Origin of the sequence: Catalinimonas alkaloidigena, assembly GCF_900100765.1 — a bacterium.
Taxonomy (GTDB): Bacteria; Bacteroidota; Bacteroidia; order Cytophagales; family Flexibacteraceae; genus Mooreia; species Mooreia alkaloidigena.
The window spans coordinates 288,357-346,027 of the sequence record NZ_FNFO01000004.1 but is presented as its reverse complement, the minus strand read 5'-3'; the positions used below and the strand labels follow the sequence as shown (position 1 = coordinate 346,027).

The following is a 57,671-nucleotide window of genomic DNA, read 5'->3' as shown; positions in this document are numbered from 1 at the left end:
CGGCGGGAGAAGTGGGGTGGTGCTTTCATGGGGCATGAACGTAGGAAGCTGCTGCACGAAAAGCCGACGGGGCCGACCGTTCGTTTGGAAGAGCAAGATGGAAAAAAGGGGAGGGCGGGGAGGATACAAATCGACCCAAAACCATAACAAATCAACCCTAGTAAGAAAGAAATCCTCCGGATTGTGGTAATTTTCAACCATACGCCTCTGGTGCCGGGCGGCCGGCGGACCTACACGCTGCCCTCGGGCAAAACCAGGGCGCAACACGAGATCGCTATTTTTTGAAACACCACCACATGGTACGCATCATCCTAGGGGTTGTCCTCTGGGCAGGGCTCGGAATCGGAGGAGGCCAGCTCGGGGCGCAGACGCTGTATTTTTCGACCCTGTCGGTTCGCGACGGGCTGCCCGCGCCGCAGACGACCGCCATTGTGCAGGACGCGTATGGCTTCCTGTGGCTGGGCACAAGCCAAGGCCTGGCCCGCTACGACGGCTACCGCTTTCAGGCCTTCCCGCGCGGCGATTCCATGAGTTTCCCGGCTTCGCTGGGCATCAACGCGCTGGTGGCCGCTGGCGATACCCTTTGGATCGGTACCTGGAAAGGGCTGTACAAGATGAGTGTGGTGACGTTTCAGACCACCCGTGTGGACGTGGGGGCAGAAAATACGATCCGCTGCCTGTACCAGGATCGGCAGGGCGACGTCTGGGTCGGCAGTTCCGGCGGCCTGTGGCACTTTCCCCGCCACGGTGGCGCGGGGCAACATTTCACCCAGCACAACAGCCGATTGAGTCACAACACCGTACGTGCCCTCTACCAGGATCGTACCGGGACGCTCTGGGTCGGTACGTACGACGGCCTGAACCAGCTTGCGCCGGGCGCGTCCCATTTCCGGAACTACGACCTGAAAGGCAACTATGCACCTGCGCCGGACAACAACCTGATCGGGGCCATCCAGCCGGTTTCCGCCACGGCCGACTCGCTGCTGTGGGTGGGCACCGAAACGGGGCTGTGTCTGTTTGATCCAACTGCCGGCACGTACCAGCACTTCAACCGGCATAATGCAGGTTTCAGCAACGACGTCGTGAAGTCCATCCTGGTGGCGGCAGACCAGCGCCTCTGGCTGGGGACCGATTTCGGCCTGAACCTGTTCGATCCACGGACCCGTACCACCACGACGTATTTTCACCAGCCGCAGGTGCCGCATTCGTTGCCGAGCAATGTGGTGTGGCAGTTTTTTGAAGACCGGGGCGGGGTGCGCTGGCTGGCGACTTCCAACGGTGTCAGTCGCCTGAAACCCGCACGCATCGCCTACACCTTTCACGAAGTCACGGCCGAACAGGACGGGCAGACTATCGGCAATCAGGTGCGCGATGTGCTGGTGGCACGCGACGGGGCGAAGTGGCTCGCGACGCTTCACGGGGTGATCCGCATCGACCCGACGACCGGCGCGCGGCGGTGGTTCCGCAGCACCGACCCGGGTCCGACCCGTCTGCTGCTGGACAACGCATTTACGCTGGCCGAAGACGACCGCGGGCGGATCTGGATCGGTACGGCGGGGGGCATCAACCTCTGGAACGAGGCGACGCAACGCATGGAGACGCTGACGGCCTGCATGCAAAACGGCTTGAATTCCAATTACATCGGGAAAATCCTGCGCAGCCCGGAGGGAAGCTTCTGGGTGGTGGCGTGGGACGGGGGCCTGTTTCGGGTGAGTGGAACCGAAGGGGCCGCCGCAGACATGCGCTTTCGCCAGGTCGACGAAGTTGCGGCCGAACGGAGTGTCGCGGGCGACGACGCCCTGTGGTCGATTCAATACAACCAGCTTTTTCGCATCGATTGGACGACCGGCCAGAAACAACGCATTGAAACCTTTGCCGGACATGCCCGCGGGCAGGAGATCCAATCGCTGTGCCGTTCCCGCACCGGTGTGCTCTGGGCCACCACGCAGCGCGGGCTGCTGGAGTACCGACCCACTTCCGATCAGGCCGTTTTCCATCCGCTCGTGATGGGCAATGCCGGTACGCTGGCGAACCTGCTGGAAGACGACGAAGGTAACCTGTGGGGCACTACGCCGCAGTACCTGCTGAAATACCAGGTAACCACCGGCGCTTTGCGCACGTTTCCGCTCGAAAAAGAACTACCGCTCACCAGCTTCTACAACGGATGCGCCACCCGTAGTGCCACCGGCGAGTTTCTGCTGGGCGGCGACAATGGCTACTTGTCCTTCTTTCCGGAGGCGCTGGCCCCCGATCCGTACCGCCCGCCGGTCCACCTCACTTCCCTGCAAATCAACAACCAGGCGGTAGCCACTGGCGAAAAAGTCGACGGGAAGGCGTTGCTGCACCACGACATTTCGTTCACCGACGCCCTGCACCTGGACTACGGCCAACGTTCGCTGGCCTTCGAATTTGCGGCCCTCGATTACTGGCAACCTGCGTTGAACACCTACGCGTACCGCCTGGAAGGCTTCGACGACGACTGGCACTATACCACCGGCGCCAAAAACTTTGCTGTCTACGCCAACCTGACGCCCGGTACATATACGCTGGCGGTGAAGGGAACCAACAATTTTGGGCTCTGGAGCGATCAGGTGGCGACCCTGCGCATCCACATCCGGCCACCGCTGCTGCTGAGTCCCGGTTTTCTGGTGGGGTACGTGGTGCTGATATTGGGGGCGGCGTTTGCCGGATTGCGACTCTACACAGCACGAATGAAGCTCAAAAATGAGTTGCACATTGCACGCCTGGAGCGGCAACACGCCGAAGAACTGGTCGAAACCAAACAACGCTTTTTTACCAACCTATCGCACGAACTGCGCACCCCCATCAGCCTGATCTTGCCGCCCATCCGGCAGGTGCTGAAGCAGGGGAAGCTGGACGAAGCGAGCAGTGGCCTTATGGCCCTGGCCGAGAAAAACGCACAGCGGTTGTTGCGGGTGGTGAACCAGATCCTCGACGTCCGCAAACTCGAAAACGACGTGTTGCCGCTGCGCGTAACGCCGTTCGATCTGGTCGAATTCTGCCGGGAGTTGACGACCCTGTTTGCCGACCGGGCGGCCCGTAAACAAATCCGGTTTGCTTTTCGGACCGACCTGGACACCTGCGAAGTATGGGCCGATACCGAAAAGGTCGAGACGGTGATTTACAACCTTTTGTCCAATGCGTTCAAGTTTACGCCCGATGGTGGGAGCGTAACGTTGGCCCTGCAACGTCTGCACGACGACGCCTATCCGCACGACGCGGTGTCGCTGGTTGTGCAGGACACCGGCATGGGCATTTCGGCGGACGAACAGCGCCGGATTTTCGAGCGCTTCTACCAGACGCCTGCGGCCAAAGCCAAGGAGCCGGGGTCCGGCATCGGCCTGACCCTGGTGGCCGAATACATCCGGTTGCACCACGGCCGCATCTCGGTCGAAAGTGCGTTGCAACAGGGCAGTCGCTTTACGGTCGTGTTGCCGCTGGGGAACGCCCACTTCCCGGTCGATCTGTGGCAGGAAGAGCCCGCGCTGGAACTATGGGCTACCAAAACCCCGCTGCCGGTGCCGTACCGGTACGAGTTGGCGTCGGACAAGCCCCTGGTGCTGATTGTAGAAGATAACCCACAAATGGTCGACTTTATCCGCCTCAGCCTCCGGCACAAGTACCATTTCCTCGTCGCCGAAAACGGCGAAGAAGGACTGGCGAAGGCCACTCAGTTTTCGCCCGATGTCATCGTCAGCGACAGCATGATGCCGGTGATGGACGGACTGCTCTTTTGCCGGAAACTCAAAGAATCGCCGCAGATGCGCCACATCCCGTTTCTCTTTCTGACGGCCAAAAGCCTGCCGACGCACGTACTGGAAGGCATTCAGACGGGGGCCGACCTGTACCTGACCAAGCCGGTGGACATGGACCTGCTGGAAGCCCATCTCGATCAGATGATCGCCCGGCAGCAGGAAATGCTTCACTACTTCAAAAATGAAGTGTTATTGCAACCGGCCGCGCCGTCTGCCACCGAGACCGTCGACGAGAAGTTCATCAAGAAGATCATGCAGGCGCTGGAGGCCCATCTCGACGATCCCGCCTTCAGTGTGGAGGTACTGGCTAGTGAAGTAGGGCTGAGTACTACCCACTTGTACCGGAAACTCAAGTCGTTAACCGACCTGTCGGGCAATCAGTTGATCCGGAAATACCGCCTGCGCAAAGCCTCGCTGTTGCTGAGCGGGCAGGCCGGCAACGTATCGGAAGCGATGTATGCCACCGGCTTCACGAGTCTTTCCTATTTCTCCAAATGCTTTAAAGCGGAGTTCGGCCTCACTCCCAAAGAGTTCCAGCAGCAGGCCGCTGCCCCCGAAGCGACGGAAATCGACGCGGCCCTGTTCTCGAAAGTGCGGTTGTAGTCCTGCAAGAGGTTGGAGCGAACGCTGGTCAGGCCAATGGGGTTGTAACCTTTTGGACCGGGTTCGGTACAACCTTTTCGAAGACCATGCATCATGCGTAGGGCGTTGGCGGACTATTTCCGCAGCATTGATTTTGACCGCAGTATCATCGTGGTGGTGGCCATGGCCCTCCCGTTGGGAGTGTTGTATGCGCTGGGCAATTTTTCGCCCGCCCCTGGCCTGATCATGGGGGTTTTTCTGTGTTCGCCCAGCGACGTACCGGGCAGCCGCCGACACCGTTCGCTGAGCATCCTGATTACACTGGCGATTGTGTTGGTCACCACCTTGCTGATGCACCTCTCGTTTGTGTCCCTGTGGGTAGTACTACCCCTGATGTCACTGCTGGTGTTCGGCAACGCCATGGTATCAGTCTACGGGTTCCGCGCTTCGCTGGTGAGTTTCTCCGGACTGTTTGCGGTGATTCTGGCCCTGGCACGGCCGCTGGAAATGCCTGCGTTGTGGCCTCACCTTGGCTTTATGACTTTGGGCGGGTTGTGGTACTGGTGCGTGACGTGGGTGGCGCATGCGCTGATGGCGCGCAAGCACAACCAGATGATTCTGGCCGAATGCATGCGGCTGACGGCGCGTTACCTGCGCGTGCGGGCACAATTGGTGCCTGCCCCCGACCATGCGCTGTCCCTTCAAAAAGAACTGCTCGACCTGCAAAGTCAGCTCAACGAAAAACACGAAAAGCTGCGGGAGATTTTCATCACCGACCGGGAAGCGTCGGGTAGCTCGCACTTTGCCGAGAAGTACATTCTTATTTTCATCGAACTGGTCGACATTCTGGAGCTGGCCATGGCCAACCCGGCCAATTACGAGAAGCTCAACGCCTTTTTTACGGGCATCCCCGCCGACCTGCAACCGTTCGTGCGGATTCTCAACGGCATGGCGCAACGGTTGGACGAGTTGGCGGAGGCAGTCAATCGGCAGCGCACCATCCGGACCAGCCCGGATTTCACTAAGCTGTTCGAGGCGGCCCGGGGCAGCATTGCCCGCTACCTCGCGGCCTACGAAACCACCCACAGTGCCGACCAGGTTCAGGAAGGGGCCATCATCTTGCGCAACCTGCTGGACTACGAACAGAAACAGCACCAGAAGATCGAGAGCATCGAACGCGTGTTAAGTGACCTGATCGACCAAGAGCAAGTACGGTTGCGCAGCAAAGACGCCGAGAAGTTCATCACCACGCAGGACTACGATCCACAGATTTTCCGGCAGAACCTCAATCCCCAGTCCACGATTTTCCGCCATTCGGTGCGCCTCACGGCCACGGTGCTGCTGGGCTTTGCGCTCGGTCGATGGTTTCAGATCCAGAATGCCTACTGGATTGTCCTGACGATTATCGTGATTATGCGGCCGAGCTACGGTCTGACCAAAAGCCGGTCGAAAGAGCGGGTCTACGGCACGTTGATCGGGTGTGTGGTGGCGGTCGGCGTGGTGCTGCTGGTCGACAACCGCGTGGTATACGGCGTACTGGCTGGCGTTTCGTTCGTGATCGCCTTTTCGTTGCTCCAGCGGAATTACCGCAACTCGGCCATTTTCGTGACGCTGAACATCGTTTTTTTGTACGTGCTGATTCAGCCGGACGCTTTTCAGGTGATTCAGTACCGATTTCTGGATACGGCCCTCGGTGCGGGAATGTCGTTTCTGGCGAGTCTGTTGCTTTGGCCCAGTTGGGAGGCCGCCAGCATCCGAAAGTTCATTCTCAAAACCCTGCGTGCCAACCGAACTTACTTACAGGAAATCAGCCACTTCTACCAACACAAGGCCGAGCTGCCCACGTCCTACAAACTGGCGCGGAAGGAGGCGTTTCTGGCGATTGGCGACCTGAGTGCGGCCTTTCAGCGGATGAACCAGGAACCGAAGTCGAAGCGGCAGCACTACGCCAAGCATTACGAAATGGTGGTGCTCAATCACACGTTCCTGACGGCCCTGACGGCGATGGGGACGTTCATCCAGAACCACATCACCAGCGAAAAATCGGAGCATGTGCAGGCCTACTTCGACAGCATCGACAACCGGCTGGAAGCCGCACAAGCCTACCTGGAGCGCAGAGCGCCGCAACTGGCAGACGTACAGCGGCAACTTGTGGAGGCCAATGCTTACATGGAGCAGCGGTTGCAGGAATACACCCAGGTCGAAAGTCAGTGGCTCGTTGCCGAGCCAACGTCAGTCAGCGAGCAGGTGCGCCACGAAGTGCAGGAAGCCCGGCTGATGACCCACCACCTCCGCTGGATGTATTCTTTATCGGAGAGCATGGTGCAGACGGCACAGGCGCTGTCGGCCGGAAGGTCTGACGGGAGAGACCAAACGTAAGCGAGTCCTGCCGTAATGAGGGGTGTGCCGCTTTCGTCTAGTTGTACTGATGTCCTTTCAGGAATTGGCTCTCTTTCCGCGCTTTTTCGGCGCGAACGATGCTGACAAGTGCATAGACCAGTCCGCCGAGGAAAACAATTCTTCGCGTCACCCCCTGCATCAACACCGCAGGTTCGACCAGGGCCAGTGCGATGTAGTAACCGGCTAGGAGCAAGAGCGGAATCAGAATGGAGAGAAAAGGCTTTTTGTACGTCAGAAAACCGAACCCGACAAAGACCGCTCCCAGCACGAGGTGGAAGGTCTGACTTATGCCGTCGGGTGCATCTTGCACAAAAGCAAGTACCATCGTAATGGCACCGATGATCCACAAGATGGTGCGCGCTCGTTGGATGTGCTCTCGGGTATCGCTGATGGTGCCTTTCTTCAGAATTTGCTGTCCAATGAAAACAGACTTCTCTTTTTCGGTACCCGCGAAAGGGAAGCCACAGTGCTGACAGGCATCCGGTGGCAGGTCGTATGCCGTCTGGCAGGTAGGACAATGAGCACGCGTATGCATAAGGTTTGTGAATTGATGAAAGCACCGTAACCCACGGCACGGGCGGCACTAGAATTCTACGCCCAACGACAGCTGATACAGATTGATGCGGGCGTTCTCTTCTCCGTAGTTCGCCTGGTATTTCAGGAGGCGTGAGCGATGTCTTTTTAGCTGAATTTGCAGGGCAACCGGCGCAAGTGGCACGTGCAGGCCGATGCCGAAAGACGTCCCGTACGAAAGATCGCTTACATCCAGAAGATAAGTGCTCGTGCCGTTGGCAGTTGTCCGGCTGCCTTCCTGATGCAACAAATATTGTAGGTGACCACCTGCCGCTACAAAGGGGGTGAAATGCCCCGGAAACAGATGGTATTGCACAGTAAGCGGAAGGCGGATCAGTTGGGTAGCAACCTGATAGCGGTACTCGTCACCCCAAAAATTTACGTAGATTTTTTCTCCGTGCAGCGACGCGTAGCCTAACGAAGCTTGTACGCCTACGTGCCCTAACGTGACGCGACCGTACAAACCAGCTTCTCCGCCGACTTCCTGGCTATAAACACCTTGCGCTTCGCTCTGCGTCGAAGCGAAGTTGATGATCTGGTACAGGTTCGCGCCCGCGTAAATCCCGCCCGTCACCGAAGCAGGTGCGTGGCGACGGCGAATTTGGACCGGCTGCGACGAAGTACAGGCGGTATAGTCGGTAACCAGGCGCGTTAGCGTACGCAGGTCATAACGGTATTTTTTTTGTGCCTCCAGGTTGTTCAGGCGCAGGGCGGCGCAATCGCTAAAAATCGTGTTTAACGTGCCGTGGAATTTACGGTCGTTGGGCAGGGCAACTACTGAGTCGCCATTCCCGATGGCATAGACAGATTTTAAGGAAGCCAACTGGGTTTCGTATAACGTGACACGGCCCACTACAATTTCCTGAAGGAAGCGGGTCGTAACGCCCTTGGCATGATGTACCGGTTGCGCGGTATAGACCCGGTCCTGTTCGATCACGAACCCGCGGATCTCTTCCGGGGTGTAGCGTATCCTGCTACCCGCTGGACCCTCCGGCCTGAAAAGCACCTCGCGGGTCATTTTCGACGTTGAAGTTTCGCCGATCTGGCCGTGCAGCGTATCGCCCTGAAGCGTGATGACGGCACCGGGCCGATAGATGGGTTGTGCCTGTCCAGAAAAAACCAGTAAAAAGGACAGTGGCAGTAAAAAAAGAAAGCTAGATCGCATGAAAGAGGCCTTTTATCAAAAAGTAAGAGGCCTCAATATTAGTGACAGTGGAAAGCAACTTTTCTTCGAAAAACGCAAAAAACTTACTCTTTCTTTAAAAGCGCCTGCTTGTCGGCAAGGGGGTGGTGGCGGGTCTGCAGTTTCCCGATGATGTACTGCCCGACCTTCCGTCCTTCGTCGACGCCGTTGTTGATGGCAGGCATGAAGTGAATGCCCCCGTAGAGCCGGCTGATGGCGGCCTCTTGCGCGGCCTGCCGGAAGGAGTCGAAGTGGCGCATCGGCAAGCCCCACTGCTGTTCGGTCGAATCGGCGAACGAGAACGAGTCGCCATACAGGCTGGTGAGCATTTCGGCGGCCGCGGTAGAAATAACGCTGTGGCCGCTGGGGTACTCGGGGAAGGGTGGCGTTTGCAACACCGGTTCCCAGGTTTCATCGAGGAACTGGTTGATGGCCGTTTCGGGACGGATGTAGTTGCTGCGGTACTTTTCATCCCAGCAGGCAATGAAGGCATCGGCCAGCGTGACGGAAACCAGCGCATACGCTTCGGCGGTTTCCATCAGGTCGGCGCTGTCTTTTTCGGTTACGATAGAGGTGATGCCCAGCCAGTGGCCGCCCGGTGTGATTTTTTTGGTGGCGAACATCACGTGTCCGGTCGTATTCATCACAAACGGGTTGCAGTCCCAGAAACTCGCGATTTCGCGTTGTTCGGGTGTAAGGTTGTTGCCGGTTTCGTAGACCTTCTTCACATCGGCCATAAAAGCCCCTCCCATGTCTTCGGTGTAGGAGGTCGGGCGGTCGGGTTGAAACTGACTGGCCGAGTCGATCACAAACGGGCGGATCTTGTTCCAGAAAGGTTCAATGGCGTCCATGTAGGCCGGTGGCGTGGGTTTCCAGGTGCCCGGTACGGTCGAAACGGTGTGGCGTTGGCCGCGCGTCTGGTTGTAACCATCTTGTTTGGCCCAGGCCAGCACGTGGTCGGCTACCTGTTGTCCGTACGCTACGGAACGGTCGAATACTTCGTCGGGAACGCCCAGGTCGTGGTACCGTTGGTGGATGCGGGCTTCCCAGTTGTTAATGCTGTCTTCCGAAAAGATCATGGCGCGCCCTACGGTCAGGTACGCGTGCAGGCTGGCCAGCGGATAACAGTATTCTTGCGTAGTATCCGGCTGCGGGGCCGGCGTCAGATCATTCAGTTGTCCGGCCAGCGACTTGTATTCCGGATGTGCCGGCAGAAGTGTTTCGTAAGCAGCAACGCTCGAGTAGGCGTAAATGCGGCTCGCGACCGGGGGCGAGAAAATATCGTGGACGATGACGTCGGTCAGGCGGTGCCACGACTGACGAAGAAGGGCCGGGTCGGCGGCCGACTCTTTGTAATCCTGAGAAGAGTGCGAGCAGGCAGCGGCAAGAAGACCGGTCAGCAGGATGACTAGAAGCTTCTTCATAAGCGGAAATCAGCGAGGTAATGGTGGTGTAGATCAGGTAGTTTCGAGGAAAGCAACGGCTTGTCAGAAGTAGTTCCCCAGCACGTAAGTTTTACCCTCTATCTTGCAAATCTACAAGTTTGCAAACGTTTGTTCAAGAAAATCGGCGTCGGAGGCCCGAGAACCTTCGCCCCACGGGGCTTTCTCCGGTAGGATTCCCCGGCACGACCGCAAATCGGGTTTTGCCGGTCAGTCTTCCATAGCGTTGCTCATGAACGTATTCTTGGTCAGGAGCCAACCCAGGAACAGCAACACGCCCCACGTCAGGTAAATATCGTAATAGTCGCGGGTATCGCGGTAGCGCGTCTCCTTGATTTCGGCTTTTTCCAGTTGGTCGATGCGGGCGAATACTTCGCTGAGTGCTTCGTTGTTCGACACGCGGTAGAACGATCCGTCGCCGATGTTGGCAATCTGCCGGAGCGTGGTTTCGTCCATCGTGTTGTCCAGGTACTGCGGCCGCCCGAACACGTCGCGCCCGTACGGCACGCGCCCCTCTTTCCCGATGCCGATCGTGTACATTTTGATGTTGTAGGCTTTGGCCAGTTCGGCCGCCGTAATGGGATCGATGTTGCCGGCAGTGTTGTCGCCGTCTGAAAGAAGAATAATCACTTTCGACTTGGAGTCCGACTCGCGCATCCGGTTGGTGGCCACGGCCAGCGCACTGCCGATGGCGGTACCGCCCTTCTGAATCATCTTGAAGTCGATGTCGTCGATGTAACTGGTCAGGAGCTTGTAATCGGTCGTGAGGGGGGCCAGCGAGTAGGCATCGCCCGAAAAGACCACAATTCCGATCCGGTCCTGAAACCGGCCGGCAATGAACTCCCGGGCCACGTTTTTGGCGGCTTCGAGCCGGTTCGGCCGGAAGTCTTCGATCTTCATTGACTCCGAAATGTCGAGCACGAGCATGATGTCGATCCCTTCGGTGTACTGGTCGACCTGTTCGCTGGTCTTTTGCGGGCGGGCCAGGGCCATCAGCACCAGTCCCACGGACAATGCGAACAGCAGCGGCGGCAGAAAGCGGAGCCAGGTGGTCCAATGGGGTTTTTCCTGCGCATCGAACAGCGCCACCTCGATCTTCTCGCGGAAGCGGTACATGAACAACCAGCGCAGCAGCCACAGCAACGGCAGCAGGGCGATCAGGTAGAGGTAAAACGGATTGACCCACTCGAAATCGCGCAGGATGGACCAGCGGAACCACATGGGGTCCAGCCATTCCCACAGGGAGTTGGTGCGGTTAATCATGCAGCACCTCCTCTCGTCGTTGGGTGTAGAGCCGGGTTACCTGATCGGTCAGGGGTTTGAACAACTGTTCGTCGGGTTGTGGCGGCAGGCCCCCGTAAATGTGGCGGTCGAGCGTATGAAGCGTTTGGTTCAACGCCGGGTCGGGCAGCAGCAGGGTAATGTCGCGCGTGGTGTACGAAGAAAACGGGTGCGGTGACAGCAGGTGCAGATGCTGTTTCCACAGCGAAAGCAGCGCTTCCGAATGTTGGCTGGTCGGTTGGGCTTTCCAGTAGGCCAGTTGTTGGTTGAACTGCCGCTCGAACGCCTCGTGTCGGCGTTGGAGCCGGTAGAGCTGGTAGCGTCGCCGCAGCGGTTGCCCAAACAGCAGGAACAGGAAAAAACCGATCAGCAGCGCCGTGGCGATGCCCAGCGACCAGTACGGGTAATTGAACTGCGTCGGAACGGGGGCGAAGTCGGTGGTGGCCTGCAACGCAATGGAGTCGGGGAGGGGCGGCACCACCGTCGGCTTAAAATCCACTTCGACCCGGCGGGTATATACCGCCACGGAATCGTCGCCTTGCAGGTACCAGACCGGTAGCCGCAGCGATTGCACCGAATCAATCTCGAAGGTGGTCAGGGTATAGACCACACTGTCGAGGCTCCCCAGGCTATCGGAGCGCGTCGGGAACCACGTTTGGCTGAGGTACTCGAACGGCCGGAAATTGTAAAGCGAATCGGGAAACAGCACCATCGTGTTGAGCGGATGGCGGACGCTCATGGCAAACCGGATGGGCTCGCCCAGGCGAATGCTGTCCTGCAAAAAGCTTCCCTCCGGGGGTGTCCAGCGGAGCGCCGTCCCGCTATCGGACAGCGTGTCTCCGGCAGTACTGCCCGGCTGAGCTATGCCGGGAAGGGTAGCCAGCGGAACGCTTCCGAGCAGAAAGAACAAGAGAAAAAGCGCACGGGTCATGTCAGGCACCGGCAATTTTACGTTTGGTGGTGCGGTTGCGCACCTTGAATAAACGAATGAGGTCGGCCACGTAGTCTTCGGAAGTTTCTACCCGCAGGTAATTTGCCTGGTGGCGCTTGCAGATTTCCTCCAATTGGTGCCGATTGGTGGCAAAACGGTCGTTGACTTCGCGTGCAAACTGGGTCGACGAGGTGTTGATCCAGAACGTCCGGCGTTTCTCCTTGTCAAAAAGTGGAATGATGCCCAGCTTCGGGAAGCTGACTTCGCGGTCGTCGGCGACGTGGATCACCACCAGATCGTGCTTGTCGGCCAGCATGCGCAGGCGGTCTTCGTAGCCTTCGTCGATAAAATCGGAAATCAGTATGACGATGCTGCGCCGTTTCAGCAGGTTGATGACGAAACTCATGGCCTTGGTCAGGTTGGTCTTGGCCGACTGTGCCTTCAGGCTGAACAGCGAGTAGATGATCTCGTAGGCGTGTTTCAGGCCTTTGCCCGGCTTGATGTATTTTTCCTTTTCGTCGCTGAAGCAAATCACGCCCACTTGGCTGCCTTCTTTCACGGCGGCAAGCGACAACACGCCGCAAATCTCTTTCGTAATGTCGAGCTTCCGGCGCTTTCGTTTGCCGATTTCCTGCGAGGCGCTCACGTCCACGATGAAAAAAACGGTCTGTTCTTTCTCTTCCCGGAAGGTTTTGACAAACGTGCCGTGGCCTTTGGCCGTCACATTCCAGTCGATGGTGCGCACGTCGTCGCCATACTGATACGCCCGCACGTCATCGAATTCGAGCCCCGCCCCCTTGAACACCGAATGGTAATCGCCCTGCATCTGCATGTTGATCGCCTTCCGGATGGCCACCTCGTACTTGCGCAATTTCTGAATGATGTCTCTGATGTCTTCCATGGCCCGACTATTGCTCGTCACTAACGCCGTTGACGTGTTTCACCGTTCGTCAAAAGTATCAATAAGAATGAACAATGATGAACTTGCATTCTGATAAATCCGTGAAATAGGGAATTGATCGGATCTCAGAACCCACAGAAACCGGAACCTCGTATCTTTGCGTCTACTTTATGAAGTCATTTCTCGTTGTTTTGTGTGCCTGCGGGCTGATGTGGCTGGGCAGTTGCACGCCCGAAACCGATATTCAGAGTGGGGTGCCGCCCGAAGGGTTGATCGACCAGCAAACCATGGTCGACATCCTGATCGACATTCATCTGGCGGAAGCGCGTGCCAACCAGCTCAACATCCCGCCCGACTCAGCGGCGTGGTATTACCGCTACCAACAGGAGCAGATCTTGCAGGATTATGGGCTGGACAGCGCCCGTTTTCGCGAGAGTTACAATTACTACCTGCAGAACGTGCCCCTGATCGACGAAATTTACGGCGCGCTGGTGGATAGCCTCAGCGCCCGGGAAGCGCGCAACCAGGCCGTACAACGGGTTCCTTCCTTAGATTCCATTCGCAATGCAAAATAAAGTCGTAATCGTCACCGGCGGCTCGTCGGGCATCGGCAAAGCGTGCGCCGAAAGTTTCGGGCGGGCGGGGGCGCGGGTCGTCATCACCGGACGCAACGCCGACAACCTGCGCCAGACGGCCGACGAATTGACCCAACAGGGCATCCAGGTGCTGCCCGTCGTCTCGGACGTTAGCCGGGAAGAAGATTGCCAACACGTGGTGACGACCACGCTGGCCGAGTGGGGCACAATCGACGTGCTCATCAACAACGCCGGCATCTCCATGCGGGCTCTGTTTGAAGAACTGGAGCTGGACGTGCTGCGGAAGGTGATGGACATCAACTTCTGGGGAACGGTTTACATGACCAAATACGCCCTTCCGTCGCTTCTGAAACAACGCGGTTCTATCGTGAGCGTGTCGTCCATTGCCGGCTACCGGGGGCTGCCCGCTCGCACCGGCTACTCCGCTTCGAAGGCCGCCATGCAAGGCTTTATGGAAGCCCTGCGCACGGAACTGTTGCACAAAGGCGTACACATTCTGGTGGCCTGCCCGGGCTTCACCGCCTCCAACATCCGGAACACGGCCCTGACCAAAACGGGCCAGATGCAGGGCGAAACTCCCCGCGACGAAGGCAAGATGATGACGGCCGAAGCGGTAGGCGATGCCATTCTGACGGCTGTGCAGAAGCGACGGCGCGATCTGGTGCTGACCACGCAGGGCAAAATGACGGTGTTTATGAACAAGTGGTTCCCCGGCTGGATGGACAAAATGGTCTACAACCACATGGCGAAAGAGAAAGACTCGCCGCTCCCTTCGTAAAAAGTAAGGCTGCAGAAGCAACGGGCGCTGCGCACTTCCGTAAGGGAATGTAGTGTCTTACTTTTTATCGTTATGCAAAAGTTTATCGCCTATTATTTATTGATTCTGCTGGTCTTTGTTGCTTCCAGCTGCGAAGTTGTAGAAGGTATCTTTAAAGCCGGTGTCTGGGTCGGCGTACTTCTGGTGGTGGGCATCATTGCCCTGATCATCTGGGTGTTTAGCCGTTTTTTCCGGTAAGCCCGTTGACCACATTCTGCCACGTTCCCGCCTGAAAGGCCCGTAGGTTGTCGACCACGGTCGCCAGCAGGCGGCTGCGCGCTTCGTACGACGCCCACGCAATGTGCGGGGTGACCAGGCAGTTTTTCGCGCCCAGCAGCGGATTATCGGCCGCCGGGGGTTCGGAGGAAAGCACGTCCAGCGCTGCGCCCGCGATGGTCCCCGCTTCCAGGGCTTCCCGCAAGTCTGCTTCGTGCACCAGCGGCCCACGCCCCGTATTGATCAGCCAGGCGGAGCGCTTCATGGTGCTGAGGCGCTCCCGGTTAACCATGCCTTGATTGTCGGCCGTGAGGGGACAGTGCAGCGTCACGACGTCGCTGCGCCGGAATACCTCATCCAACGACACGAATTCAACCCCGGGCCGTGCGTCGCGCTCCGGATGGGTGTGGTACGAAAGAATCTGCATGCCGAAGCCCTGAGCCATTTGCGCCACGGCCTGCCCGATGCGCCCAAACCCCACAATGCCGAGCGTTTTGCCCGCCAGCTCTACCAACGGTCCCAGCTGGTACGTAAAGTCCGGACAGCGAACCCAGTCGCCCTGTTGTACACTGGCCTGATGTTGCCCGACCCGGTTGCTCAGTTCCAGCAGAAGCGCCATCGTATGTTGCGCGGTCGAAAAGGTGGAGTACCCCGCCGCATTGGTGACGGGAATGCCCCGCGCTTTGGCCGCCTCTACATCGACCACGTTGTAGCCGGTCGCCATCACGCCGATGTACTTGAGGTCAGGAAGCCGGGCAATGGTTTCGCCCGACAACACCACTTTGTTGGTTAATAGTGCGTCCGCGCCCTGGCTGCGCGCAAGCACGTCGCCGGGAGCAGTCCGGTCGTAGAGCGTCACAGAGCCGAGTGCTTCCAGGGCAGTCCAGTCCAGGTCGCCGGGATTGAGGGTGTAACTGTCCAGTACGACAATATGCATGGGAAGGAAGGGGTTGGAGTTAAAATTGCTCGAGGGCGCGTAGCGACTCGGTGCGGGCCGTCGTATACTGCGATTCGAACATGGTGTGGTCTTTGTACAGGTCTTTGTAGCGCGTATAGCTCTCGTCGGCAAACTCGATCAGGTTGAGACGTAACGCCTGCAGAATGTAGGCTTCGTGTGCAGCCCGGTTGTACGGATTGAGCGACAGGGCCGTCAGCAGTTGGTCGTAAGCGACTTGGGGCTGTAGCATCCGTTGGTATAAATCGGCCAGCGTCACCACGATGTCGCCTACCAGAGGATTGGCTTCGAACGCTTCCTGCAACAGCGGCAAGGCTTGCTCGTTCTGACCGTTTTGCAGGGCAATGGCCCCTTTGAAATAAGGTTTCCAGCCTGGATCCGACAAGGAATCTACGGCTGCCGCCACGGCTTCGGGCTGGTGCATCAGGAGTTTCAGGCGGAAAAACTGTATCCACCAGGCGTCGCGTGCTTCGGTCGGTACCGTGGCATCAGGAACCGGCAGTTGCCGGGCCAGTTCTTCGCCCCGGGCGAAGTCTTCCTGTTGTAAAAGTGCTTTTAACAGCGAAGCACCGCCCCAATACCGCAGGGCGGGTTGTTGCAGGCTGCGCCAAATGTCCCATTTCTGGTCCATGGTCAGCGTCTGGTTAACGTCCAGGGCAGCGACGCGAAACGGTTCGGCCAGGGTTTGAATCACCTCCATTTCGCCACTGACGGCGCGTAGGACTTGTGCAGCCGCGTTGCGTTGGCCTTCGTCGTCGTCGTTGAGCAGATTGATCCACGCCCGGCGGGCGCGCTCGGCATCGCCGGCTGCGGTCAGGGCGGCGGCCAGGTGCAGACGTGTGTCGTAACCGCGTTCGAGGGCCGAGGCAAAGAAATCGGCTGCGTAACGGGGCGTGCCCATTTGGAACAGCCATAGGCCCAGGTGGTTGCCATACGTAGCGCCTAGAGTCGTGCTACTTTCCTGGAGTTCCATCAGCGTCGGTAAGGCGCTGGCGCGCTGTCCCTGGCGCATTTGCAGTTCGGCGTGCACAAAGCGCAAATCTTCGCTGTACAGCTCGTTTTCGGCGACCGCAAGGTAACGTTCAATACGCTCGATCAGCTTCGGGTCCGGTTGCGTGAAACGCGTGACGGCCAAGTTGTAAAGAAACGAAAACGAGGCGTTGTCCAGCACCGAATCGGGCAGGGCGTTCAGTTTCAGTTCCGAGGGGCGTCCCATGGCGGCCCGGTTGGCCATTTCGTTGGTCAGCCACGGCAGGGTGTTGTAATGGGACTCGTTCAGAAACGACGTATCACCCGCATACAAATGATTTTTGCCCACAAATGCCAGCAGGTTGGTCGCGGTCAGCGTGGTGCCGCCTACCTCTTTCGCCCGTTGCAGGTAATAGTAGGTGGAGTCCAAAATCCCTGTTCCGTAGTAAAGCAGGGCGAGGTTGTTGTACAACGTGGGACTTTCGGGAAACGCCTCCACGCTTTCCTGCAAGGTGAACAGCGCATCGAAAAACTGGTTGCGCCGCAGGTACGACTCACTCAAGCCGACCCACGACTCTTCCGTCGGGGCTTTTTCCAGCGCTTGATCGAAGTAAAACGTGGTCGAATTCTGGTCGTCCTTGGCGCGCGCCAGCGTGGCCAGCGCATAGTTCGTGCGGTGGTTGCGGTATTCATATTCCAGCGCTTCGCGGTAATACTGTTCGGCCAGGAGCGCGTTGTTTTCGAGGCGGTAGATGTCGCCCAGACCGGTGTAGTACGACGAAATGCCCTGATACACCGGGAACAGGCCGGAATTGAACAAGGCGATGCCGATGCCCGCAACGGCAAACAGCGTCACCCCGGCATAGGGCACCCGGAAGGGCTCGAACGCAATGCGGTGAATGGGCAGGCCCTGCCGCAGGGCCGAGCCAAAGTTGATGAGGATGTAGAAGTAAAACGCCGCCCCAAACCCGGCGAAGCTCAAGGTGATGGCATCTTCAAACATTTCGATCATGGCGTCATGATCCGATGCCTGGTACCACGTCAGGCACGCAAACGACATCAGCGCCAGCGCCAGGAACAAAAATGCACCGCCGGGCCGGAAACTCAGGATGCTTTGGTACTGGCGTTCGCGTCGGGCGAAGTTGCGCAGCCCCAGCACGGTCGAAATGCCAAGAATCAGGAAGGCATCCAGGTACATCAGATCCCACTCCAGCAAGCCCCGGTTGCTGAGGTAGCGGACAATCAGGTTGAACAGGTAAAGTGCCGTGAGTAGCGTGAAGTGAAACGTGGCGTTGGACTGCCCGAACGAGCCTGAGCGGGTCACCATCGTCAGCAGTGCGTACGGAATGTCGATGGCCGTCAGCAGGATGAAAAAGAGCGTGACACCCACCAGCAGGGGCGCGCTGTAGTTCAGGAGCTGAAATACGGGTTGCGGCACTTCGGCACCATACACCAGGGCCAGTCCGACCAGAAAGCTCATGCCGACGAACGGCAGCAGGCGTTGCCACAGGGGCATGCGCGGCCGGAACGCGTGGATGTAGTAGCTGAGGCCTCCCATCAGCGCCATGGCACCTGCCAGCGGCCACGAATTGTCCAGGCCCAGAAAGCTGAGCAGTTCGAGGCGGGCGAAGGCCAGGAAAAACAGCATCAGACCCGTAATGGTCAGGAACCAGAACCGCGAAAATCCGGAAGCTACCGCCATTACCACCGCAATGCCCAGCCAGAAAAGCCCAAGACAGAGGGTGGCGAGGGGCAGATTCAGGTCCAGGTCGGCCGGGATGCGTTTCTGCGTAATCAGGTACACCACCGTTTCCTGCACGAAGTCGCCCAGGTAGTGGTGAAACTGGTCCGTTGCTGCTTCGGTATAGTCGAGCGTATCCTTAATTTCCCAGTGAACTGCGCCTGTGTGCGGAGCCAGGTAGTACCAGGCAAAGAGGCTCATCAGGCCGCCCAGCAGCGCCAGCAGCAGGAGATACGCCCAGCGGTAGGGGCGTTCCCACCAGCGCCAGAACAACAGCGGCATGGACGGATAAGCAGCCCGTTCGGGCGAGGGCCGGCGGGGAGAAGTTAAGGAAGGTAGTTTCAAAATCGCTTGGAGAAAGTATTACTTGGAACGACCCGACTGGGGCTCGTCGTACGCCTCAATCACTTTCGGAACCCGGAAAAAGGTGCCGTCTTGCTGAGGAGCATTGCGCAGACCTTCTTCGCGCGGCAGGGTAGGCTTCACCACATCGTCGCGGAACATGTTGATTTCCTCCGACATGTGGGTCAGGGGTTCTACCTGGTCGGTGTCCAGCTCGTTCAGTTTTTCCATCCAGTCCAGAATCCGGTTCAGGTCCTTCATCATGGTTTTGGCGTTGGCCGTGTCCAGTTCGAGGCGGGCCAGGTTGGCAATGTGTTGTACAGTAGCCAGGTCGATCTTCATAAGTATCAGCAGATTAAATGCGCAATATCACGACTTCCCGTCAAATTCCCCAACCGGACGGAGGCGGGGCGACATCTGGTCCGGAAAGTGGCGTACCATTTCCTGGTAGATTACTTCGTAGGTGCGTTGCTTCAGTTCTTCCAGGTGCTCTATCGTCATCCCCTGGGTCACAATGGGCTCGTGGAGAATGACTTTACCGGGATGGCGACGCGGCAGAAACTTGCCGTCGTCGGGCAGAATGATCCAGTTGTAAGGAATGGTGACCGGCACGATGGGAAGCTGTTTTTCCAGGGCCAGCCGGAACGGCCCGTCTTTGAACGGAGCCAGCGCCGGCATCGGGTGGTCAGGAATGCCCCCTTCCGGGAAAATAACCAGATGGCTGCCGCGCTCCAGTGCCTCCCGGGCCGCAATCAGGCTACGGTATCGCCCCATCCGGCTTTTGCGGTCGACCGTAATGTGCAGTTTTTTAAACATGTAGCCGAACAGCGGCACCCGTGCCAGCGAGCTTTTCCCCATGTACGTAATGTAACCCGGCAGGGCATAGCCTGTCGTCGGGATGTCGAGGTAAGAAGCGTGGTTCGGGCAGAAAATGTACTGCTCGCCTTTCTTCACCCGGAACCGTCGCTCTACCCGAATGGGGAAGAAACTGAAGGCATAGAACAGGTGGGCCCAGATCCGATTCAACGGACCGGTGTAACGAAACCACGCCTTGCGGCGCAGAAACAACCAGAACCAGGGAAATAAGAGCGTGTAGAAAAAAGCGAACCAAAAAAGGCTCCACGCCCGATAGAGCTTTCTCATGTTTCCTGATGTACGCAGTGTGCCCGTTTAGGCCACCGCTCCAACCACAATTTTAGGGAAAATCGGCCGGTCGCCGGCAGGTGATCATCACGTCTCGACGGATGGTGTGGTATTATTCTCGAATTATTTTAAATAAAATCATTGCGTATGTAATGTTATATATTACTTTTGTATCAAATAATAGTAAATTTCGCATTCGGGAGAGATGGGTAACGGGATTAGATAGGACAAAGTAAAGAGATAAAGTGCTGGTGGATAGTGAATTGTGGTAATAAATCCAGTCCCGTTTCCTGCAAATTCGAAGGCTTGAACGCCCCGTTAAGACCATTAAGTAAGGTTTCCCGAGAAAAAAAGAGTTGTACTGAATCGCCTTTTTCTGAAGAAATGACCCGATACCGAACCGTTTTTGCCTTTTTCGAGCCGCGGGTGGCAGTGCTTGTCGCCGCTTTGTTCTTGCTGGCAGGCACCCCGGCGTGGGCACAAGAAACCCTCAAGTTGAACCTGCGGGTGTGGCTGGAAGGCGCTTACCAGCCGCAGGCCGATACGATGCGGACCGATCTGCAGCAAAAAGGGGTACTGGCGACGTACTACAGCGCTCAGGGCGATTCTATTTCGCCCATTGGGCAACGTATGGCGTCGGGCTATGCCGTTCCTGCCCGGGCGGTCGATGTCGTCAAACTGGAACTCCGTACGGACCCGAACGTCACCACACCGCTGGCAACGGGTTACGCTTGGCTGCTGAACGACGGTACCATTCGCGACTTTAAAACCGGACAACGGACGTATGCGGAAATTACCACGGCGCTGCCCGGCGGGAACTACTACGTGGTGATCAAACACCGCAACCACCTGCCCGTTATGTCGGCCGAAGCGATTTGGCTCAGCACCTCAAGCCCCGAAACCTCGGTGTATCATCCGCTGGCGGGGAGTTATGACCTGGGCGACCTGGAGCATGTCTACGGGGCGGGGGCCAAGCCGCTTTCGGGGATGCGCTACGGCATGATTGCCGGCGACGGCTACCAGGATTCGCGCTACGAAACCAACGCCAACGATTTCAATCAGGTGACGGCCGGTGTGCGCGAAGGCATCGGGTTTCTGTCGCCGGTGTACGACCCTCGCGACGTAGACCTGTCGGGTGAGATCAACGCCCGCGATTACAAGATTGCTTCGCGGGCCAACGACGCCCTCTATTTCGCCGGTTTCAAAGCAGGCCAACCTTAATTGTTTCCTGAAAAGATCATGACGATGCGCTACGGATACTTCTTGCTGCTGAGTTTCTTCCTGTTGACGGGAACGGCGGTGCGTGCCCAGTCTACCTTCGATGTTTCGGTCGAACAGTCGGTGCAGCACGATACCCTGTACCTGGACTTTTTTGTGCGGAAGACCAGCGGCACCGACTTTGTGCTGGGCTCGGCCAATTTTGCCGTGCAGCTTTCGGCCGATCAACTGGATGTGGCCCGTAAGTTTCTGGTCGAAACGTCTGTGGGACCGTGGGACAGCCGGACGATGCCTGGCTCTTACAACGCGCTCTCCGTCGGCGGAAAAGGATTTGTAAACGTCTCGATCTTTCAGAAAACGTCGGGCAACGGGGCCGGCCGGGCCATAACGTCGACCAAACAGCGGATTGCACGCGTGGGTGTACCGGTGCTCAGCCCCTGTGGTATCAATCACATCACCTGGTTACAAGGTCCCATGGCACTGTTCGACTTTGCCGGAAACGACATCAAGGCGCAGGCACAACTGGTGGCACCGGCTTCGCTGGATCTGAAAAAGACGTTTAGCGTGCCGACGGTCGTGTCTTCCAACACCACGATTTGCGCCGGCACCACAGCGCTGCTGACGGCCCAGGGCAAAGGCTCATTCCAATGGTTCCGCAACGGGGTCGCCATCGAAGGGGCGACCGCTGCCGAGCTGATCGCCGAAACTACCGGCGACTATGCAGTGCAGGCTTCGCTATGCGATACTTCGCTGCGCAGCACATCGGTTCACCTCGACGTGGTCGAGCCGCAAGCGGGTGCAATCACGCAACTCGGCGATACGCTGGTGGCCGACCAGGGCCTGGCCTATCAATGGTACCTGGACGGCCAGCCGATTGCCGGGGCCATGGCGCAGACCTGGGTACCGACCGCCAATGGTGTATACAACGTTGAGGTCACGAGTCTGTGCGGCACGACGCAGTCGGAACCGTACGACTACTATACCACGCCAGTTGCCGAGACGCCCGCCGCTTTTCGTTTCGAGGTGTATCCCAATCCTTATCAGGTAGCCACGTCCATTCATTACCAACTGCCGAAAGCGGGGCCGGTCCTGATCGAAGTGTACAATGCCACCGGGGTGAAAGTCGCTACCCTGGTCGACAAAGCCCTGCCAGCCGGAGCACACACGACGGATTTCGGGGCGGCCGCTTACGGACAGGGGAGTGGCTATTACCTGATTCGCTTCACGTATGAGGGCGCCACGGCGACGTACCGCGCGCTGGAAATCAGGTAAGGTTTGACGTACAGGTGTGCTCAATTTTTTTCAAAAGTAGTTTTTCCCTTCTTCCTTACTTCGCTTTTATTCACAGGCTTTTCTTCCGCGGGCTGAAGTGGTGCATTCTTCGCTACTTTGGCTTGCGGAATTGCTTTGGGGGGCGGTAGAATCCAGAATGGCTTGAGTATTATCTTCTTCCCGTTCCCACGAGAGTGTTCCGTACGCTGATTACTGACGCATAAACGACGAAGGCAGGCCCGTTTTGGCATGCCATTCCATTTAGTCTGATCACTGCTCCTATGTGGACACGCTCTTGTCTGGCCTGGATCTTCTTCACTTTGGCTCTTTTGGGGGGAAGTAAGGTTTCTGCCCAAATTGACTACCGACTTACGCTGGTTCCTTCTTTCAACACGACCTTCGACAGCCTCTACGTCGATGTGATGATGGCCCGCAGAAGCGGCTCGGCCCCCTTCGAACTGGGGACGTCCAACTTTGTGTTCGACGTCAACGGCAGCGGAATCGACCTGAGTACGGTCAGCAGCGACCAGATCGTGCGGAAAGGGCGGTGGAGTGCCACCCAGACGTCGGCCAAGTACGACCAAATGACCCTGACCAAAGGGGGACTGGGCAATTACCTGATCCTGAATACGTACGCAAAAACGGGTGTCGCGCCGCCGGGGGTACCCGTGCCCGACACCAATGCGCTGATCGCCCGCCTGGCGCTGCCCATTGCCAACTGCGCACAAAACCACGGCCTGACGTGGCGCAGCCAGGGAGATGTAACGACGTACTCGGGCGCTTCGGTGCGGAGCTACGGCACGTTTGTCAATCCGACCAACGGTCCCTTGCACCCGCGTCTGACGCCTCCGTTTGTAAACTATACCTCAACCCAAAGCTCCATTACGTTTTCGTGGCCGGCGGTTAAACTGGCCAACCGGTACGAAGTCAGCTTGGACAGCGGCAGTACGTGGACGTCGATCGGTGCGCAGACCAACTACACAATTTCCGGTCTCATGCCCGAAACCGTAGCGGATCTGACCGTGCGGGCCATCGGGAATTTCAACGGATGCAGCGATACGGCCTCGTCGGGGGTAGTGTTGGGCATCACCCAGAACTGCTCGCCGCTGACCTATCACCTGACGCCCGACACCACCTTGTGTGCGGCCAGCTCGGTGACGCTGCGCGTGCGCAACGTTCAGCCGTCGGGTAGTTATCAGGTTGCCTGGGCAGGGGGGGCATACACCAACAACTTCGACTTTACCTTTTCGCCGACCACCGATACGTTGGTCTACGTCGCGATTCGCAATACCTCGGTGCCTTCGTGTACTTACCTGGATAGCGTCTTGGTGCGGATCAATCCCCTGGGAGCCGACTGGCACGCGGCCGGGTTTCGCACGTCGTTCTGTCTGGCCGACAATCCCATCGAACTGATTCCCGATTTTCCGGGAGGCGTTTTTACCGGTCCGGGCGTATTCTACAACACGTCACTCGACAAATACTACTTCAAAGCCTCGTTGGTAGGGCCTGGCGACCATGCGATTACCTACGCGGTCTGTAACCAGCAGGTATCTCAAACGTTTTCCGTGGCCGATGCGCCCTGCGTGACGACGGTGGTCGCGCCCGGCTCCGGCTTCGGGGGCGGTAATCTGTTGCGCCTGCCGCAAAGTTTGTTCACAGCGTGCGACGGCTCTATTTATGTGTCGGATTCGGAGGAAGGCGTCGTGCGGCGCATCGACACACTGGGCCGGATGACGATCATCGCCGGAACACCTCAGGTCGATTCCAACAACGTGGGCACCGTGATGGCGGGGCAGTCGTACCTGCGTTTTCCGGTGGGCGTTGTGGCCCTGACCAACGGCGACGTCTACATTGCCGACGCCGAAAACCACGTTATCAAGAAAGTAAGCAACGGGCTGGTGTCGGTCGTCGCGGGGAGTTCTGCCCTGATGCCGGCACCGGGACACGTACCGCTGATGGGACAGGCTGCGGTGCCCGGCACGCAGGCGCGGTTCAACTTCCCCACCGGGCTGGCGGTTGATCCCAACGAAGAATACCTCTACATCGCCGACTCGAAAAACTGGGTCATCAAACGTTATGCACTGGCGACCGGTGAGGTGGTGACGTTTGCCGGAGACGGCACGTACGGCTTCCGCGACGGCACAGCCACGGTAGCGCGTTTCGGGCAAGTTGTCAACATGGCGGCCGACCGGGGCAACCTGTTCCTGGCCGATGACGATAACCTCAGTATCCGGCGAATCAAGATCAACAGTACCAATCCGACAGAATTTAACCGGAACGTAGTATCGACCCTTACCAACCGTCAGGTTGGCTTCCGCGACGGTCCCTTCAGCGGGGCGGGCGCACACCAGATGCGCCGTTCGCTCGGCGTGAGTGTGGACGGATCGGCCAATGTCTATTTTGCCGATACCGACAACCACAGCATCCGGCGAGTGGATACGCTGGGCAACGTGGTGACCATTGCGGGAAACATTCCTCCGGCCGATACCAACAACCTGCCCGGCTACGCCGACGGTGCGCCCGACGAGGCCCGGTTCTTCTACCCAACGGCACTTTCGGTGTACATCAACGGGTTCATCGACATTGCCGACAGCGAAAACGGCGCGATCCGCCGTCTGGCCATCGACAATTTCCGGGAGGGCATCTGGAACGGCCTTAATCCTGATTTCCAGTACTGCCTGAACGAGGCAACCGATACGTTGCGCTCCCTGTACCCGGGTGGGGTGTTTTCCGGTGATCCGGACCTCTTAAAATGGGTCAATGGGCGCTACCTCTTCGTCCCCTCGAAAGTTGGGACGTTTGAAATGACTTACACCTACGCGGTGGGGCCTTGTACGCAGGTCTTTCGCCAACTGGTTACCATTTCGCCGCGCCCGGTCGTAACGTTGAATGCGGAGGAACTGCTGTGTGGCGAGGGTGCGTCGGTAATCCTGATTGCCGGTGCCGATTCGTTGACATACGCCTGGAGCGGCCCGAACGGACCGATTGCCAGTACCGATTCGGCCATCGTGGTGACCGAGCCGGGCCAGTATTACGTAATGGGTCGCAATGCGGCGGGCTGTGGCACGTCGGCAACCGTGCTGGTGAAGCGCGTGGAGGCTACGCCGGTTCAGATCATTTCGCCCGCGCCGGTGTGTGCGGGCACTGCGGTGGTGCTGCGCACGCAACCCGCAGGCTTTGTAAGCTACCGGTGGAACAACGGGTCCACTGCCGATAGCCTGGTGATCACCAGCGGCGGGCGCTACAGCGTGACGGCGGTCGATGCTAACGGCTGTTCGTTTTCCGATACCTTGACGTACAACTTCACGACCATCGACGCAAGTCTGACGGCCTCGGGCGGCATTTGTGCGGGTGTGGCGGCGGCATTACGGGTCGAGCCACGAGGCACAGGTTACCTGTACTATTGGGCGAAAGACGGAAATGCGTTGGGGGTATCCAGCAATCCGGATACGACCGTGTTGGGCGAAGGTGTGTACAGCGTGCGGGTGCAGGACCCGAGCGGTTGTTTGAGTGCTGTGCGCAGTGTCACCATCCAGATCGGAACTCCGCCCGTTGCGGCAATTTTGCCTCCGGCTGCCACCGGTCAGTGTGTGGGCGTAGCGTTGACCCTCGATGCGTCGGCCAGCACGGGCACCTTGTTCCAATGGTTCCGCAACGGTGTGCTTCTGCCCGGTGCTACCAACAGTACCCTGCAGATTACCGACAACGGTACCTATCGCGTGCTGGTTTCCAACGCACAGGGATGCTCGGCACAGGCGCAATATGACGTGACCAGCTATTACCCGCCCCTTGGCGTGAGTCTGGATGTAGTGGGAACAGAGGCGTTCTGTGTCGGCGATTCGGTGACCCTCACTGCCCTGGTAGCACAGGCCAGCGCGAACATTACCGGCTACCAGTGGCTGAAAAACGGGAATCCGATTGCGGGCGCCACCGACAGCACCTACAAAGCCTACGAAGCGGGCATCTACCGGGTCATTGCGTACGACGCCAACTGTAGCGATACTTCTGCCGCCGATGCGGCCGATACGTTGCTTGTCAACCCCCGCCCCTCGAAACTGACGCTGACGGCGTCGAAAACGGCGTTGTGCCCAAGCGGTGATTTCGTGCGTCTGACCGTCACGGGCGGTACGGGTGCTACTCGTTTTCAGTGGTTGCGCAACAACGTACCACTTTCGATGGGCAGTAGAAAAGATACGCTGGTGACAGGCGGGGGCACTTATAAGGTAATTGCCTACAACACAAATTACTGTGACACCACCTCCAACGAAGTGACGCTCTTGGTTCTGCCGAAACCCACGGTGACGCTGGCCAGCCTTTCGGGCGACTCGGCGTGTGTAGGCGACATCATCCAACTAAAAACTGGTGGCAGTACAACGCTGGCCAGTTACAAATACTTCCGCAACGGCGTGCCCATCACAGGGCAAATTACCGATGCCTCCCCCAGCTTCCTGTTCTACTCAACCGGCACGTACAAAGTGGTCGCTTTCGATTCGTCGGGCTGTAACAGCGATTCTGCCCAGGTACGAATTGTGGCGCGCCCGCAACCTTTCGCCGCGTTGGTGCCGGTCGGTGAAGTCAGCGCCTGTACGAACAATACGGTGACGCTTTCGGCCGCCTCCAGCAATGCAGGACCCAATGCCCGCTACCGCTGGATTCGCAACGGAGTGGCCGATGCTACGTCTTCGGCCAGTGCCGAACTGCTGGTGAACAAAGAAGGACGTTACCGGGTCATCGTGTACAACCAGATGGGCTGTAGCGATACCTCGGCGGTGTTGGTGCTGCGGATTCGGCCTACGCCGGTGGCGGCAATTCAGCCCGCCGATTCGGCGCTGTTCTGCATCGGAGGCAGTACCGTTCTCACCGCCGTGGATAGCGCCGGTACGGCCGATTCGTACGAGTGGCTCAACGAAAACGGTTCGATGGGAGTGGGTACTTCAGAAATTCAGGTGAGCCAGCCGGGATGGTACCGGGTCGTGATCACCAACAGTGCTGGCTGCAGCGATACGTCGGCGGCGGTGCGGGTTGCGCATTACAGCGATCTGCCGGTGGCGCGACTGAGTCAGATCGGAGGCAAAACCTGTCCCGGCAGTCCGATCGCCTTTACGCATGTCGGCAGCGAAAACACCGTGAACATCCAGTATTTGCGGAACGGCGAACCGATTACCGACGTCATGACGCCGCGCGATACCTTCTTTATGGCGCAGGGGCAGTACCAGCTCGTCGCTTTCAGCGCGGCCGGATGTAGCGATACCTCCGCGGCGGTAGCCCCCGCGTTCTATCGACCACCTTTTGCGGCCATAGTCCCGGCGCAACCGCAGTACTACTGTGCCGGCGATGGGGGCGTTGCGATGTCGGCGGCGACCTCAGCCCCCGGCGACACCACCATCATGGGATACCAATGGTTGCGGTACGTAGGCAATGTGGCAACTCCCGTGGCGGGAATCACGACCAACGCCGATACGATCTTGAGCGCAGGAAATTTCCAGGTGGCAGTATTTGACCACAACGGCTGTAGCGATACCTCAGCAGTGGTACAGATCATCCAAACCGCGCGGCCGGTCGCCGTGCTGTCGCAACCGGTAACCACCACGGCCTGCGAAGGGGACTCCATCCGGTTGAGCGCTGGCGCAAGTCGGGAAGCCGATTCGTTCGAGTGGTTGCGCAATGGGGTTTCGGTCTACAAAGGCACGACGAAAGGCGATTCGATTTTCTATGCCGCCGAAAGTGGCACCTACGCGCTTGTGGCCACGAATGCGGGCTGTAGCGATACCTCGGTGGCGGTGGTGTCCTTATCCATTGCACCACGCCCAGAGCTGACCCTGGCGGCAGTGACCTATGCCTGCGATGCACCCAGCGTCACATTGAACGCGGGGAATCCGGGTGCCCGCTTCCGCTGGAACACCGGAGACACGACCCAGACCCTCGTCGTTACGACGGCAGGTTTCTATTCGGTCGCCATCACCACGCCGGGCGGGTGCACAGATTCCGCCCGCACAGAGGTACGTTTCCTGACCATTCCGGGCCGTGTGGAAGCGCAGGAACTGGGGGCTTCTTGTGCCGACGAAACCATTGCCCTTGCGGCCACAAGCTCTGGAAACGAATTGGAAATCACCTGGACCACCAACGGAACCGGAACGTTACGCAACGCCGATCAGCTGACGGCTTCGTACGAGCCAGGCCCGGGCGATCTGGATCAGGTTCAGTTTATCATCACCGTGCGCAACCCCTGTGGCGAAGCACGCGACACCGTAACGGCGACCATTCTGCCTTCTACCGAGGCCACTTTCTCGTACGATCCCGATGCCGTGCTGCCGGGCGATCCGATCCGATTTACCCCGTTGAACCTCGATCCTGCCCATACTTACACCTGGGCGTTTGGGGACGGGACGTCGAGTTCCGAGCCGAGTCCGGTCAAAAGTTATCCGAACGAAGGAAAATACCGGGTGTGGCTTACGCTGCAAAACCAATACGGCTGTCGCGATACCGCTTCGGTGATCGTGGAGGTGATTCGCACGCAAGTGGTGTTCGTGCCGAACATTTTCGATCCGCAGGCCGACAACCCCCACAACCGTACGTTGCGCGTGTACGGCACCAGCATTCAGTCAGGCGATTTTATGTTCCGGGTTTACGACCGCTGGGGCGAACTGCTTTACGAAACCAGTTCGTTCGAAGAGGCCAACCAGACCGGCTGGACAGGGCGCCGGAACAATGCGGGCGATCTGCTGCCGGTGGGCGCTTACACCTACATGGTGAAGGGCAAGTTTCTGGACGGAACACCTTTTGAAAAAGTCGGAACGGCAACGCTGATACAGTAATTATGAATCGCACTTTGACCCGATACTACGTCTTCTTCACGCTGCTGCTCACGATCAGTAGCCTGCGGGCGCAGGATGCGCAATTCTCGCAGTTTTATGCCTCGTCGCTTTACCTGAACCCCGCGCTGGCCGGACTGGAACAGGACCTGACGTTCAGTGCCAATTACCGGTCGCAGTGGCAGAGCATCGTGGTGCCCTATCTAACCAACCAGGTGTCGGTGATTGCGCCGCTGTGGCGCGAGCGCATCGAGCCGGTGCATGTCGGCGGAATCGGCTTTTCGGTTTTTAACGACCGGGCGGGCGACGGCAACCTGAATACCACCGGCGTGAACATGACGTTTGCGTATGATCTGCTGGCCAGAAACCAGGGCATGGCGCTGGTAGTAGCCGGTCAGGGCGGGTTGGTGCAGCGGAGCCTGGACATGACCAATACCGAATGGGGCGAACAGTTCAACCCTTTTATCGGCTTCGATCCGTCGGTACCGGTGAACATCAGCATGCTGAACTCACGCCGGACCTTTGCCGACGTCGCGGCGGGCCTTATGTGGGCGTACAATCCGCTGCGCGAAGCCGTGCGTTCGCCCGTAAGTTTTTACGCAGGGGTAGCGGGATCGCACCTCAACTCGCCCGATGAGTCGATGCGCCAGGGCTTTTCCAGCAGCCTGCCGATTTTGCTGAAGGCCCACACCGGTGCCGATTTCCGTGTGAGCGACAAGCTCCACCTGTCGCCCAACCTGTTGTGGATGCAACAGTCGGAACTCCAACAACTGAACGGCGGTGTTTACCTGCGCTACCAGGTGGTGCCGCATCCGTTCGGATTGCTGGGCGAGTCGGAATTTATGCTGGGGGGATGGTACCGCTACGGCGACGCTTTCATCATCAACACCGGCTTGTCGACGCCGGCCTTCACGGTGGGCTTTAGCTATGACGTCAACTCGTCGGGTTTGCGCTACAACACCAAAGGACGTGGCGCCTACGAGCTGAGCCTGACCATCCGCAATTTTAAAGAACACCGCCGCAAGCGCTTCTCGACGCCGCGCATCTGACGAACCGAACACATGACGCCGCTACTGAATCTACTGACATTTGCCACCCCGTCCTCGTTCCGGGTGCGTACGGGACTGCTGCTGCTGCTCGTGCTGTGGAGTTTGCCTTCGCTGGCACAGCGCGAACGAAAAACTTCTTCGGCCACGCGCATTGCCGACCAGTATTTTGACCGGGAAGAGTATTTCCAGGCGGCCGAGTACTACCGCAAGGCGCTGGAAGCGAATCCCGAAAACGACTATGCCGCCTTTCAACTCGGCGAGGCGTACCGCGCGTACTTTGCTTACGACCAGGCCGAGGCTGCTTACCGGCAGGCCAAGCAGGTCAGAGGCGCGTACGGGTTGCAGGCTACGTTCTGGTACGCCATGATGCTGAAGCTGAACAGCAAATACAGCGATGCCAAAATCGTCTTCGAGGATTTTCTGGATCGCTTTCAACCGGCAACCCCTGCCGAAGAGGCCCTGCGCGCACGTGCCGTACTGGAAAATAACGGCTGTACGCTGGCCCTGCAGGAGCTGAAAAAGCCGGAGCCGGACCACCAGTTCAAGGCTCTAAGCGCGCCTGTTAATACGCCCAACGCCGAGTACGCGCCCGCCATCTACGAACACGATTCGTCTCTGGTATTTACGTCGGCTCGTCCGGGTTCGAAAGGCGACGATGTCGACAACCGTACGGGGCAGATTTACAGCGACCTGTATCGATACGAGAAGCTTGGAACGCAGTGGAAAGCCGATACGACGGACGATCAATTTCAGCGCATCAACACCATTCGGAACGATGGCGCGGGGGTGTTTAATCAGGATCGAACCAAATTCTACTACACCAGCTGCTGGGAAAATCAGGGGGAATGCGCCCTGTACGTCACCACCCTGGTGGAAGGACGGTGGTCGAAGCCGGAGCGGCTGAACGAAAACGTGAACTTTCCGCGCTACGATACCAAACAGCCTTCGCTGACGCCCTCGGGCGACACGTTGTTCTTTGTTTCGCCCCGACCCGGTGGTTTTGGGCAGAACGATTTGTGGTACAGCGTAAAAAGTGGCGACGGTGAAAACTGGGAAAAAGCCGTGAACCTGGGTGGAGAGATCAACACGCCGTTCGAAGAAATTTCGCCATGCTACTATGCCCCGGAGCGGACGCTGTTTTTCGCCTCGAACGGGCACGAAGGGTTTGGCGGGCTCGACATTTTTGCGGCGCGCGGAGACTCCTGGAACGAAGTAGATAACCTCGGCTTGCCCTTCAATTCGAGTCGCGACGATTTTTATTTCGTGCTGGGCGACGCGTGGGGGTATCTGTCGAGCAACCGGGAAAAGGGTGCGGGCAGCGATGATCTGTACCGCTTCCGTCGTGAAAGCGAAGAATCGCTGATCGCCAGCATCGACAAAGACTCGACCGAAGAGTTTGAGAGCGTGACGATCTCGGGCAAAATTGTGGATGAAGACACGAAAGAGCCGCTGCCCGACGTCAAAGTGAATCTTAATAATCAGGACAACCAGCCGATCAAAACCACCTCTACCGACGACTCGGGGGTGTTTAAGTTCAAAAACCTCCCTGCCGATTCGGCCTACCAGGTGTCGGTCGACGAAGACAGCGATCCGTCGCGGCGTCGGCAGTTGCTGATTGACGGCATGGACGTGGAAGGATCGACCGCGGCGGCGTCTAAGCTGTTGTTTGAAAACATTTATTTCGACTTTGACAAGTACGATTTACGCCCCGAAGCGCGCAAAGTGCTGGACGAAATCATCGCGTATTCCAAAGGGAATCCGCACGTGCAGATCGAAATGAACGCCAATACCGACAACATCGGCTCGGACGAATACAACGAAAAGCTGTCGACCCAGCGAGGCCAGGCCGCTCGGGATTACCTGATTGCACATGGGCTGAAGAAGTCGGATCTGGTGATCGATGCACGCGGGGAGGGAAATCCGTTGGTGAGCAACGCGACTCGTACCGGACGCCAGGTGAACCGCCGCGTGGAATTTTACGTGATCGGCGGCCCCGACTTTGTGGCGAATGCCATGGTGTATGTGGTGCAGCCCGGCGAAACTCTCATGAGCATTGCCAAACGCCTCAATCAGAAAAAAGCTGACCTGATGCGGATGAACAACCTGACCGACGAAACGGTGGAGGCCTACCAGCCCCTGCGGGTTGTGCGGGCAGGAAACAACATCATCGCTCCGCAAACCATGGACGTAATCAACGGCACGGAGGCAAACGATGGCTATTATGAAGTGGAAGAGGGCATGACGCTCTATTCGATTGCGCGTCGGTTCAACTTGTCGGTCGAGCAACTGAAGGCCATCAACAACCTGACGTCAAACGAGATTCGTGTGGGGCAACGCCTGCGCATCAAGTGAGGTAAAGGTCTTTACAGAAACAAAAAAAGCCCGCTTCTTGCGGGCTTTTTCATTGTAATAAGCTCGGGTCGATTACAGGCCAAACGCGTAGCCGACATTCAGAGTGAATGCACCGTTCCGTACGTCAGGCACGTCGCTCAGCACGCGGGTAATGCCTTGGTTGTAACGCACATCCACATTGATCCAGCGGTGGTCCATCACACGGATGTTGGCGCCACCGCCGACCAAAAAGCCTAAATCGAGGGGCTCTACGCGATCTTCCAAATTCGTTTCTGCGTCGGTGCGCTGATCAATTCGCTTGGCCGACAGGTTGTAGGCGGCGTAAGGGCCCGCAAACAGGTTGGGACGAAAGCCGCCCTGCCCGAAGAAGTAGCGGAACAAAAGCGGCGCTTCCAGGTAACCCAGGTTGATCTGCACGTCTTGCTGGCCGGTTTCGACTTCCGCCCCCTTTGTGACGTACAACAGTTCCCCGGTGATGCCCAGGTGATGAATGTCGCTGTAGGTCAGGAACAAGCCTCCGTTGAAGCCTGTGTTCCACGATTTGGTGTCGTCGTTCGTAAATGTAGCCTGGTTCACGCCTACTTTCGGGCCAGCCGACCAGCGGCTTTGCGCATGAGCAGCTACAGAAAGACCCAGGAATAACAACGCAAAAAGCTGTATTTTTCGAATGTTCAGTTTCATATCGATTCGTATTAGTTCAAACTAATCGACTCATACTGAAATTCGTGAACAAAGGTTACACGCGACTGTATAGATCCTAGGGGCAGTCCCACAAGACCGCTTTTGTAGACAGACGCTATCGTGATGAAACCCAGACGATTGGATTGTCGGCTGAATCAACTGACTTTTTTGACCGATCCGGCGCCGCTGCTCTTTACGTTCGTGCGCGAGGGGCTGCCTTTGTAGTAGACATTGCCGGCACCGCTGGCATGGGCATCGATTTCTTCGGAAACCGTCACGTTTGCGCTACCCGCGCCGCTGACGCGCACCTCTGCCCGGCGGCTGGCCAGGTCGTAGCTTTTGTAGTCGCCCGCGCCGCTGATTTCCACGCGCTGTTCGCCCGTCCGTCCCGTGACGCGCAGGTCGCCCGCCCCTGAAATGGACGCTTCCAGCGATTCGGTATCGATCTCCAGACGCACGTCGCCCGCGCCGCTGATCCCGATGGCCAGCGCTTTGGTGTGCAGCGGCGTTTCGCCTTGCAGGTGTGTGGCACCACTCATTTCAATGCGGTCCAGACGGCGGCAGGTAATGTAGGCCTTAACCTTACGATTTTTGTACTGGTTCATGCGGACGTGCTCCATGCGCAGTACCAGCCGGTCGCCTTTGTTTTCTGTGATGAGTTTGTCCATCACGTCCTCGTCGGCTTCCAGTTCCAGCGATTCGGTATTGCCCTGGCGAAGATACACTTCGTAGATCCCGCTGATTTCCAGCTCGGAAAAGGAACGGATCGTGCGTTTTTCGCGGCTTTGCGCCAGGATGGAGAGGGGGAGCAGCAGCCCCAGCAGCAGAGGAAAGAGTGCTTTTTTCATCGTGTTCAGGTATGGTTTTAAGGAAAAGATGCGTGAAGGTGCCCGGAGGTTGCACGAACGGTAAGTTATTGTGCAAAACTTGGTAAGAGCCGGTTGGGCTGGCTACTTTTGCGGGAATCACAGACCCCTTTTTTATGCAAATACTCGACGGAAAACAGACGTCCAGCACCATTCAGGACGAAATCGCAGCCGAAGTAGCCGCCATTCGATCGGCCGGTGGAAAAATTCCCCATCTGGCCGCCATTCTGGTAGGAAACAATCCGGCCAGCGAAGCCTATGTGCGCAATAAAGTAAAAGATTGCGAGCGAGTGGGGTTTGGATCGTCCCTTTTTCGATTCGACGAAACAATTTCTGAAGAGGCCCTGTTGGACAAAATCCGGGAAGTAAACGAAAACGCAGAAATCGACGGGTTGATCGTCCAGCTGCCGCTGCCTGCACACATTTCGGCCGAGAAAGTAACCGAAACCCTGGCCCCCGAAAAGGATGTGGACGGGTTCCATCCGGTCAACGTCGGGCGCATGGCGAAGAATCTACCCGCCTACCTGCCGGCGACGCCCTATGGCATTCTTGAACTGCTGAAACGCTACCCGATCGAAACCTCGGGTAAGCACTGTGTGGTGCTGGGACGCAGCCACATTGTGGGATCGCCGATGAGCATCCTGATGGCGCGGAATGATAACCCGGGCAACTGCACCGTAACGTTGTGCCATAGCCGCACAAAAGACCTGAAAGCACAAACCTTGCAGGCGGATATTCTGATTGCCGCGCTGGGCATTCCGGAGTTTGTGAAGGCCGACATGGTGAAGGAGGGCGCGGTCGTGATCGACGTGGGCATCACACGTGTGGAAGATGCCTCGAAAAAAAGTGGGTTTGCGTTGCGCGGCGACGTGGCGTACGACGAAGTAGCCCCGCGTTGTAGTTGGATTACCCCGGTGCCCGGCGGGGTCGGTCCGATGACGCGTGCGGCACTGCTGCTGAACACACTGGATGCGGCAAAGCGCTCGTTTTATCCGTAAGGCACGCGTTTCTTCACGCGAAAAGGGGGAGAAAAACGGCCTTTCGCCCGTAGTTAGTACGCGGTCGTGAACTGTTCTTTTCCCAGCTTTTGTTGCAGAACTACGTTGATCCTCTTATTATTATGATGATAACCAAAACGCCGACGGAACAAGGTGAGTCCGTGGTTACCAGGCATGCGCCCTCGCGCGACCTGCCGCTGATGGAAGCGTTCTACACGCTTCAGGGCGAAGGGTTTCACCAGGGCCGAGCGGCGTACTTTATTCGCTTGGGCGGGTGCGACGTCGGCTGTCACTGGTGCGACGTGAAAGAATCGTGGGATGCATCGCGTCATCCGGCCGTCTCAGTCAGTCAGATCGTCGCAGGCGCAGCTGCGCGTCCGGGTCGTTTGGCGGTCATTACCGGTGGCGAACCGCTTATGCACCCGCTGGACGAACTGTGTGGCGCGTTGCATGAGGCCGGTTTCCGCACACACATCGAAACGTCGGGGACACATCCGTTGTCGGGCCAGTGGGACTGGATCTGCTTCTCGCCCAAGAAGTTCAAAGCGCCCCGGCCGGAAATTCTGCAGAAGGCCGACGAACTGAAAGTGGTAATCTACCACAAAAGTGACTTGGCCTGGGCGGAGTCGTTTGCCGCGCAGGTTCGCCCCGATTGCCACTTGTTTCTGCAGCCCGAGTGGGATCGCCGCGAGCAAATGCTCCCCCTGATGATTGACTACGTGCAACAGCATCCCCGTTGGCGGGTTACGTTGCAAAGCCATAAGTACCTTAACATTCCCTGACCCAAGGGAATACCAGCCGATCCATGAGGAAATTCTGCTTCATATTGCTGTTTTTCAGTAGCGTTAGTATCGCCTGGGCTCAGCCCGGCATGTCGAGTGACAAAAAAGCCGTCAAGTTGTACGATGAGGCAGGTTTGCTGATCAAGCAGCGGCAATTCGAAGAGGCCATCGCGAAGCTGTCGGATGCCCTGCGGCGCGACCCGTCGTTTGCCGAAGCGCACTTGCAGCTAGGCAACGTCTATTCGCTTTACCGCGAGCAAGACAAAGCGCACGAACACTTCGAGCAGTTTTATAAACTGCGTCCCAACACGCCCCGGGCGCAGGAACTGGCCTTTACGCTAGGAGAGCATACCATTCGTGCCGGGAATTACCCGGAAGCCCGAACCTATTATCAGGAGTTCCTGAAGAACCCCAAGGGAAGTCGCGAGCGCCGGGAATGGGCGCAACACCAACTGGCCATCTGCGATTTTGCGGAGGAAGCCATGAAACATCCGGTCGACATCCAGGCTACTCCGATGAAAGGCAACGTCAATGTGTTCCCGCAGCAGTACTTCCCGGTGCTCACCGCCGATCAGAACATCCTGGTGTACACCGCCCGGCTGGGCCACGGCAACGAATTTGACGAAAACATTCTAGCTTCCCGTCGTCTGCCCGACGGAGGGTGGACACAGCCGGGTTCCATCTCGCCCAACATCAACACCCCCCGCAACGAAGGCACCTGCACCATTTCGGCCGACGCGCGCGTGATGGTGTTCACCATGTGCTCCGACAAGATCGGTGAGGGAAGTTGCGATCTGTACATCACTTACCGACAGGGCAACCAGTGGCAGCGCCCGCAGAACATGGGACCGGTGATCAATTCGCCGCACTGGGATACGCAGCCTTCGCTTTCTGCCGACGGGCGAACGCTTTACTTTGCGTCCAACCGGCCGGGCGGCCGGGGCAAAACCGACATCTGGATGGCGCATCAGAACGACAAAGGCGAGTGGCAGCAGCCGACCAACCTGGGAGCGCCCATCAACACGCCCGGCGAAGACCTGGCACCATTTATCCACAACAACGACAAAACGCTCTATTTTGCTTCGGATGGTCATTTGGGAATGGGCGGGCGCGACCTGTTCTTCTCCGAGCTTTCCGGCAAAACCTGGAACACGCCGAAGAACCTGGGCTACCCGCTGAACACGTACCTGGACGAAAGTTCACTCTTTGTAACGGCCGATGGCCAAACAGCTTATTACTCGAAGGACGACTATACGGACCCCAAGAAGCCGCTGAGCGAAATTTACAGTTTCCCGATGCCTCCGGCGCTGCAACCGTCGCAGAAAACCGGTTTTGTGGCCGGGAAAGTATTCGATGAAGAAACGAAAAAGCCCCTGACGGCCACCATCGAACTGATCGACCTAAACTCGGGAGAGACGGTACAGAAAGTGACCTCGGACGCACAGAACGGCGAGTACCTGATTGTGCTGACGCAGGGTAGTGAGTATGCTCTCTATGTCAATAGCCCTTCGTATCTGTTCAAGAGCCTCGCCTTCGATTACAAAGAGAAAAAACAGCGTACCGAGGGCCTCACGCTCGACGTGCCCATGAGCGCCGTGCGGGCCGGATCGAAAACCACGTTGAACAACATCTTTTTTGCCTCGGGCGAATACAAATTGCTGGACGAGTCGCGTGTTGAGCTCAACAAGCTCATCGGCTTTCTGGAGACCAATCCCGACATCAAGGTTGAAATCGAAGGCCACACCGACGATGTAGGCACCGACGCCGCCAACCTGCAACTGAGCAAACAGCGCGCCCAGAGCGTGTACACCTACCTGACCGAAAAGGGGATCGCCTCAGCCCGGCTCCAGTACCACGGCTACGGCGAAGCGCAACCCAAAGTCCCCAACGACTCAGAAGAAGGCCGCCGCCAGAACCGCCGCATTGAGTTCCGCATTTTGTAGTCTTTACGGCAAGGAGAAATTAGTGGGGGCCTGCCTCAGCAGTTCCTCAGGTGAGCTTGTATAGCGAGATGCACAGGTAGCTGTCGGGGGATAGGGGAATGCTTCTTGATCGGCTCACGGAAATTGTTAGAAAGAAAAAGGGAGGCAATTGCCTCCCTTTTTCTTTACACAATTAGAATTTAACCTCTACTATTCTACATCCCACCACATACGAGTGCTTAGTCCATTGCCACCCATACGGGCGATAGCAGCATCATAGTTGGCCTTGTTCAAGCTGTTCTCTGTTTCAGTATAACCACGACGACGTGGAATACCCATGCCGGCCGGGGCGGCCGGAGCAGGCTTTAAGTCCGGATAGTCCAGACGGCGCCACTCAGACCAGCCTTCGAAGCCCTGCATGTACAGAGCGAGCCACTTTTGAGTGCCGATAGACTTCTCAAAGTTGGCAGCATCGTAGGCAACATCGCCAGAAGCGATATACGCATCGATCTCAGCGGCAGTGACTTGATAGGGGCTACCTACTTCAGCAGCCAATGTATTCCACTGTTCCATCGAAGCGCGAATGGCTGCTTCATAAAGAGCCTCGGCATCGCCACCAGTCCAGCCGCGTGCTGCAGCTTCCGCTTGATTGAACAAAACTTCTGAATACACCAGAATGGGGCTTTTGGCTGTGGCCGCGCGTGTCGCCAAACCCGGGAACGAAACTTCCTGGTTCCGGATACTACCTGAGACTGCATCGGTTTCGCCATAAATCATTCCAACGTACTCCGGATTGGCTACAGGGAACTCGTTGGCATCGCGGGGCACGTCAACTCCAATCGGGTCAGCGTAAATCGCCAGACGAGGGTCGTCCATTGCTTTCAACATGTCTACCATCGTGTTGGTAACGGCAAAGTCCGTACGCGTCAGGAAGTGGTTGTAATACGGATTAACGTTGGGCTGTGCGCTCAGGTAAGTGTACATCGCATTGTCGTCGTTACTGGTGAAAACACCGGCGCTCAACGCTTCAGTCACTGCTGTTTTTGCCATATCAGGAGCCACTTCCGACATCCGCATGCCCAGACGCAGCTTCAGGGAGTTGGCGAACAGTTTCCACATGGCCATGTCACCGCCGTAGATGATATCACCTACCACGCCCGGCTGATTTTCATCAATCTGCGCTGCCGCTTCGGTCAATTCCTGAATGAGTGCTGGATAAATTTCGGATTGTGGGTCGTACACCGGCGAAAAGGCCTCACGACCCAGTAATGCCTGTGAGTAAGGAATATCTCCCCACATATCCGTCACGTTATGAAAGCCCCACACTTTCAGGATACGTGCCACGGCAACCTGGTTTACGTTCGCGCCTGAGGCAGCGGCGGCGTCCATGGTTTCTTCTGTGGTATTCAGGCGAATGATCTCCTGCATATCTGCTAATCCACCCGTGTAGAACGGATAGAAGCTCGATTCTACCGTCGAGTACCGCGTAATGTCCGCATACTGCGTTTGCGAGAAGTACTGAGGGTAGTGAATGGCATATTCAGCTACCGTAAGCGGATCGAATACTTGTGTGACCAATGCGCGCTCTCCCTGAGTAAACAGATAGGAGGTAGGGACTTCTGAGGGCTTGTTCGGGTCGATGTTAAGCTCCTCAAAACCTTGGTCACAGGCACCCAGCGAAACCAGTGCGGCCGCCAGGAGTCCACGTGATGCGTATGTTGTAAATTTCATAAAGTCTTTACTTAGGATAAGAGTTGAGTTACAGAGTCACTTTCAGGTTGAAACCCATTGAACGAACGCTCGGCAACTGACCGTTCTCGAAGCCTTGGATGTTACCAGACCCCAGCGCCGTTTCAGGATCGACGTTTGGTGCTTTCTTCCACAAGATAGCCAGGTGACGACCTACGAAATCCAGCGAGATGGACTGGAAGGGAAGGCTCTTGTACATGCTCTTAGGGAATGTGTAACCAAAGTTAAGTTGACGAAGCTTGGCAAAGCTGGCATCGTAGGTGAACTCTTCACGGTAGTTACGCAGGTTCTTCCAGTAGTTCTGCGCGTCAACATACGTTGTGTTAGGTGTTCCATCTTCCAAGACACCATCGGCTAAAATACCGCCACTGTTGGGTAATGGTTCGCCAGTATCTTCATCAACCAAAACAGGGTCGCGCATCGGGTTGCCCAGTGCGTTGTTGCCTACCGTTTCGATCAGTAGACCCGAGTAGGTTCCGTAACGGTTCGAAACCGAGTAGAATTTACCACCCTTCTGGAAGTCGATCAGGACGTTCATGTGGAAGCCTTTGTATGTAAAGGTATTGGTGATACCACCGGTGTAATCGGCCAAGACCGAACCATAGACTTTGTTGGTTTCACGGACGTAGTTTCCTTCGCCATCTACCAGTTTACGACCTTGTGCATCGCGTTTGATGGCATCGCCTACAAGCACACCATACGGCTCACCCTTGCGGGCATTCAGCGTAACTCCCCAGCTGTACAAAAGAATATTGTCCAGACCGTCAGCGAGTTCTACTATTTCGTTGCGGTTGCGAGCCCAGTTCAGGCCGATATCCCAGGTAAAAGCGCCCTGAATGGGTGTACCAGACAGCATCACTTCGATACCGTTGTTGCGGATCTCACCGGCGTTGATGATGGCTTCATCATACCCACTGGTTCCTGAAACCGCTAGCGGGATGATCTGGTTGATACTGATGTTGTTATAGTACGTTAGATCCAAACCAATACGACCGTTGAAGAAACGTGTATCCAATCCCAATTCGTACGAGGTCGACTGTTCTGGTTTTAGATCACGGTTGTTCAGGGTATTGGGCTGCGCAAAGGCAGGCAAGCTGCCGTAGTTGTCGCTCGGCGTATATGTGTTGTAAACGCGGTAGGGGTCTGTATCGGTACCTACCTGCGCCCAACCAGCACGGACTTTACCGAATGAGAAGACCGAAGAGCTCGGCAGTAGCTCAGAGAAAGCGAAGCTTACTGATGCCGAAGGGTAGAGATAGGAGTTATTTTCAGGAGGAAGGCTAGAAGACCAGTCGTTCCGAAGTGAAGCTTCAACAAACACAACGTTATAAAAACCGAGGTTTGCGCTACCATAGAGGCTGTTTACGCGTTTCTCTTCAGAGTAATCGGTGATTTCAGGACGGTCGATTGAGGCACCGATGTTGAAATAGTTCGGAACGCTCAGGCCGCCGACCGTACGGTTGTAGTTCCGCTGGTATGTGTTGCGGCGAGAGTTGGCTCCGAGGTTAACTCCTAAAGAGAAATTATCTCCGAAGTTGGTATTATACTGCGCCAAAAATTCAAAGTTGTCTTCACGTACCTGACGTACGTCTTCCTGATACATATCCTGTGGAATAGAACCGGAAGCAATACGGTCGTCACGACGGTCTGTATAAAAGTCGGTACGTGCCCATCCTGTTACTTTCAGACTTGGCAGGAGTTGGTACGACGCATAGATGTTCCCGAATAGGCGCTCGCGGCTATCGGTTTCGTAGCTCTTGTTCAGAACCCAGTATGGATTTTCCCAATACAAGGGGTCGAGGTTGTTAGGGCTGTTGATGTTCCATGTACGGTCGAGACCATCGGGCGTTTCATAATTTTTCAGCTTGTCAATATCAATTTGACGCTGGAACCACTGACGGAAGCTGGTAACGACGTTACCGGCATCGGCACCATAACCTGTGCCCGGACGGCCTTTCGCCGAGTTTCCTACGTAGTTGGCTTTTACACCTACCGTCAGTTTATCAGTCAGTTTTGATTCTCCACTGAAGGCCACTGTGTTGCGGGCCATGGTGCTGTTCGGGATTACACCTTTTTGATCCAGACGCGTGTATGACAAACGCATTGACGTATTGTCGGTAGAGCCGGTGATCGCAATGTTGTTGCTGGAGGTAATACCCGTCTCGAAGAAATCACGGACGTTGTTAGGATGAGCAACAAAAGGAGTGAGTTGACCATAATCTGGATCATCCTCGAACCAGCTGTACCACTGGCGAACCGGTGTTCCATCCATGCGGGGTCCCCAGCTTTCGTCTGCTGCGTAGTTGACGATAGGTTGACCGTTGTATGTGTCGAACTCCTGCTTATAACCCCCGCCATACTCGTTTTGGAATTCAGGCAGCGCCATAACCGACTCGAACGTTGTGGTAGAGTTCAGGCTGACACCGATTCCTTTTTTGTTTTTTCCGCTTTTCGTCGTGATCAGAATCACACCGTTAGCGGCACGTGAACCGTATAGGGCGGTGGCACTGGGTCCTTTCAGTACAGAGATGTTGGCGATATCGTCAGGGTTGATGTCCTGAGCGGCGTTACCGTAATCGCGGCCACCGTCAGCACCCTGTGTGTCGTCGCTGTTGAAGTTGTCGTTACTGATCGGCGTACCGTCGATGATGAACAACGGCTGGTTATTGCCCGATACAGAGCGAATCCCACGGATGTTGATGCTGGCAGAGCCTCCCATATTACCCGGAGATCCTTTGATTTGCACACCCGCAACGCGACCGGCCAGTGAGTTGACGACGTTGGTTTCTTTTACGGTTGTCAGCGCAGAACCGTCAATTTCTTGTACGGCATAACCAAGCGCTTTTTCTTCCCGTTCGATGCCCAGAGCCGTCACAACAACTTCGCTTAGTTGTTTGGCATCTTCAGACATGACTACATCTACAACCGAACGGTTGCCGAGCTCTACTTCCTGACTGGTCATTCCGATAAATGAAAACACCAGGGTCGTAGCACTGCTTGGCACTTCTAACTGATATTTTCCGTCGTAATCGGTAATCGTACCCGCGGTTGTCCCTTTAACCAAGACGTTTACCCCCGGGAGAGCGACACCATCGGCCTCAGAGGTCACCCGCCCCGAGACCGTTTTTTGTGCCCAACCTTCACCTATAAATAGGGAAAGGGACAGAAAAGCGAGTAATAGCTTTCTCATGCATTTTTTGTTTGAAGTGATAAATGAGGATAAATACAATTGTGTACAACCTCAAACATATCCCCCTGATTTTAAAATAGAAAGCGTTTCACAAAATTTTTTGTAAGATTTGGCTGAGCAAAGGGGGGGTAAAAGAGGGGATTTTCAAAAAAGGAAGCTTAAATAGTATATATATTTCTCTAAGAGGAAGGTTTCTTAGCAATCTGTTAACTGTAAAAGACAAAGGTTGCCTTCTTAGTAAATTTATAATTGAACCTTGCTGATGAGATTTTATTAAGAAAATTCTATCTGAAATGAGTTCACGTTTACTGCGCTATTATGTAAGAAAAATGAAAGGAATGGCGGGATTGACAGATGAATTTCATCAATAAGCTTAAAAATTGCTGCACTACTAAGCATCTTTCTTGGCACGTTGCGGATCAGTTCAGCCTCCAACCAACGAACCTCTGTGCAAAAGGTGCTAAATGGAGTGTTTATTGTTTAAAAGCAATCGCCGATCGATACACGCTCTCATCATCGCGCGTTTTCTCTGATTAAGAAATTTACCAACCGGCAGGTGCGTAATGGATAGAATTCTCTTTTTCGCGGCAATCGTCCCAATACTGAAACGCTTCCACTTCGTAAGGAATGTCGTTGCGCACAATGTAAGTCGTGGCTTCAGCTGCTGCTGAAGCTACAAAAAAGCCTATGACCTGTTCATCGGGATTAGCCACATTGTATATATTTCCTTTTATCTCGGAGGGGGGAGGGTCTACTACCGATCCGGTAGACTGCTTTTGCTCTTCAAGGGCACGGAAAAATTCATAAGCAGCTTCACTGATGTTATGCTGTTGTAACGTCAGGCGCAATTTTACTCCCATGTATTTTTCGAATGGTAGAAAAAATACCTGCTCGTTAATCACGAACTGCCCATTGGTAAGCCGGTCGCTGAGCACCTTTGGGAGGTAGCCCTGTTCTGGCCACCAGCACTGGCTACAACATGGCTTAGGTGCTCGGCAGGGGCATTGCGGCCCGCCTTCAGTGTCCTCGTAAAGTTCGGGCTGGGTGTCGACTTCAAACAGCAGCTTGTACGACCACTTGTAGTAGTTTTTTCCTTCGGCCGGGTCCTGATAATCGACACTGAACATATAGCCCGGCATCACGACCTGCTCGGAAGTGCCTTCCATGACAAAAGGTTTTTCAGCGTATTCGTAGCGAATCGAATCCAGCAGAACAGTCTGTGAAACCGTGACCGGGGCAGACTGATACGTTTGCGTTTTGGTAGTAACGTGCAGGGTATACGTATGCCCCGGAATGGCCGTTATGCCCTCGGCAGCGTAATAGTACCCGGCACTCTTTTGGGTCGGTTGCTGAAATTCGTAGTACTCGCCTTCTACACTCGTGATGAATACACGAGCACCATCTACAAATACATTGTAGCCAGTGTTAAAGGGCTGGGAGCGTGTTAGGCGTACATAATGTCTGTTGGGTAAATTACTGAATTCGGCTTCTACGACTAGGTGTTCGAGCTGGCCGGTAAATTCGATGGAAACCGGACTGATGCAACTCGCGAGCAGGAGGATCGCAGTAAGGCAGTATTTCTTTAACATACATTCAGAAAGTTAGCTGGTACGAAAGAGAGGGGATGGCTGATCCAAGCACTGAGAGTTTGTAAGTGCCTACCGGCGAACCGTAAAAATGGGCATAGAGCAACGAGTACGCGTTTTTGCGGAAGTAGAGATTATAAACCGAGAAGCTCCAACGCGACTGTACTTTCTTATGAGGATGCGAGGTATAATTGAATGCAATGTCCAGTCGGTGGTAGTCGGGCATGCGCTCCTGATTGCGACCGCGGTAGTTGGCCAGGATGGTATCGTAGTAACGAAACCACGAGTCGGCGATCGTATTGGGGCGACCGGTGGTGTAGGTGAAGTTAAAGGAAAAGGACCAGCGCGGGTCGTACAAACGGTAACTGGAAAAGAGGTTAATGTTCAGGGGGCGGTCGTAATTGGAAGGGTAGACCTCTCCGTTGTTGATGGATTCCTCGGGGGTAGGGCCGGCGACCACACGAAACGAACGTGCGTAGTTCAGGCTGAGCCATCCTGTCAGACGGCCGTGGTTCTTCTTGATCAGCCATTCGGACCCGTAGGCAAAACCTGTTCCCGTTAGGAGAGCGGCTTCCAGTGCCGGATTTAACGACAAGGTAGCACCGTTCTTATAGTCGAGTTGGTTGAGCAGATTTTTGTAGTAAACTTCCCAACTGAATTCATAAGCTTGGTCGTCGCGCACGAAAAAGTATCCTAATGCCCATTGGTCGGCAATCTGTGGCGCGAGGTAGCGGTTCGAGAGCTTCCATATATCAACCGGCGTAATCGAGGCCGTGTTAGAGATCAATTGAATATACTGGCGCATCCGGCTGTACCCCAGTTTCACTGAGCTTTCTGCATTAAGCGAAAGCTTAACCGCCGCGCGAGGTTCCAGGCCCTGATACGCCTTAATTTTTTCGCGAGAGGAATACAGAACCGTATCCACAATCGTATTTTCGCTGCGCGGCACACCCTCTTCGTACGTATACACCTCCCCGGGGCCGTATTTGGCGAAGAATGAATGGCGCAGACCCATGCTTACCGAGAGCGCTTTGCTGATGCTAACCTCGTCGTTCAGATAATAATAAGTTTCATAGCCCAAGTCCTGATCGAGCGTAATGGGCGTACGGCTCGACGTGCCGTATGTTTGGAAATCTCCTGGCTCGACCTGGTAGCGAGCGCCTCCGGCTCCAAACTCCAGCGTATGCTGTGGAATGCCAAAGTAATTTCCGTCGTATTTGACCTGGGTGAAGTCGACACCCGACTGGAGCACAAATTCTTCGCCGGTACGAATACCTTCTACCTGGTTCTGATAATGGCTTTTTACCAACGTGAGTGCGCCACTGTAATTGTCATTTAAGATGTGGTGCCACTTCAGGCTCCCCAAGGCATTAGACCAATGGTAAAGCGTATCGTACGGAAATTTGAAGCCATCTTTGCTATAATAGGCCGAAAGGCTGATTTCATTACGGGCATCGATTTGGTAGTGGTATTTGACGTTGAAATCATAAAAGTAACCTGCACTGTTTTTCAGGTTCTGACTCGGAAAGAGTTTCAGAATATGATTGGCAGAGGCTCCGCGGCCTGCCAGCACAAACGAACTTCGTTTAGTTAGGGGGCCGTCAAGCCCTAGCTTGAATGTCATCGGTGAGAGTCCGGTCGACACATGCAGTTTATCTTCGTGCCCGTCTGCCATAGAAACGTCGAGCACAGAAGAAATACGGCTGCCATAGCGCGCCGATACGCCGCTCCGGTGCAACGTGAAACTTTTGAGGTAGTCTGGGTTATAGATAGAGAAAAAGCCAAACAAGTGCGCTGAGTTAAATACTGGCGCGTCATCGAGCAAAATCAGATTTTGATCTGCGCCGCCCCCCCGCACCTGAAAACCGGCCGCCCCTTCACCAGCTGTCACGACACCAGGTAGGGTAGTAATGGATCGGATTACGTCAACCTCTCCCAGAAACGTAGGGATTTTTTGCAGCACCTTGGCTGCTAGAGTTGTTGCCCCCATTTGCACAGTATTTACGTCCGTCAAGGGTGTGGCCGTCACCTCGACCTGATCCAGACTGGTACGGCTGTCCTGAAGGCGAATATTCAACGTAAAGTCATGCCCCCGGATGGTAAACGATTTCACAAACGGCTCCATACCTACGTATTGGCAGGAGATGGCGTACTGACCTTCTGGAAGCATGAGTGCGTAGAAGCCTTCTTCATTAGAAATTACGGTCATTTGCCCGGGTTGTATGACCAAAAAAGCACTGGGTAACGGCTCGTTTCGTTCATCAAGTACGCGTCCGGAGATGCGGTAAGTGGACTGGGCAAGCAGAGAAGAATGGGGCAAAAAAAGTAAAGTAAGAAGTAGCGTTAGAACATATTTTATCATTTATGGGAGGGTTATGGCCAGCTAAAGTACAATATAACACTATAGAGGTGTGAAAATCTGCGGGGTATATGATCACGTTACTGATAAATACGATTTATGATTTGCTCGAGACCGAAGCATCGTGATAGCTTGAAAGTAGGGAGAAGCCATAGAGGTATGAAGGACATCGACTTATGTTGCGGACAATTCACTTAAAAAAACATAGGTAATGCATATTGTGCGGTAGTTTTTAGCAACGTGGCTTTCCTGCTATGGTCTGGTCTGCGTTACATAATAATCCACATCAAGTCTGGTGTCGAGTAGGGTTAGAGACGTGGGTTTGACAAACTGGCAGCTGAAGCTACTAATTAGTTAAAAAAATAAAAGATTGTTGTTCTGGAAAAACAAAGAAGAATTGATTTGTGTTAACCTTTTTTGGGGGATATTGCTTTGGAAAATGACGCATTTTAAAGTAACAATTAAATATGAGTCAATGAAAATTTTGTAATTTTTTGTCTTTTGTTTAGAATCTTATATTGTTCAACTGCCAATTGAGGTATAAGTTTGATAATAGTTCGTATGCTTTCTTTAATTCAAGTCAATCTTTTATGAAACATTTCTTACTCATTGCTACACTTCTGTGCGCTTTTGTGACGCAGGAGGTGTGGGCACAAACCCGTACCCTTTCTGGTGTGGTTCGTTCCGCTTCTGACGAAGGGGAGTTACCAGGAGTGAACGTGAGCGTGAAAGGATCGACGGTAGGTACCATCACCGATGTGAATGGTGCGTATACGTTGACAGTACCTAACAATGCTGAAACACTGGTTTTCAGTTTTGTAGGATTTCAAAGCCAGGAGGTTGCTATTGGTAGCCGTTCGGTAGTAGACGTAAGCTTAAAGGAAGATGTTCAAGCTCTTTCTGAAGTAGTTATTACGGGCTATGGTGAGCGAAGCAAGAATGAGTTCACCGGGGCAGTGTCGACGCTAGGTGCCGATCGTATTCAAAACAAACCCTTTGCCACGGTCGATCAGGCTTTGCAAGGGAATGTGGCAGGTCTACAAATGGCTTCCTCTTCGGGTACGCCTGGATCGAGCCAAAACATTCGCATTCGTGGTATCAGCTCTATTACTGCTAACAATGACCCTCTGTTTGTGATTGATGGGATCCCGGTTGTGAATGGTGATAACAACCGCTCTACTGCAACAGGTAGCCTCAGCATACTTTCTTCTATTAATAATAATGATATTGAAAGTATTACAGTGTTGAAAGACGCCTCGGCTACTGCACTCTATGGGGCTCGCGGCGCAAACGGCGTAATTGTAATCACCACGAAAAAAGGGAAATCCGGAAAACCTGTGGTGACCTTCTCAGGGCAATCGGGCATGATCTCACGTGCCGTACCTGGGCCGCAGGGCTTGAGTGGAGAACAATGGGAAGAGTTATATTACGAAGCGCGTGTAAACAATCCTGCTAGCGAAGTAAGCACAATCGAAGAGGCCCGAACAAAATATCCAAACGCTTGGGATGGCGTAACCAACACAGATTGGCGCGATGTGATTACCAATCACGATGCCATGACGCACGATTACAACCTTTCTGTACGAGGTGGTGGTGAAAAAAGCAACTATTACGTTTCGGGAAGCTATTTCCAACAAGATGGAATCAATGTAGGGACAGATTATGAGCGCATTACCGGAAAAGTGAGTTATGGTAATGCCATCACTGAAAAGATGATGTTGCAAACGACTTTCAATGCTTCGTATGTAACACAGAATGGTCAGTTGGAAGCCGCGGCTTATTTCGGAAACCCGGAGCTCGCCACGTTGTTCTTGCAAGCTCGTGACAAGCCGTATGCACCGGACGGAACTCCTAACTTAGATCTGCTTGGTATCGTCTTCAACCCCCTATACCTTGCGCAGAATGACATCAATCGGCGTAAGCAGGCGCGTGTATTCAACTCCACTACGTTTGAATATAACATCCTAAAAAATCTCAAGTTTACCTCCGTCTTAGGGCTTGATTACTTATTGACTGATGAGCTGTATTATGACAACCGCAACTATGGAGACGGAGCGGGTGAAAATGGTGGTTCTACCGCTTATATGAATCGCAACTTCAACTGGGATTGGAAGAATATGCTGGATTATAGCTGGCGTCTTAACCAAGACCACAGTTTTAACTTACAAGCCATCTTCGAAGCCCAAAAGAACAATTATTATACCATCGGAGCTGGTGGGATTGGCTTCGCTGCAGATGGACTTTACTACCCAGAATCAATAGGAACACCTGATTACGTATCAGCATACCCGAACGATTGGGCTATCAATTCCATTATGGGCTTGGCCAATTACTCGTTCCGCGAAAAAATATTTCTAGACGGAACCATTCGTCGCGAAGGAAACTCTCGCTTTGCGCCCGGGCTACGCTGGGGGACGTTTTACTCAGTAGGTGCTTCTTGGGTATTTACAAAAGAGGCTTTCATGCAAAACCTGACGTGGCTCAACAATTCTAAGCTACGGGCTTCTTATGGCCGTACAGGTAATGCTGGCGTCGGACTTAACGAGTACCAGGCTTTCTTAAGTTATAGTGGTGCGTATAATGGAGCTGCGGCGGTTTTTCCAAGCCAGTTAGGAAACCAGGACCTAAGCTGGGAGAAAAGTGACGCCTTTAATATTGGGTTAGACTTTGGTCTCTTCAACCGCATTAATGCAACTGTAGAATACTTCCACCGCACTTCATCTGACCTTTTACTAGAGGTACCGCTGTCTTACACTACTGGTTTTAGCAGCCAGACCCAGAACGTAGGTACTATGGTGAACAAAGGTTTAGAAGCGTCGATAGATGGTGATGTAATCCGTGCAGGGTCCTTTCGTTGGAATCTGTCCGCGAACATGACTACCCTTAAGAACGAAGTGACGGAACTCCCTCTCAGTGCTGAGGGGGATGAGATCGGAATTACTACCAGCATTCAGAAAGTTTCGGTAGGGCAACCTGTATACGGGTGGTACATGCCAACTTGGGCAGGAGTAGATACGGAGACAGGCGCTCCTTTGTGGTATGTTGAAGGAACAAGCGGCGAGACGACCTCAAATTACTCAGCGGCTTCGTCTTCATTCCACGGAAGTTTCTTCCCTACCTTCTACGGAGGTTTGACCAACCGCCTGGAGTACAAAGGTGTTTATGTAAGCGCTCAACTGTATTATTCTACGGGCAATTCCGTGTATGATACATGGGCAGGCTATACACTATCAGACGGGCAGTATACTTATACGATCGCAAACGGATATGCTCGCCTCTATGATCGCTGGCAAAAACCAGGAGACATAAGCCCTAACCCTAAGAACATTTATGGCAACACGACTCGTTCAAACAGTAATTCCACGCGTCGTCTTTACAGTGATGAATATCTGCGTCTGCGCGATCTGACCATTGGTTACAACCTTCCAGCCTCTCTTCTCTCAAAAGTTGGATTTAGTGCAGCCAATATCTACTTAAAAGGAAACAACATTTGGACTTGGGTAGCTGACAAAAACTTGGAGTTTGACCCCGAAGTTAGCACTTCTGAAGGGCTAACTGGGTCAGCACGGGGGACTCTTAACCTGACGGCCGCTCCGATTAAGACGTATTCTCTTGGTTTAACGGTTAGCTTCTAAATCTCCGAAATGTCGCTTATTATGAAAAAACAATATATATCCAAAGTCATTATTGCTGCGTTTGCTACAAGTTTCTGGTCGTGCTCGGCCGATTTCTTGGAGCCAACCGTCAGTACGTCGAAAGATGTATCTTCCAGCGTAAATACGTTGGAAGATTTGCAGGGTCTTGTGTTAGGTGCCTATGATCGTATGAACGAACCTACTTATTATGGAAGAGACTACATCGTCTTTGCTGAGGTCCGTTCAGATAACGCTTTGGCGAACGGTAACTCTGGTCGTTTTGTAGGTCCGGGACAGTTTTTCTTAAACACTACCGATGCATACCCTCGCGATACATGGCAGCAGTTATACCGTGTCATTGCTAACACCAATATCGTAGTCAATGCTGAGGTAGAAGAGAACGAAAGTGCCGAAGTCAAATATGCGAAAGGACAAGCGTATGCAGTCCGTGGTTTGGCTTACATGGATTTGCTGCGTCTTTACGGCCAGCAATGGACAGGAGGCAATCTTGGTGTACCTATCGTCACAGAGTTCAATAGCGGTGACCTTGCCCCAGCTCGTAATACGGTGGAAGAAGTATGGGCACAAGTTGGTAGCGATTTGCAAATGGCTAAAACTATGATGGACCCTACTTTGGATGCCGGTAGTCCTGTCGAGATTTCGTCGACGGCCGTAGACGCTTTGCTATCACGCTATTATCTGTATGTCAAAAATTGGCCAGAAGCCGCAGCAGCAGCCAAACGTGTAATCGATTCAGGAGTGTATAGTCTGGAATCCGCTTCTTCATTCTCAGGAAGTTGGGGGTTATCAGGTGGTGACAACATCATTTTCGAGTTGGCATATACTCCATCCGATAACCCTAGCATAAATGGGCTTTACAACATCTATCAGGAAACCAATTATGGTGACATTGAGATTACAAAAAACCTGTACGATGTATATGATACATCGGATGTGCGTCTTGACTTACTAGGGATTTACGAAGATACCACGCAAAAAGTGACTCGTTATCGTATGGTGGGTAAGTACATAACACCTGCTACGTATAACGATAACGTCAAAGTGATTCGGTATGCAGAAGTAATTCTCAACTATGCCGAAGCTTTGTTCCAGCAAGGCAGCACTTCTGAAGCATTGACTTACCTGAACATGATTCCCGAAAATCGTGGCGCTACCGTTTATACAGAAGTTACGGTAGATAATATACTCCTGGAGCGCCGGAAAGAGTTAGCGATGGAAGGGTTCCGCTTCTTTGATCTGATGCGTTACGAAAGGCCGATTCCTAAAGTGGACAATCGTCAAACATTCGATGCAACGATTCCGTACGGAGATGAGCGCTTAGCATTTCCTATCCCACAAGCGGAAGTAAATGCGAATCCAAGCATTGTACAAAACACGGGTTATTAAACTACAACAGTCTATACAAAAAAGGGACGGAGTAACTCCGTCCCTTTTTTGTGTTTACACCCTTTCTTAAATAAGGGTTTAATAATACGCGCCGGGTTGCAAGTACTGTTGAACGTAATCGGTGACGCCGGCTTCCAGCGAGTGGAAAGGGCGGTCGTAGCCGATGCTTCGTAGCTTGTCCATTGTGGCTTCGGTGAAGTACTGGTACTTGTCGCGAATGTCGGCGGGCGTGTCGACAAACTCGATTTGTTCCTGCACGTTCATGGCGTGGAAGGTAGCGCGAGTCAGATCAAGGAACGTGCGGGCCTGTCCGGTTCCCAGGTTATAGATACCGGAGTTTTTTCGGTGGTGCATCAGAAAGTAACAGACGTCTACCACATCTTTCACGTAAATGAAGTCGCGCATCTGTTCGCCGTCGCGGTAATCGGGGTGGTGCGAGCGGAACAACTTCATTTTACCGGTGGCCTTGATCTGCCGGAAGGCATGGAAAATGACGGAGGCCATCCGCCCTTTGTGGTACTCGTTCGGGCCGTAGACGTTGAAGAACTTGAGCCCTGCCCAGAAAAAGGGCTTTTCGGGCTGATTCAGCGCCCAGATGTCGAATTCATTTTTAGAGTCGCCGTAGGGATTTAGCGGCGAAAGCTGCGGAATCAGCGACTCGTCGTCGCGGTACCCCAGTTCGCCAAGTCCGTAGGTCGCGGCCGACGACGCGTAGACCAGCGGAATCTGGTAGCGGCAGCAGGCCTGCCAGAGCTCCTGCGAGTAGGCCACGTTCAGCCGGTCGAAAATGGCGCGGTCGAACTCGGTCGTATCGGTCCGGGCACCGATGTGGAAAATGAATTCGGTCGCTTCGTGATGCTTCGCCAGCCACTCGTGAAAGGCATCGCGGTGTACGCGCTCTTTAATAGCCTTCCCTTCCAGATTAGGTGCTTTGTCGGGGTGGCTAAAATCATCAACCGCCACGATGTCCCTGAAATTAGCGGCATTCAGGCGAGAAATCAGGCAACTGCCAATAAAGCCGGCCGCTCCGGTCACAACAATCATATGCTTTTTTGTGGACAAAGATAGAAGGGAGCGGCGAGGTGGGGCCATCGCGCGCCGGAAAAGTATTCGGTCTGGGCCCACATTGCGGCGTAGAGCACCCCGTGCGAATGTCGGTCGTTCTGCCTGAAGTCCGACCCATACATTCTTGTTATCTTTACATCGGCAATGCGCAGCCTCGTCAAGTGGCGGCTGCGACTCAATTCATCGGGAGAGTGCTATGATGTACGTGAGCAGGAAAGAACATTTTAATGCAGCGCATAAGCTGTACAATCCTGCGTGGTCGGAAGAAAAAAATCGGGAAGTATTCGGGCCGTGTGCCAACACCAACTGGCATGGGCATAACTTCGAGTTGATCGTCACGGTGAAGGGGGAACCTGACCCGGAGACGGGTTTCGTGATCAACCTGAAGGACTTAAGTTCTGTGGTGCGGCGTGAGGTGATCGATAAAGTAGACCACCGTAACCTGAACATGGACGTCGATTTTATGCAGGGAAAAATGGCAAGCTGCGAGATCCTGGTGATTGAGATGTGGAAGATTCTGGCGCCGGCCATCCGAAGCATTGCGCCGCAGGCGCAGTTGCACTCCCTGCGTTTGTATGAAACGCCACGCAATTTTGTGGAATACTTCGGCTAGAAATCTCCTCTTTCTTTGCGGCAGCCCGAAGAAAGAAGTTACTTTCGGTGGGGTAATTCCATATACCAGAAGAGGGTAGGCACGTTGCAGGGACCCTATCGACGTACGTTTAAATTATCCGCTCATTCCCGGCAGCGAGCAACACTACACAGGCGAGTACTCATCATTCTATTTCATGCGTTATTACATCATTGCAGGCGAACGTTCCGGAGACCTCCATGCTTCCAACCTGATTCGTTCTTTACAGGAACAAGATCCGGAGGCAACCCTCCGTGGTTGGGGGGGGGACTACATGGAGAACGCGGGGTGTGAACTGGTGCGGCATTACAAAGACCTGGCGTTCATGGGGTTCACCGAGGTGCTTCTGCATCTGAATACCTTTCGCAAAGCGTTGCAAGCCTGCAAAGACGACATTCAGCAGTGGCAGCCCGACGTCGTCATTTTGGTCGATTTCTCGGGCTTTAACCTGCGCATCGCCCGCTTTGTAAAGACGCTGGGCATTCCGGTTTTCTATTACATCTCCCCCAAAATCTGGGCCTGGAATCAGAAGCGGGTTCACATGATTCGTGCGGTAGTCGACCGTATGTTCGTCATTCTGCCGTTCGAGAAAGATTTTTACGGATCGTTCGATTACAACGTCGATTACGTAGGCAACCCGCTCTGCGATGCCATCCGTCAGTTTGAGCCGAATCCCAACTTCCGGGAAGAAAACGGGCTGGACGAACGGCCCATCATCGCGGTGCTGCCGGGCAGCCGGGCGCAGGAAATCGAACGGACGATCCATTTTATGGTCAGCGTACTGCCGCCGTTTATGGACTACCAGTTCGTCATTGCAGCGGTTACATCGCTGCCCCGTTCGGTATACGAGCCCTGGCGGCGGAACAACATTCGGGTGGTATACGACCAGACATACGACCTGCTGAGCCAAGCCGACGTTGCGATGGTGACTTCCGGGACCGCAACACTCGAAACGGCCATGTTCAACGTGCCCCAGGTGGTGTGTTACAAGAGCAGTTATCCGACGTACCTCATCGCAAAAGCCCTGATCAAGGTCGACTACATTTCTCTGGTGAACCTGATTGCCGGGCGCGAAGTGGTGAAAGAATTGATTCAAGACGAGTTTACGCCGTCGAACCTGATGAAGGAACTGGACCGCCTCCTAAAGAATGAAACGTACCGGCAGCGTGTGCTTGAGGGCTACGCTGATATCCGCGAGAAACTGGGCCCACCGGGTGCATCGGAGAAAGCGGCCCGACTGATGATCTCTTATTTGAAAGAGCCGGAAACCATCGAGAACTGACTTAACAAAAGCGTATAAAAAAACGGTGCTTGTTTCACACAAGCACCGTTTTTTGTTGGGTCAATAATTTCTTTACGCGACACGTAACTGCTTGCTTAGGCGCGACTTGCTGATTTTTTCTTCTGCGTACGCGCGACTGATCACGAGTTTTTCCCGCTTCAGCGGCGTGTTGGCTTCCGGTAACTCGAACATGGCGTCGGTCATGATCGCCTCGCAGATGGAACGAAGGCCGCGCGCGCCGAGGTTGAAGACCATCGCACGCTCTACGATGTAATCCAGCGCATCGGATGTGAACTCGACATCGATGTTCTCCATGTCGAGCAGCTTGGTGTACTGTTTGATGAGCGCATTCCGGGGCTCACTCAAAATCCGACGCAGCGTAGCGGCATTGAGCGGATCCAGGTAAGTGACAACCGGCAAACGTCCGATCAGTTCCGGAATCAGGCCGAAAGATTTCAGGTCTTGTGCCGTTACGTATTTCAGGAGGTTGTCGCGCTCAAAATCGTCTTTCTCAAACTGATTCGCGAACCCGATGGGCCGTTTGTTCAAACGACTCTGGATCAGACGTGTGATGCCGTCGAAGGCACCACCACAGATGAACAGGATGTTTTCGGTGTTGACCGAAATCATTTTCTGCTCGGGGTGCTTCCGCCCACCCTGTGGGGGAACGTTGACCGTAGTCCCTTCCAGCAGCTTGAGTAACGCTTGTTGTACACCTTCGCCACTCACATCGCGGGTGATGGAGGGATTGTCTCCCTTGCGGGAAATTTTATCAATTTCGTCAATGTACACGATGCCGCGTTCGGCAGCTTCTACGTTGTAGTCGGCGGCTTGCAGCAGGCGGGTCAGAATGCTTTCCACATCTTCGCCTACGTAGCCGGCTTCGGTCAGTACCGTAGCATCGGCAATGCAGAACGGAACCTGCAACATGCGGGCCAGCGTCCGGGCCAGGTAGGTTTTCCCGGTGCCGGTTTCACCGACCATGATGATGTTCGACTTCTCGATGATGACCTCGTCGTCGTCGTTGCGCTTCTTTTGCGTCAGGCGTTTATAATGGTTGTAAACGGCTACGGAAAGGACTTTCTTCGCTTCGTCCTGACCAATAACGTACTGGTCCAGGTACTTTTTCATCTCCTGAGGCTTGATCAGCGTCAGGCCTTTGCTGAACCCGCTGCGCTCTTTGGGGTTCATCTCCTCTTCCAGAATGTGGTAAGCCTGAAGAATGCACGAATCACAGATGTGGACATCCGTGCCCGAAACCATCAGGTTCACGTCTTTTTTACCGCGACCGCAGAAAGCGCATTGTACTGTTTTTGACATGATGGGGAAAGCTGTTCAGCTTAAGTCAATAGGAAATGGCAGAAACTAGTTCCCGCCGGGTGATAAAAAGAAAGATGGCCTCGTTCGGCATACTCGTTACGAGACGTCTTACGAGGCCATCTTTCTGATAACGAATTTTAGGCGCCTGTCAGTACTTCGTCGATCAAGCCATATTCTTTGGCTTCGTCCGACTTCATCCAGTAGTCGCGATCCGAGTCTTCTTCAATCTTCTCAAACGGCTGTCCGCTGTGTTTTGAGATGATTTCGTAAAGCTCTTTGCGCAGGAGGATGATTTGCTTGGCCGTAATTTCGATGTCTTTCGACTGGCCTTGCGCACCGCCCGACGGCTGGTGAATCATGATTCGCGCGTGGGGCAGGGCCGAGCGCTTCTTCTCCGCGCCGCCGCACAGCAGCACTGCCGCCATCGATGCGGCCAACGAGGTGCAGATCGTCGCTACGTCGGGTTTCACCAGTTGCATGGTGTCGTAGATGCCCAGACCGGCGTACACCGAACCTCCCGGCGAGTTGATATACAGTAAGATATCTTTTTTAGCGTCGACCGACTGCAGGAACAGCAGCTGCGCGACGATGATGTTGGCGATGTTATCGTCTACGCCCATGCCCAGGAAAATGATCCGGTCCATGATGAGACGGGAAAACACGTCGATTTCGGCAAAGCGCGTCGGGCGCTCTTCAATGACCGAACGCGTCATGCTCTCCACGGTCGGTACACCTGCTCCATAAGGAGAAACAATCGGGCTGTAGGGCCCCTGCCCGTGGTACTGGAGGTTTTCAATGTGCCGAACATATTTGTCGACAGAAAGGCCGTTCATGCCGCGACCTTTAACGGCATATTTTCTGAATTCTTCTCCGTTGTACATACAATTTAGAGTGACTAAGAGGATGAAAATGGCCCCAGACAGAGTTTGCGCGTGGGGGAAGAGTGCCCAATCTAAAGACTTTTTTCCTTACGCAGCGGATTCTTCCTGAAGAATTTTCTGAAACTCCGTATTGCTCACGGTCTGTTCTTCGAGGGTAGCTTTTTCGCGCAACGCCGCAAACACTTTCTGGTAGTATAGTTCTTCGAACAACTTCCGGAAATTGTTTTGTTCCTGATTGCGCAGGTAGTCGGTTGCCAGCATCTTGATCATCTCCTCCTGGGGCTCCATGCCCATGCTCTCGTACATTTTGCGCATCCGGTCTTCGGCAGCGGCTTGTACCTCGGGCGTTTCTACTTTGATCTCGTTGGCTTCGGCAATTTTGTTGCTGATCAACTGCCACTTCAGGTTTTCCAGGAAAGCGTCGAACTCACGGTCCAGCTGCTCTTCCGTGACTTCCTGGTTGGTGGCCAGCAGCCAGCGGCGCAAAAACTCCTTCGGCAGTTCCATCTCGGTGGTGTTCACCAGTTGCTGACGGAGCTGCTGATCGACGTACTGATCGGCCTGCTTGTTCCAGTCTTCCGAAACCAATTTCTTGATCTCCGCACGGAACTCCTCTTCGGTCGTTACTTTCGGCGTGCCGTCCGGGTTCGGGCCCAGCACTTTCCGGTACAAATCTTCGTTCAGTTCGGCCGGAACATCACGATGGATTTCCGAAACGGTAAACGTCACTTCCTCCGGCGTTTCCGAGAGTTCAGTGCCGGTCTGG

38 protein-coding genes (2 of these 38 cut by a window edge) are annotated in these 57,671 nt (G+C 55.0%); 17 read left to right on the top strand and 21 right to left on the bottom strand.

Annotation, left to right across the window (positions count from 1 at the left end; all coding sequences use genetic code 11):
• Positions 1-29, bottom strand: partial view of a hypothetical protein gene (locus BLR44_RS28875; protein ID WP_176956015.1) — the start only. The gene continues 133 nt to the left of window position 1, outside the view; the window shows 29 of its 162 coding nt (coding positions 1-29); the start codon lies at positions 27-29; its stop codon lies beyond the left edge, outside the window.
• A gap of 267 nt (positions 30-296) precedes the next feature.
• Here BLR44_RS28875 and BLR44_RS12305 point away from each other — a divergent pair, with 267 nt between their 5' ends.
• Positions 297-4,379: a two-component regulator propeller domain-containing protein gene (locus tag BLR44_RS12305; RefSeq protein ID WP_143017253.1), complete on the top strand. Its 4,083-nt coding sequence runs from the start codon at positions 297-299 to the stop codon at positions 4,377-4,379.
• Positions 4,380-4,472: 93 nt separating this feature from the next.
• Positions 4,473-6,737, top strand: a complete 2,265-nt coding sequence (locus BLR44_RS12300) for an FUSC family protein (protein ID WP_089682233.1) — start codon at positions 4,473-4,475, stop codon at positions 6,735-6,737.
• A 37-nt stretch (positions 6,738-6,774) separates the two neighbouring features.
• On the opposite strand, the gene BLR44_RS12295 is transcribed toward BLR44_RS12300, so the two are convergent.
• The 6 genes from BLR44_RS12295 to BLR44_RS12270 form a co-directional block, all read right to left on the bottom strand.
• Positions 6,775-7,293, bottom strand: coding sequence for a hypothetical protein (locus BLR44_RS12295; protein WP_089682231.1), 519 nt, complete (start codon positions 7,291-7,293; stop codon positions 6,775-6,777).
• A 48-nt stretch (positions 7,294-7,341) separates the two neighbouring features.
• Positions 7,342-8,496 carry an outer membrane beta-barrel protein gene (locus BLR44_RS12290; RefSeq protein WP_089682229.1) on the bottom strand — a complete coding sequence of 385 codons (1,155 nt, stop codon included), beginning with the start codon at positions 8,494-8,496 and terminating at the stop codon, positions 7,342-7,344.
• Between the two features lie 83 nt (positions 8,497-8,579).
• On the bottom strand, positions 8,580-9,938 hold the full coding sequence (locus tag BLR44_RS12285; protein ID WP_089682227.1) for a vanadium-dependent haloperoxidase: 1,359 nt from the start codon (positions 9,936-9,938) through the stop codon (positions 8,580-8,582).
• A 228-nt stretch (positions 9,939-10,166) separates the two neighbouring features.
• Positions 10,167-11,219: a vWA domain-containing protein gene (locus tag BLR44_RS12280; protein WP_089682225.1), complete on the bottom strand. Its 1,053-nt coding sequence runs from the start codon at positions 11,217-11,219 to the stop codon at positions 10,167-10,169.
• The gene (locus tag BLR44_RS12275; protein WP_089682223.1) at positions 11,212-12,168 is read right to left on the bottom strand and encodes a hypothetical protein; all 957 of its coding nucleotides are present in this window, start codon (positions 12,166-12,168) and stop codon (positions 11,212-11,214) included. The genes BLR44_RS12280 and BLR44_RS12275 overlap by 8 nt, the downstream gene beginning before the upstream one ends.
• A gap of 1 nt (position 12,169) precedes the next feature.
• Positions 12,170-13,069: a DUF58 domain-containing protein gene (locus tag BLR44_RS12270; protein ID WP_317042780.1), complete on the bottom strand. Its 900-nt coding sequence runs from the start codon at positions 13,067-13,069 to the stop codon at positions 12,170-12,172.
• A 170-nt stretch (positions 13,070-13,239) separates the two neighbouring features.
• On the opposite strand from BLR44_RS12270, the gene BLR44_RS12265 reads away from it, so the two are divergent.
• The 3 genes from BLR44_RS12265 to BLR44_RS28870 all read left to right on the top strand — a co-directional run bounded on the left by BLR44_RS12265 (position 13,240) and on the right by BLR44_RS28870 (position 14,680).
• Complete coding sequence (locus BLR44_RS12265; protein WP_089682221.1) at positions 13,240-13,644, top strand: DUF4296 domain-containing protein; 405 nt, start codon at positions 13,240-13,242, stop codon at positions 13,642-13,644.
• Positions 13,634-14,443, top strand: a complete 810-nt coding sequence (locus BLR44_RS12260) for an SDR family oxidoreductase (protein WP_089682219.1) — start codon at positions 13,634-13,636, stop codon at positions 14,441-14,443. Before BLR44_RS12265 ends, BLR44_RS12260 begins: the two co-directional genes overlap by 11 nt.
• 72 nt (positions 14,444-14,515) lie before the next feature.
• Positions 14,516-14,680, top strand: a complete 165-nt coding sequence (locus BLR44_RS28870) for a hypothetical protein (RefSeq protein ID WP_176956014.1) — start codon at positions 14,516-14,518, stop codon at positions 14,678-14,680.
• Here BLR44_RS28870 and BLR44_RS12255 read toward each other — a convergent pair.
• The 4 genes from BLR44_RS12255 to BLR44_RS12240 are packed head-to-tail and all read right to left on the bottom strand — an operon-like array spanning position 14,661 to position 19,848.
• Positions 14,661-15,635 (bottom strand): D-2-hydroxyacid dehydrogenase, encoded by a 975-nt coding sequence (locus tag BLR44_RS12255; protein ID WP_089682217.1) that lies wholly within the window; start codon positions 15,633-15,635, stop codon positions 14,661-14,663. The two genes, BLR44_RS28870 and BLR44_RS12255, sit on opposite strands and share 20 nt — an antisense overlap.
• 19 nt (positions 15,636-15,654) lie before the next feature.
• Positions 15,655-18,708 (bottom strand): tetratricopeptide repeat protein, encoded by a 3,054-nt coding sequence (locus tag BLR44_RS12250; protein ID WP_143017252.1) that lies wholly within the window; start codon positions 18,706-18,708, stop codon positions 15,655-15,657.
• 18 nt (positions 18,709-18,726) lie between these two features.
• Positions 18,727-19,047, bottom strand: a complete 321-nt coding sequence (gatC, locus tag BLR44_RS12245; RefSeq protein ID WP_089682213.1) for an Asp-tRNA(Asn)/Glu-tRNA(Gln) amidotransferase subunit GatC — start codon at positions 19,045-19,047, stop codon at positions 18,727-18,729.
• Between the two features lie 27 nt (positions 19,048-19,074).
• Positions 19,075-19,848 (bottom strand): lysophospholipid acyltransferase family protein, encoded by a 774-nt coding sequence (locus BLR44_RS12240; RefSeq protein ID WP_089682211.1) that lies wholly within the window; start codon positions 19,846-19,848, stop codon positions 19,075-19,077.
• Positions 19,849-20,232: 384 nt separating this feature from the next.
• Here BLR44_RS12240 and BLR44_RS12235 point away from each other — a divergent pair, with 384 nt between their 5' ends.
• From BLR44_RS12235 to BLR44_RS12215, 5 genes are all read left to right on the top strand, one after another.
• Positions 20,233-21,069: a hypothetical protein gene (locus BLR44_RS12235; RefSeq protein ID WP_089682209.1), complete on the top strand. Its 837-nt coding sequence runs from the start codon at positions 20,233-20,235 to the stop codon at positions 21,067-21,069.
• 24 nt (positions 21,070-21,093) lie between these two features.
• Complete coding sequence (locus BLR44_RS12230) at positions 21,094-22,338, top strand: T9SS type A sorting domain-containing protein (protein ID WP_218127059.1); 1,245 nt, start codon at positions 21,094-21,096, stop codon at positions 22,336-22,338.
• A 281-nt stretch (positions 22,339-22,619) separates the two neighbouring features.
• A complete protein-coding gene (locus tag BLR44_RS12225; protein ID WP_089682204.1) occupies positions 22,620-29,153 on the top strand; it encodes an NHL domain-containing protein in 6,534 nt (2,177 codons plus the stop codon).
• 2 nt (positions 29,154-29,155) lie between these two features.
• The gene (locus BLR44_RS12220; RefSeq protein WP_089682202.1) at positions 29,156-30,199 is read left to right on the top strand and encodes a PorP/SprF family type IX secretion system membrane protein; all 1,044 of its coding nucleotides are present in this window, start codon (positions 29,156-29,158) and stop codon (positions 30,197-30,199) included.
• 12 nt (positions 30,200-30,211) lie between these two features.
• Positions 30,212-32,551 carry a LysM peptidoglycan-binding domain-containing protein gene (locus tag BLR44_RS12215; RefSeq protein ID WP_089682200.1) on the top strand — a complete coding sequence of 780 codons (2,340 nt, stop codon included), beginning with the start codon at positions 30,212-30,214 and terminating at the stop codon, positions 32,549-32,551.
• Positions 32,552-32,623: 72 nt separating this feature from the next.
• Here BLR44_RS12215 and BLR44_RS12210 read toward each other — a convergent pair whose 3' ends face one another.
• Both BLR44_RS12210 and BLR44_RS12205 read right to left on the bottom strand, forming a co-directional pair.
• On the bottom strand, positions 32,624-33,232 hold the full coding sequence (locus BLR44_RS12210; protein ID WP_089682198.1) for a porin family protein: 609 nt from the start codon (positions 33,230-33,232) through the stop codon (positions 32,624-32,626).
• A gap of 155 nt (positions 33,233-33,387) precedes the next feature.
• The gene (locus tag BLR44_RS12205) at positions 33,388-34,080 is read right to left on the bottom strand and encodes a head GIN domain-containing protein (protein ID WP_089682196.1); all 693 of its coding nucleotides are present in this window, start codon (positions 34,078-34,080) and stop codon (positions 33,388-33,390) included.
• Between the two features lie 134 nt (positions 34,081-34,214).
• Here BLR44_RS12205 and BLR44_RS12200 point away from each other — a divergent pair, with 134 nt between their 5' ends.
• The 3 genes from BLR44_RS12200 (at position 34,215) to BLR44_RS12190 (ending at position 37,821) form a co-directional block, all read left to right on the top strand.
• The gene (locus BLR44_RS12200; protein WP_089682194.1) at positions 34,215-35,096 is read left to right on the top strand and encodes a bifunctional 5,10-methylenetetrahydrofolate dehydrogenase/5,10-methenyltetrahydrofolate cyclohydrolase; all 882 of its coding nucleotides are present in this window, start codon (positions 34,215-34,217) and stop codon (positions 35,094-35,096) included.
• A 200-nt stretch (positions 35,097-35,296) separates the two neighbouring features.
• Positions 35,297-35,878 (top strand): 7-carboxy-7-deazaguanine synthase QueE, encoded by a 582-nt coding sequence (locus BLR44_RS12195; RefSeq protein WP_089682823.1) that lies wholly within the window; start codon positions 35,297-35,299, stop codon positions 35,876-35,878.
• Between the two features lie 23 nt (positions 35,879-35,901).
• Complete coding sequence (locus BLR44_RS12190) at positions 35,902-37,821, top strand: OmpA family protein (protein ID WP_089682192.1); 1,920 nt, start codon at positions 35,902-35,904, stop codon at positions 37,819-37,821.
• Positions 37,822-38,010: 189 nt separating this feature from the next.
• Here BLR44_RS12190 and BLR44_RS12185 read toward each other — a convergent pair whose 3' ends face one another.
• The 4 genes from BLR44_RS12185 to BLR44_RS12170 all read right to left on the bottom strand — a co-directional run bounded on the left by BLR44_RS12185 (position 38,011) and on the right by BLR44_RS12170 (position 46,687).
• Complete coding sequence (locus BLR44_RS12185) at positions 38,011-39,531, bottom strand: SusD/RagB family nutrient-binding outer membrane lipoprotein (protein ID WP_089682190.1); 1,521 nt, start codon at positions 39,529-39,531, stop codon at positions 38,011-38,013.
• A 28-nt stretch (positions 39,532-39,559) separates the two neighbouring features.
• Positions 39,560-42,739, bottom strand: coding sequence for a SusC/RagA family TonB-linked outer membrane protein (locus BLR44_RS12180; protein ID WP_245706042.1), 3,180 nt, complete (start codon positions 42,737-42,739; stop codon positions 39,560-39,562).
• A 542-nt stretch (positions 42,740-43,281) separates the two neighbouring features.
• Positions 43,282-44,328, bottom strand: a complete 1,047-nt coding sequence (locus BLR44_RS12175) for a DUF4249 domain-containing protein (protein ID WP_089682188.1) — start codon at positions 44,326-44,328, stop codon at positions 43,282-43,284.
• Positions 44,329-44,332: 4 nt separating this feature from the next.
• Entirely contained in the window at positions 44,333-46,687 is a 2,355-nt protein-coding gene (locus BLR44_RS12170; protein ID WP_089682186.1) for a TonB-dependent receptor, read from the bottom strand.
• Between the two features lie 587 nt (positions 46,688-47,274).
• Between BLR44_RS12170 and BLR44_RS12165 the strand changes: the two genes are divergently transcribed.
• Both BLR44_RS12165 and BLR44_RS12160 read left to right on the top strand, forming a co-directional pair.
• Positions 47,275-50,319: a SusC/RagA family TonB-linked outer membrane protein gene (locus BLR44_RS12165; protein WP_089682184.1), complete on the top strand. Its 3,045-nt coding sequence runs from the start codon at positions 47,275-47,277 to the stop codon at positions 50,317-50,319.
• A 21-nt stretch (positions 50,320-50,340) separates the two neighbouring features.
• Positions 50,341-51,726 (top strand): RagB/SusD family nutrient uptake outer membrane protein, encoded by a 1,386-nt coding sequence (locus tag BLR44_RS12160; RefSeq protein WP_176956013.1) that lies wholly within the window; start codon positions 50,341-50,343, stop codon positions 51,724-51,726.
• 78 nt (positions 51,727-51,804) lie between these two features.
• Here BLR44_RS12160 and rfaD read toward each other — a convergent pair whose 3' ends face one another.
• On the bottom strand, positions 51,805-52,770 hold the full coding sequence (rfaD, locus tag BLR44_RS12155) for an ADP-glyceromanno-heptose 6-epimerase (RefSeq protein WP_089682181.1): 966 nt from the start codon (positions 52,768-52,770) through the stop codon (positions 51,805-51,807).
• 217 nt (positions 52,771-52,987) lie between these two features.
• On the opposite strand from rfaD, the gene BLR44_RS12150 reads away from it, so the two are divergent.
• Positions 52,988-53,404 carry a 6-pyruvoyl trahydropterin synthase family protein gene (locus BLR44_RS12150; RefSeq protein ID WP_089682179.1) on the top strand — a complete coding sequence of 139 codons (417 nt, stop codon included), beginning with the start codon at positions 52,988-52,990 and terminating at the stop codon, positions 53,402-53,404.
• Between the two features lie 175 nt (positions 53,405-53,579).
• Positions 53,580-54,704: a lipid-A-disaccharide synthase gene (lpxB, locus tag BLR44_RS12145; RefSeq protein WP_089682177.1), complete on the top strand. Its 1,125-nt coding sequence runs from the start codon at positions 53,580-53,582 to the stop codon at positions 54,702-54,704.
• A 72-nt stretch (positions 54,705-54,776) separates the two neighbouring features.
• On the opposite strand, the gene clpX is transcribed toward lpxB, so the two are convergent.
• The 3 genes from clpX to tig form a co-directional block, all read right to left on the bottom strand.
• Positions 54,777-56,024 (bottom strand): ATP-dependent Clp protease ATP-binding subunit ClpX, encoded by a 1,248-nt coding sequence (gene clpX, locus BLR44_RS12140; RefSeq protein ID WP_089682174.1) that lies wholly within the window; start codon positions 56,022-56,024, stop codon positions 54,777-54,779.
• Positions 56,025-56,161: 137 nt separating this feature from the next.
• A complete protein-coding gene (locus tag BLR44_RS12135; RefSeq protein WP_089682172.1) occupies positions 56,162-56,905 on the bottom strand; it encodes a ClpP family protease in 744 nt (247 codons plus the stop codon).
• An 87-nt stretch (positions 56,906-56,992) separates the two neighbouring features.
• Positions 56,993-57,671, bottom strand: partial view of a trigger factor gene (gene tig, locus BLR44_RS12130; protein WP_176956012.1) — the 3' portion only. The gene runs 662 nt beyond the window's last position; 679 of the gene's 1,341 nt are visible here — the last part of the coding sequence; its start codon lies off the right edge, out of view — the gene reads right to left on this strand; its stop codon occupies positions 56,993-56,995.

What these genes read in the sequence shown, in the direction of transcription:
- BLR44_RS12305 (WP_143017253.1), top strand. Translation starts at nt 297, where the DNA reads ATGGTACGCATCATCCTAGGGGTTGTCCTCTGGGCAGGGCTCGGAATC.
- BLR44_RS12300 (WP_089682233.1), top strand. Translation starts at nt 4,473, where the DNA reads ATGCGTAGGGCGTTGGCGGACTATTTCCGCAGCATTGATTTTGACCGC.
- BLR44_RS12295 (WP_089682231.1), bottom strand. Translation starts at nt 7,293, where the DNA reads ATGCATACGCGTGCTCATTGTCCTACCTGCCAGACGGCATACGACCTG.
- BLR44_RS12290 (WP_089682229.1), bottom strand. Translation starts at nt 8,496, where the DNA reads ATGCGATCTAGCTTTCTTTTTTTACTGCCACTGTCCTTTTTACTGGTT.
- BLR44_RS12285 (WP_089682227.1), bottom strand. Translation starts at nt 9,938, where the DNA reads ATGAAGAAGCTTCTAGTCATCCTGCTGACCGGTCTTCTTGCCGCTGCC.
- BLR44_RS12280 (WP_089682225.1), bottom strand. Translation starts at nt 11,219, where the DNA reads ATGATTAACCGCACCAACTCCCTGTGGGAATGGCTGGACCCCATGTGG.
- BLR44_RS12275 (WP_089682223.1), bottom strand. Translation starts at nt 12,168, where the DNA reads ATGACCCGTGCGCTTTTTCTCTTGTTCTTTCTGCTCGGAAGCGTTCCG.
- BLR44_RS12270 (WP_317042780.1), bottom strand. Translation starts at nt 13,069, where the DNA reads ATGGAAGACATCAGAGACATCATTCAGAAATTGCGCAAGTACGAGGTG.
- BLR44_RS12265 (WP_089682221.1), top strand. Translation starts at nt 13,240, where the DNA reads ATGAAGTCATTTCTCGTTGTTTTGTGTGCCTGCGGGCTGATGTGGCTG.
- BLR44_RS12260 (WP_089682219.1), top strand. Translation starts at nt 13,634, where the DNA reads ATGCAAAATAAAGTCGTAATCGTCACCGGCGGCTCGTCGGGCATCGGC.
- BLR44_RS28870 (WP_176956014.1), top strand. Translation starts at nt 14,516, where the DNA reads ATGCAAAAGTTTATCGCCTATTATTTATTGATTCTGCTGGTCTTTGTT.
- BLR44_RS12255 (WP_089682217.1), bottom strand. Translation starts at nt 15,635, where the DNA reads ATGCATATTGTCGTACTGGACAGTTACACCCTCAATCCCGGCGACCTG.
- gatC (WP_089682213.1), bottom strand. Translation starts at nt 19,047, where the DNA reads ATGAAGATCGACCTGGCTACTGTACAACACATTGCCAACCTGGCCCGC.
- BLR44_RS12240 (WP_089682211.1), bottom strand. Translation starts at nt 19,848, where the DNA reads ATGAGAAAGCTCTATCGGGCGTGGAGCCTTTTTTGGTTCGCTTTTTTC.
- BLR44_RS12235 (WP_089682209.1), top strand. Translation starts at nt 20,233, where the DNA reads ATGACCCGATACCGAACCGTTTTTGCCTTTTTCGAGCCGCGGGTGGCA.
- BLR44_RS12230 (WP_218127059.1), top strand. Translation starts at nt 21,094, where the DNA reads ATGCGCTACGGATACTTCTTGCTGCTGAGTTTCTTCCTGTTGACGGGA.
- BLR44_RS12225 (WP_089682204.1), top strand. Translation starts at nt 22,620, where the DNA reads ATGTGGACACGCTCTTGTCTGGCCTGGATCTTCTTCACTTTGGCTCTT.
- BLR44_RS12220 (WP_089682202.1), top strand. Translation starts at nt 29,156, where the DNA reads ATGAATCGCACTTTGACCCGATACTACGTCTTCTTCACGCTGCTGCTC.
- BLR44_RS12215 (WP_089682200.1), top strand. Translation starts at nt 30,212, where the DNA reads ATGACGCCGCTACTGAATCTACTGACATTTGCCACCCCGTCCTCGTTC.
- BLR44_RS12210 (WP_089682198.1), bottom strand. Translation starts at nt 33,232, where the DNA reads ATGAAACTGAACATTCGAAAAATACAGCTTTTTGCGTTGTTATTCCTG.
- BLR44_RS12205 (WP_089682196.1), bottom strand. Translation starts at nt 34,080, where the DNA reads ATGAAAAAAGCACTCTTTCCTCTGCTGCTGGGGCTGCTGCTCCCCCTC.
- BLR44_RS12200 (WP_089682194.1), top strand. Translation starts at nt 34,215, where the DNA reads ATGCAAATACTCGACGGAAAACAGACGTCCAGCACCATTCAGGACGAA.
- BLR44_RS12195 (WP_089682823.1), top strand. Translation starts at nt 35,297, where the DNA reads ATGGAAGCGTTCTACACGCTTCAGGGCGAAGGGTTTCACCAGGGCCGA.
- BLR44_RS12190 (WP_089682192.1), top strand. Translation starts at nt 35,902, where the DNA reads ATGAGGAAATTCTGCTTCATATTGCTGTTTTTCAGTAGCGTTAGTATC.
- BLR44_RS12185 (WP_089682190.1), bottom strand. Translation starts at nt 39,531, where the DNA reads ATGAAATTTACAACATACGCATCACGTGGACTCCTGGCGGCCGCACTG.
- BLR44_RS12180 (WP_245706042.1), bottom strand. Translation starts at nt 42,739, where the DNA reads ATGAGAAAGCTATTACTCGCTTTTCTGTCCCTTTCCCTATTTATAGGT.
- BLR44_RS12175 (WP_089682188.1), bottom strand. Translation starts at nt 44,328, where the DNA reads ATGTTAAAGAAATACTGCCTTACTGCGATCCTCCTGCTCGCGAGTTGC.
- BLR44_RS12170 (WP_089682186.1), bottom strand. Translation starts at nt 46,687, where the DNA reads ATGATAAAATATGTTCTAACGCTACTTCTTACTTTACTTTTTTTGCCC.
- BLR44_RS12165 (WP_089682184.1), top strand. Translation starts at nt 47,275, where the DNA reads ATGAAACATTTCTTACTCATTGCTACACTTCTGTGCGCTTTTGTGACG.
- BLR44_RS12160 (WP_176956013.1), top strand. Translation starts at nt 50,341, where the DNA reads ATGAAAAAACAATATATATCCAAAGTCATTATTGCTGCGTTTGCTACA.
- rfaD (WP_089682181.1), bottom strand. Translation starts at nt 52,770, where the DNA reads ATGATTGTTGTGACCGGAGCGGCCGGCTTTATTGGCAGTTGCCTGATT.
- BLR44_RS12150 (WP_089682179.1), top strand. Translation starts at nt 52,988, where the DNA reads ATGATGTACGTGAGCAGGAAAGAACATTTTAATGCAGCGCATAAGCTG.
- lpxB (WP_089682177.1), top strand. Translation starts at nt 53,580, where the DNA reads ATGCGTTATTACATCATTGCAGGCGAACGTTCCGGAGACCTCCATGCT.
- clpX (WP_089682174.1), bottom strand. Translation starts at nt 56,024, where the DNA reads ATGTCAAAAACAGTACAATGCGCTTTCTGCGGTCGCGGTAAAAAAGAC.
- BLR44_RS12135 (WP_089682172.1), bottom strand. Translation starts at nt 56,905, where the DNA reads ATGTACAACGGAGAAGAATTCAGAAAATATGCCGTTAAAGGTCGCGGC.